Source organism: Clostridium sp. 'White wine YQ' (assembly GCF_028728205.1).
In the GTDB taxonomy this organism is placed as follows: Bacteria; Bacillota; Clostridia; order Clostridiales; family Clostridiaceae; genus Clostridium_T.
Genome location: NZ_JAQYUU010000009.1, coordinates 1 through 57,671, shown reverse-complemented (window position 1 = coordinate 57,671; position 57,671 = coordinate 1). Strand labels below are relative to the sequence as shown.

The following is a 57,671-nucleotide window of genomic DNA, read 5'->3' as shown; positions in this document are numbered from 1 at the left end:
TAGATATATTCTATTTTTTCTGAGGTCTCTTTAACATCTAAATCTGTACATCCAAGAAGAGATGCATATACATAATCATCCTTAAAGGTTAAAAACATATGATTTCTTTTCATATCTTCATAGAATAGCTTAGTTCTTTCTATTTTTTCTTCTCTATTTTCAAAACTTGTGTTCTTTAAAATAGTATAAGCTATCATTGGACTATATTCATAAGAAGATATTCCTTTTTCCTTAAGCTTTAGTGTCCATTCTTCTATGTCCTTAAATACTTCCTTATAGTTATCTTCAAAAGATAAAAGTAGTGACATTAAGGATAGGTTATTTCCTCTAAACTTTGAAAATATTCCTGTTGTATCTTTAATGAAGTCTCTTATTTCTTTAATTTTTTGAGTTTCTATTCTTCTGTTCCTTGAAGCATAACTCAATGCTATGAAATGATTGAGTATAGCCATATCCCACTTAAATTCTTTTTTTGCTTCAAAATAATTATAGGTCATTAATTCTAATTTACCTTGTAATTCTACTCTCATAAATTCCACCTCAAATTATTATATGGTATCAAATAACCTTTTATGTGTTAATACTATCATTCGGACTTACCCATGTCAATATTTTCCGGGAAATTAAAAATGAAGCAAAAACCCTTAAGTTTCTGCTTCATTAATTCATTATTTTATGCTGCTTGTTTTACTTCTTCTATCTTATCTGATATATAGTCACCTTTTTTCTTAAATACTATAGTTAGTGATACAAATACTACTGAAATTAATGCAAATACACCTGAACACTGAGCTATTACAGATACGTCTGTTCCTGAAATAGCTTCTCTTAATGCTTTTACTGCATAAGTGAATGGCATATATGGATTAAGTACTTTAAAGAAGTTTGGTACTACTTCTAATGGGAAAGTACCTGCACAAGCTGTTAATTGAAGTATTAATAAAACTATTGCTATTAATTTTCCTCCATCTCCTAGTGTAGTTATGAAGAATTGAATCATAGCTACAAAAGTTAACGACATTAGCATATTAAATAAGAAATATAGTGCCATGTTTTGAGGACTTAAGCCTAATGCTAATACTATTAAACTTGCAAGTATTGCTTGAACCATACCTATAAGTCCTAGTGTCATATATTTACCCAAAACTACTGAAATTGAACTCATCTTCTTTCCTTCTCTTTCAGCCTTTGACTTAGGTGAAAGTACAAAGAACATCATAAGAGCTCCTACCCATAGAGATAATGGTATAAAGTATGGTGCAAAGCCTGTTCCGTAATTTTTTACCTCATCAATTATCTTATTATCCATGTTTACTGGATTTGAAATAAATGTGCCCATTTCATCTGGAGTATTAACTAATCCTTTATCTAAATCACTTGCTCCATCTTTAAGTTTAGAGGAAAGTTCATTAGAACCATCAGAAAGTTTAGTTACCCCATCTTTTAATTCAGGAACACTTCCTTTAAGGTCTCCAAGTCCACCTTTTAACTGAGTTGATCCATCATATAATTGGTTAACTCCACTTGTTAAGGCAGGTAGTCCATTAATTAATGCCTTAGCTTCCTCAATCTTTCCTTCACTTATAGCTATATTTGCTTCAGCTAATATCTGATCATTTGTCTTAAGATCCTTTTGAAGTCCCTTTACCATACCTACATACTTAGGACTATTTTGTAATAACTCCATAGTTTGTGGAGAAGATAAGTCATTTAATATAGGTTTTGCATTATTAATATCTGTTTGAACTGATATTAGCTTTGGAATTAGAGCTTTTACGCTTGGATCTTTTGATACTGTTGCTACATCCATTAGTAGATTTAAGTTGTCTTGATTATTAGCTATATCTGTTTTTAGTGTTCCTACGTTTGCCATAAGTCCATTAATTTCATTAATATTATCTGGTGTCATTAACTGACCTAGTGAATTTAATAATGGAACCTCATTATTTATAGCAGTCATCGTAGGATTATAATTGTTTAGTAAGTTCTTTAAGGCTGTTACACTATTTGGATTTTGAGCCATTAAGTAAGCCTTTGCTTTAACTGAAGCATCTAAGCTAGTTAACTGAGTTGATGCATCAGTTAATAATGCTTTGTTAGATAGTAATCCTTCAGTTAATGTTAACGAACCTGCTATTAATGCTGCTGAGCTTGTTGGAACTTGTATAGTTGGTGCATTTGTACTTGCTGCAGCTGCTGCTTGAGTTTTTATTGAATTTATTAATCCTTGAATATTAGTGTTTAATGCATTTATAGCTTGATCCTCTGTCATACCTGCATCTTTTAAAGGTTTAAGCATTTGATCTAAGCCAGCATTTATATTTTTTAGTTGATTATTAGTTGTTTCAACTTTTGTAATTAAATCCTGCATAGAGCTTGGATTACTTAAAAGTGCAGATAATTTAGTTATATCATCATTAGTGATAAGCTTGCTTGCACTTTGTAAATTGTTTGCTGCAACTGTTAATACTTTTAAGTTCTGTAATTGTGCATTAGCATCTGCATTTAATAATTCACTCGGAATCTTTCCTTGTAAATCTGCTAAAGTTCCTTGAAGAGCTGTTGCGTCTGTAAGTAGTTTATCAACATTCTGCATTCTTAATGCTATCTGCTGATATCCATCTGGATTATTAGGATTCATTTGAGTTACTAACTTTTGTATTGATGGCTGACTAAGAATTACCTTTAATCCATTTGAATTAGTTACAGCTTGTAAATCAGTAAAGCTCTTATTAACCTGATTTATGGTCTCTGGTGTTATTTTATCTAAAGAAGATAAATCCTTGTTTTCAAATTGTCTTGCTGTAGCTATTATATTTGTGATTTTGTCTTTATTTTCTGGAGTCAAATAACTTGAGATCTTGACTAGCTCAGCAGGATTTATAGTTGAAACATTTTTATTAAGTTCAGCTAATCCTCCATTTAATTGATTTGATCCATCATAAAGCTTATTAACTCCATCTTCTAAAGCTGGAATGTTTCCTTTTAGCGTGGTTAATCCATCTGCCAACTTACCGCTTCCATCTGCGGCATCATTCATTCCAGATTTTACAGTATCAAGATTTTCGTAAGTAACCTTCACATATTCCTTAGAAATCTTTTCATTAATTGTTGCCTTTAGTTTATCTTCTACCTTGCTTCCTATTTGAGATGCTAGGAAGTTTTTTCTATTGTTTGATGTATAAATAATATCTGCCTTTACAGGTGTAGAGTCTTTTGCAGTAACTACATTCTTTGAAAAATCCTCTGGGATTACAAACATGGAGTAATACTTATCTCCCTTTGTTCCGTCTACTGCATCCTGATAACTTACAAATCTCCACCCCATATCCTTGTTATCTTTAAGTTCATCTGTAATATCTTTACCATAGTTTACTTCTTTTCCATCCATTGTGGCTCCCGCATCGAGGTTTACAACTGCAACTGGAAGTTTATCCATTCTAGAATATGGATCCCAGAATGCCGCTAAATAAAGTAAGCTATAAAGCAACGGTACTATAATTATTCCTGCGATAGCAAATCTTAAGAATCTATTCTTATAAATTGAAGAAAGATCCTCCTTTGCAACTTTTAAAAATTTCATAACTTCACCTCATTCACCACTTTTTGTACTGACTAGTCAGTTCTATTTTGAGACTTTTTTGGGTTTTTGTAAAACATTTCTTTGTACTATATAGTCTAGTTTTAGGTGAAGTATATGATTTCATGTATATTTTTCTCAGTTTTTCTTTGTTTTTCATCTCATATTATTTTTTTGCAAAAAAATAAGAGTTTATATGAAAATCTCATATAAACTCTTTACTATCTATTTTGCACTTAAACCATGAAAAGTATATTCAATTAAGTGATTTACTACATCATCTATCTCTTTATCTTGATTTACTAGTTCATAAATTGCAGCAGAAACTAAGCTTCCAAAAAAGGTATAAGCAATAAAATATGAATCACCATTCTTAATAAATCCTTTATCCATTGCATCTTTTATATAAACTTCTATATTCCTTATATACTTTTGTAAATGCTCTCTAAGCTCTATTTGTCTTATTTCTTGTCCCCAAAGCTGACTCATTAAAACCTTGAAGAAATCTTTATTTCTATATAAAGCTGTAAGTTGTGTTTTACATATTTCCCTAAGATTATCTTCAGGGTTGTTATCTATATTGGCCACTACTGCTATTTCATCAGTAAGAACTCCAATGCCTTCGATTATTATAAACCTAAATATTTCTTCCTTACTTTTAAAATGGTAATATAAAGTACCTTTTGCAACCCCAGCCTCTAGAGCTATTTCATCCATAGTTGCTCCCTTATATCCATTCTTAGAAAATATTTTTATAGCTGCCTCAAAAATTCCTTTTTTCGTCTTATTCATAGTTATCCTCTCCATATGTTTTTTGACTAGTCAATACACTTAAACATACAAGTAATTAAATTATAGCACTATATCCTTTTAATAACTATCTGATTTATTTATAATTTAAAAATTTAACATATAAATGTTAATATTTTATTCTCTTTGTGCTAAAATTAATCACGTAATTATAATTCAAAGTGAGGATTATTTAATGATTAAAATATATAATAGAAAAACAAAAAGTTATGAAGTAGAAAATGTTGCTGGAGGAAAGTATATAGAATGGTCTTATGGTTCTCCTGTAGGGAAAAGTATAACTGAACTTTTCGTAAAGAAGAAACTATTTACCAAAATATATGGTGCTCATTGTGATACAAGAGGTAGCATTAAAAAGATTCCTGCATTTATTAAAGACTTCGATATTGATATGAGAATTGCTAAAAAGAAACCTGAAGAGTTTACTAGCTTCAATGATTTTTTTATAAGAGAATTAACTGAAGATGCTAGACCAATAGATAAAAATCCTGATATTTTAGTATCTCCTGGCGATGGAAGATTAAGTGCCTTTGAAAATATCGATATGGATAATGTTGTTCAGATAAAAGGTTTAACATATTCCTTAAAAGAACTCCTTTTAGATGAAAAAGTTGCTAGCGAATATAATGGAGGAACTTGTTTGATTTTAAGATTATGTCCAGTTGATTATCATAGATATCATTTTGTTGATAACGGGGTTTGCTTAGAATCTAAAAAAATAGAAGGCCATTACTATTCAGTTAACCCTATTGCTTTAAAGAATATTCCTAAACTATTCTGCCAAAACAAAAGAGAATGGAGTATATTCAAATCTGAAAACTTTGGTGACATAATTCATGTTGAAGTAGGTGCAACTTGTGTTGGGACTATAATTCAAACTTATAAACCATATGAACAAGTTAAAAAAGGGCAAGAAAAAGGCTACTTTAAGTTTGGAGGATCTACCACTGTACTATTCTTCAAAAAAGGTATGGTAAAGATAGATAAGGAAATCGTAGAACAAACTGAATTAGGTTTTGAAACAAGAGTCTTAATGGGCGAAACTATAGGCAAAAAAGCATAGTATAAATAAAAATCAGAGTTTATAAAACTCTGATTTTATTATTTTAAGCTTTCCTCTAAAGCTTTTTTAAACTCATTTCTATTTCCATTAAATATTATAATGTCTATATTCATTTCTTTTGCTCTTTCTAAAATAGAAATCTTCATAGGTGCTTTAGTTGCAACTAGAATTTTTTTAACTACCTGCCCTGCTGTTTTATTACTATATACATCAAGTTCATTTAAAGCCACATCATCATATTTAGAGCTATCTTTACAAGAAATACATATTAGCTTTGAATCCTTTATTGCCATAACATCAATTTCATTTTTAAGTCTTACCTCTTTCTCTCCCCATAAAAATAAAACCCCTGTTTTCACTTCTTCAATTTCTTGTATCTCTTCAATAATATTTTGAGTATATAATTCAAGCCAGCTGCCACTCTTAAATATAAAGCCTTTTATATAATTATTGGAGAACTTTACTGTAACTATGCCATCGCCCTCTTTATTATATTCCAGCTGATTTTTATCTTTTAGATATTCAATTGCTTTATTGCATAAACTTCTTTCCTTATCATTAAATAATTTTGTATCTATTCTTACTACAAAAGGGTCTTCAATATCATTGATAAATATTTTTTTATCATTTAACTTATATTTAATGTCTTCCCAAAAGTTTAAATTATTAGCTATGATATTAGCCATTTCTTTTAAAGTACTATTTCTATTAATATCTGTTGTCTCGCATATTATGCTTACTCCATTACTTTGTATTACCTCTTTAATATTTAAATCTTTAATATTAGTTTTTGTTATGCTTAAATTCCCCTTATCTAGTTTTAATAATTTTTCTTCTACTATATCTAGATATAAACCTTCAATATTAAATCTTTCACATAAGTGTACAAGAATAATCATTGATAAGCTGTTTAAATCCTTAAGATTTATTGCAATCTTTTCTTCTTTATATTTTTCAATTAAATTACTAACTTCTTCAAGTGATATAACTTCTAGTTTTATTAATTCAACAATAATTTCCGGGAACTTTTCTTTATAAAGCTCTTGTATATGATTAACTTCATTTTTCTCATTCTCTCCATGTAAAAATATAATCTTTTTAGGCTTAAAGGCTTCAGTAAGTAAGATAGCTTCTTGGTTATGTTCCTGTAATTTACTTATTAAAATATCATAACTCATTTTTCTCTTACCTTTCTTTTTTTTATTAGTTTGCCACTTGATTATTTTTTTATTAAAAAAGAAAAAGAGTTTTAAGACTATCGTATATAGGGTAAAATATTTATAATCAAACTACTGAAAAGGTATTACATTTTAATGATGTAGTACCTTTTTTATTGTTGTTATATATAAATATCTATAGTATTATATGTAATGTTATAATCAAACTATAGGTATAGGAGGATATATATGAGATATGTTCAAGTATCTTCAAAAACATATAGAGATAATACAGGAAGGAGCATAGACTTTCCTACTCTTCTAGTTGAGTATAATGGAGAGACAATGCTTTTTGAACAATTACATAGATATCAAATAAAGAATCGTAGTAAAAGCAGAACTTGGCATAAGAAGTTAGTACAAGCTGTTGGACTATTGCTTGATTATATGGAAGCTAATCAGAAATATTATTCTTCTGCAAAAGAATTCTTTGATACATTTACTGAGTCTGTTTATTCAGGAACAATAAATGAAGAAGGTTTAGATCCTTCGGGACTTTATTGGTTACCTAAAAGAGTTGAAACAGCGAATATGCTTTTATATGCTTTAAATGGGTTATCAGATTGGTTATATGAAGAATATGGTGCTGTTCAATTAAACCCTTGGAGAAAAGCCACAAGATATGAAGAACGACTTAACTGGATGGCACAGATAAACAAAAGTCAGAACTCGTTTCTAGGACATTTAGATGATGTTCATGAAATATCTGAAACTGCAAAATTAACTCGCAATGTTGTTAGAAGAAGAAAACCATACTCATCAAAAGGAGATACAAAAGCCTTCCCTGAAAATAAAATACATGAGTTACTATGGGAAGGGTTTAAGAATATAAGAAAGAACTATGAATTAGACCTTGTTGACCGCTATGACTGGCGTGATATTGCCATTACTATACTGATGCATGGTGGTGGACTTAGGCATAGTGAAGTATTTCATTTATGGGTGCAGGACGTCTTTCCTGGCCCAGAAGATCCAAATCTTGCTGTGGTACGAATCTATCACCCAAGCGAAGGAAGAGCCCCGCAGGATTTCAAGAACCCTACTACTGGTAAATATATAACAGATAGAGAAAGCTATCTGCTGTTAAAATATGGTTTGCTCCCACGCAATATGTATTCAGCACAGGACAAACGATTTGCAGGGTGGAAAGAGCCAAGACTTGATAGCGATGAAGATAAATACATGCATGTATACTGGTTGTCAAAGGAATGGGGATACATATTTATGTATGTATGGAAAATGTATATGGCAAAAAGATTAAGAGATGGCATTAAGGATACTCATCCATTTGCCTTTGTCTCACATTCGACTAGAACACTAGGAGAAATGATGCCACTTAGGACTCAGAGGGAGTCTCACGAAAAAGCGGTTGAAAAGATTGATTTGACAGTCGGAAAGAAATATGGCACTACTCTACATGGACATAGACACGCATATGGTCAAAGGCTTAAAAATGCCAATATACATAACCGCATCAAACAAGTTGCCATGCACCACAAATCCATAGAGTCTCAGAAAGTATACACAGAGCCAACAGTTGCAGATGTTACAGCTTCACTAAATAATGCCACTATATCTTTGGATAATGGTTGTGTACTTCCAATGCAGAATGAGATTGATGCATGGATGAATGAAGAAACTAAACAGCACAACAGATACAGATATAGGAGAAAGTGAATGGGAAAAAAAGGTTATGACAATTCTTTTAAGTATAAAATGATTGAAGAACTTTGCAGTGGCAAATCATCCAAGGATATTGAGCGAGAACATGGTGTTAAAAATAATACTGTCATGATATGGCTCCGAGATTTCATTGAAAACGGAGCCATTGGTGATAGTGCATTATCGCCAAAAGAAAATCTTAGGCTTGAACAGTTAAAGGAAAAAGCTAGGAAAAGAGAACTTGAGTTAAGGCTTCATGGAACGAGTACGAGTGAAAGCCTCGAATGGCTTTTAGAATATGATTCTGATTTACAGCAATGGAAAGAATATGCCGCGGAATGGATAAAAACGGTTGTAAGAGGTAAGAATATAGCACTTGCAACTCTATCAAACTTCTTTAAGAAATATGTTGTTCCTTGGAACATCACTAGGTCTGTTCAGGAGTTCATTTCAATAGAATATGACACCCTAGATTTTTACGAGATTATTTATGTAGAAAGAGACTCACAAGCCAATGCTTTAGATGAAGCAAAAAAGATTGTTGCTTTCATTGACTGGGTCATTGAGGAGAAGTTTTCGGTTGAAGATGATTTAGGAAACAAACTTACTCCAGCAGAATTTAAAAATCCTCTAACAAAATATTTACCAGACTCTGTAAAATTATCGCAACGTAATGAATCAGATAAAAATGTCCTGCCTCATAGATACATTAAAGACCTTCGTAATCTACTCTGCCCTCCAAATGCAACCTACTTTAAAGACTTGAAATTTGCACAAGGTGCAGGCGATTCAATTAGAGCAGGTGGTGATTGGTTCATTGTTGATAAGTCTGTTATTGATAAAAATGACCCAGACTGTGTTTACAGATTCAGAAAAGCTTCCAAGTATGAACAGACAAGTAAAGGACTTGCTGATGAAGTATATGAGATGTGGTTTCCAGGGACTACTGTGGCACTTTTGACAAAGCTCTTTCTTCCTTTGAGAACTTATCAGGTGCGTATGCTTGATAGTGGAGAAATGGATACTTATAAGTATGTGCAGTCTATGCGAAATGTGGCTGGAGAATGGATTAAGAATGATTCACATTTAAGTCAGGGTACAGAAAGAAATCCTTTTGAAAGAGGAGCTCTTCGTAAATTCAAAGACAAAACAACACAACTTGAAATGACAGGTTTTTTTATCAACACGAATAAAACAACAGACATCAACAAAGAGGAATCCGATAAAGGTTATGACATTCCCTGGCAGTACGAAGAAGAACAATACTGGCTTGCAAAACTTAGGGACTGGCAAATGAAGTACAATCCTATTTCTCAACCAGCAAAATGGACAGAAATGACAGCAAATCACTTAGGACATACAAAAGATGTGAGGATTTTAAAACAAATGGGGAAAACCACATTTCTTTTCAGAAATCCTACTTCAATAGGACAGGAACACTTGCCAATAAGAGCAACCGGATTGGACTATATTTGGTATAAGACACTTCAAAAGCTTGAGGAACAGCTTAAAGAAAATGCATCATCCGAAGAAGAAAGAACATTAAAGTTTGTGCGTCCAGACAGTAACAAAACGACTTATTATCCCCTTCATTCACTCAGAGTATCACTTATAACTGCCTATGCTCTTGAAGGCGGAGTTCCAATGCCTATTCTTTCAAAGGCTGTCGCAGGTCACACAAGACTCATTATGACTCTTTATTATACAAAAGCAGGTATTTCATATGTTACAGATACAATGAATCAAGCTGAAAAGAGCATCCTTGAAAATGATAAAGAAGCTTTTAATAGATTTATTAGAGATGCAAAGTATGAACAGTTAGAAACAAGTGTAGCTGCTAATGACCCAATAGCTTATCAGGCAGTAATCAACGCTCAAAAATCAGGCGCAAGTATTATCATAAGTGATAAAGGAATTTGTCCTAAAGGCTGTTTTGGATGCGATTCAGGCGGCACATATGTTAATGGTGATACGGATAAAATCACTTACGGTGTTGTTCCAGGTTTTCCAGAGCAGAATTGTGTCAGATGTAGATGGTTCGTAACTAGTCCCGCTTTTCTTCCAGGCTTAGTGCATCACTTTAATACCATAGGCTACAATATGGGCGAAACAGGAAAACGAGTGATTAAATATCAGCATGATATAGAACTTTTAGAAAATGAAAAATATGAATGTGAACTTAATGGAACCATATTTACAAAGCATCATGAATTGCTTAAATATGAGCAGTTATATGTACAGGAGATACAGAAGAATGATAAGCTAGCAAACGATTATAATGCCACTCTTCGTCTTATTGATAAGAGCATGAAGATAATCAAACAAACTTCTTCTAATGATGGATTTCAGCTTGTTACCGTAGGTTCTATATCAGATGTTGGAATTTCTATTAATAACATTGAACATGAACTTGAACAGCTTCAAATCATCTGTAATGGGGCTGAACTGTTTCCTGAAACAGATGCAAGCAAGGCAGTTCTTCAAAGGTCTCAAATCATAGATTTAACATTTAAAAATAACAATAAAATGCCCGTTATGTTCTCATTAACAGAAGAAGAACAGCTCATTGCAGGAAATCAATTCATGAGGCTTTTGATTAGTCGTGCAGGTAGTTTAAAAAATGCAATTCCCTATGCCATCGGGCGTAGAAAACTTGAAGAAATCGGCCTTGAGAATGAGTTTGTTGATGAACTTAAATCTGTGACTATAAATAGTAATGTATTACTAATAGATAGTTCTACTATTGATGAAGAATAATTTATGTATTGGAGGATATATGATAGAAATGCATCCAGATGAACTGTTCTCAAAGTTTTACGAGAACGCTTCCGCAAGGAAAAAGAAAACACTAGAACTCATACATAACGCCTGTAAAAAACAGTCTGAGTCTGACATAAAAGATTTTTCTATTGGCACTATAGCCAGACTGATAGCAGATGATGGCGGTCTAAGTGAACAGGCACTTAGAAACAAAAATGCCGAGGATTATAGAGTTTTGATAAGCCAGTGGGCTGAATACTATAAAGTTACCACTAAAAAGCCTAAAAAAGAAAAGACATCAACATTAAAAGATGATATCTTAGCAAGTATCTCCGAACCAACAACAAAGGCACTGGTTGGTATGCTTATGTCAGAGAATAAAAAGCTCAAAAGAGAAAACTCTCTGCTTAAGGAACAAACAACCTTAACGATTGATATGCGTACTATAAATGATATAAGCAGAAATAAGGATGTCGTTCTAGTCGAACCTTCTTATAATCTGACAGATACAGAAATAGATGCTCTGAGAAATGCCATATCAAACGAATTTATGAACCATCAGGGATGGACTACCGATAATTATGGCAGAGTAAAAGAAAACGGCATTCAGGTATATAAGGCAGGATATGTAACTGCCATACAAAAAATTCTCAATAAAATATAAAAATTCACATAGCCTTAAATCTTTTATAAAAAGGGTTTAGGCTATTTTTATTTTAAATTCTGTTAAAGAATAGTGTTGAAAATCTATATAATTTATATACATAATTATCCATACTCGATATAATTAACTTAAGACGTAATTGTAGAATAAAGCGAACTATACTAGTTCCTAATATTAAAAAAGGGGGATTCTAAAATGAAAAAATTATTACCTAGCATTTTACTGAGTTTTTTCTCATTTCCTTTAGGTTGTCTTTTGCGCTACATCTACTTTTTTACCCTTCCTTCTTATGGAGATGCAGGTATGGCATTACTGTCTATAGTTATCTCCTTAAATATAATTTCTCTTATTATGGCACTGAATGCTATAACTAATATAAAAAAAGAATAGTACGTATTTTTCTTATATTACGAAATAAAATAAAAGTTAAAAGTATTAGATTTTATTTAAGATGTATAGATTTAAACTACATCTAACAAAATGTTGCTGTCCACCTTAGCTGGTGGACTTTTCTTATATGGCGTCATGTAAATATATGGTTTATAATCTATGTAAAGGTTAGCGGTTAATAATCGCCAAGGCGCATTTAGAAAACGTAGATAGGAGTTACCTAAGTTTTCTAAACGCCAGCAACATGGAACGTTGGCGACATAATTAACTAGACTATGATTAAAATGATATAGATGGGGTGGGAGCATGAATTTAAATGTAATTGGTAATGGATTCGACTTGTATCATGGTTTGCCTAGTAGTTATTACTATTTTGGTTGTTATTTGATTAAGAATGATCCTGAATTCTATGAAGAGATTGGAAGAATGTATGAGCTTAATCATAGAAAGATGGTGGGTCCTGCTATAGCTCACGACTATAATTACGTGATTGAGAATATTTTTTGGAGTGATTTTGAAAGGCATTTGTCTAAGGTGTACGAGTACTTTGTGGTTGATACGTCAGTAGACGATTTAGATTTAGAATACCCTGACCCAGTAGAGATTGAACTAAAACACGACAAGAGTGCAGAACAACTAAAGAAGAAGTTTGCCAAGTGGGTAATAGACACTCTTGATCGGGAATCGAATTACTCTTTAATTAAGGAGCGTTTATTGAATAGTAGTGACCTTAATTTGCACAATGAAGATTATTTTCTACAATTCAATTATACCCATTCATTGCAAAAACTATATGGCATTGAGGATGATAAGATTCACTATGTACATGGCGAGTGCTTTGGAGATGATGGAGGTGAACTTATAGTTGGGCATGGCAATGACAGTAGAATTCAGGAAATTAAGGCGGTAATTGAGAAGTTGGATGAGGAGTATGATTTTACACAAAGTAGTTACAATAGAATAAATGAATATAGATGTTTGCTAAGTTATATAAAGAAGCTCAGAAAAGATGTAGAAGGATGTATGATGGAGTGTAGTTATTTCTATAAATTAATTGAAGAAGAAGTCGAGTATATCAATCTCTATGGTCTATCATTAGGTGAGGTTGATATCCCATATCTAGTTCAAATAAGACATAGATGGCCGAATGCCAAATGGAGATTTTCTTATTATTCTGAGTCAAATCAGGAACGTATTAATGATGTTGCCAAGAATAGTTTGAATTTAGATGAAGGTGAGTATGTAATGTTCAAATTTGCACATACGCTATCTAGAGATGTTTGCAGAGAAATTGTTAGTATAAGAGGTATTGACGAATACCCTAGCGTGTAGCGCACTGCCGTTAATTACATCGTCTAACAAAACATTCAAGTTCTCTTTAGCTTAAGAAGAGCGCCAAAGCACATTCCTTCATCAAGCCAAGTCTGGCTACTTTTAGGAACTTCTTGAATGCGATACGGTAATGAACAATCTTCTTTTTATACGAGCTAAATTAGAAAAGGCAGACCACTGAGAGGTGATTCTGCCTTTTTATTATTTGCTGTGATTTTATGAGTGATTCCATTGGTGAATGTAGCTGCTATTGCGTTATAAATGAAAAGTTTGATTATAAGGTTTGATTATATATAATCAAACTTAAAGCCTTTAGATATAAGGTTTAGTTTCGCTTGATTATACTTTTCACCCTATATTCAAAATACTTAAAACTCTTTTTAATATAAAACTATGCTAAATTTCTTATATCATCATTGCTATAGAACTTGTATATTGCAATTAAGAAGAAAGCTACTGCAAAGGCTATTATTATTAATATATTCATGTATATGCTTGAAATACTGTTTCCATCCTGAAGGCTGCTTAGTCCAGTTAATATCCACTTTTGTGGCATAAAATCTGATATTTTTTGAATATATTTTGGCATAATATCTATTGGGAAGAAACATCCCGAAAGTAAACATGTAGGCGTTATTAAAAGGTTTTGCATTGCTCCAACTCCACTTGTACTCTTTGCAAAAGAAACAGTAAGTAGCGAGAAGCCTACTGCTACAAATCCAAATAAGAATAGCATTCCAAACATTTGTATAAATGGCATTCCTATATCTATCTTCACCACCTGAGTTAAAACAAGTAAGGTTAAAATTATTTCAATGGTTACAATGATCATGCTTAAGAAAACATTTGCCATTATATATTTTCTAGAATTTATTGGTGCACTAGATATTCTAAAATAGGTTCTGTTTTGCTTTTCTTTAATTATTACTTCTGATAAATTTCCTGCTGACATAAGCACTATCATAATTAAAAATCCTATTGATTGTGCTGTCATGGCCTTAGATTTTGAAGTATCCTTTAAGGTATTTACTGATAAATTAAAATCATTACTTCTATAGTTTGTATAAATCTTTTGGAAGGTTTCCTTATCTCCAGCTGATACCTTGCTTATATCACTGATGTTATTTATATAATTATATAGATACGACTTAACATAGGCAGTTGCCTGCGCTCCTTTTATTGAAGTAACTTCTATATTACTTGGATTTCCACTTTCTACACTTTTAGAAAATCCATCTGTAATTATTACCACACAGTCTAGCTTTCCTGAGGTTACTTTGTCATTTATATCCCCTTCATCTATATTTTCTATCTTAAAGTTTCCTGATTTTTGCATATAATCAACAGCATCTTTAGCTATATAATTACTATCCTTATTTAAAACTCCGACTCTTAAATTATTATCACCACTTCCACTATAAACGACTAGGGATATTAATATTCCAATCAAAGGAGCAATTATATATAAGAAGATATTAGATTTTTTTCTAAAGGTGACCTTTAATCCATTTTTAACTAACCATAATATATCTTTCATCTTAAAGAGCCTCCCTTCTTCCAGCTATTACTCCGGATATTACTAAAAACAAACATGCTACTACCATATTTATAACTATTGATGGTATAACAGCATAACTATCTGAGGTATAGATTAGCTTATTTATTGCTTCATTATTCCAAGAAAGTGGAGATAACTTTACTAAAAAGTTTAAAATTCCAGTGCTATTTTCTGATGTAATTGGGAAATATGCTCCTCCCAAGAACGAGGATACTTGTACTACTAGCATAACAATTGCTCTAGGCGCTTCTGGCTTTTTAGTCATATAACTTACTCCAAGTCCAAAACTTGTAGCTAATATAACTTCAGTTAAAAGAACTAATATAACTAATCCTATATTTGAACCCCAATTTGCCTTAAATGCATATTTACTTACTAGCATAACTACAAGTACACAAAGTAAATTAGCCCCTATCCCTCCAAGAACTTTTCCTATTAATATCTCACTTTTTCTTACAGGTGCCGCAATGAGCCTAGTGTCTGTTTTATTCATTCTCTCTCCTCTTATTAAGAAACAAGCTGAGATTGCTCCATATAGTCCTATCATAGTTGTCATTGCTATTGAATAATAATCTATAGCTCCTGGGGCGCTTTTTGAATTTAGTGAAGTTTCTTTAATATAGCTACCTTCACTATTATCACTTATAACTATTCCAATCCCTTGAGGTTTAACTTTTACTACTTCAGAAACTAATTTATATTTATCAATAAAGCCTTTTAGCATTCCTTCTACGATGTTGCCTTCTATTGAAGTCCTATTATTTTCATCTAACTTAACACTATCGTTATTTACTTCAATAAACCCTTGGTATTTTCGTTTTTCAACTTGATTTTTCGCGCCTGCTTCATCATTTGTTTTCTCAAACTTTATGCCTTCCTTTTCAGCTTGTTTCACAAATTCATCAAAGTATTTAGTAAATTCTCCATCACTATTATCCTTATATACAACACTTATCTTATCTAGTGAAATAGATGACTTATCGCTGCTAAACTCACTAGATCCTGATAATGCTGTACCTAATATTAAGATCAATATTATTGGAAAAGCTAGCATAAATACAAGAGTTCTAGTATCTCTTAAAGTAGATTTCAGCTCCTTAAGAGCAATATTTATAATGTTCACTTTTTCTTCCTCCTATATTAATCTCTTAATGTTCTTCCAGTTAACGTTAAAAATACAGTTTCTAAATTAGGTGTCTTTGTCTCAACATTTTTTATTTCTATATCGTTATTTATAAAATATTGAATTATTTTATTTAGATTATTAACTTCTACTTCTGAATTAATCGTTACTGAATCCTCTTCTACCTTTACTGCCTTTACTCCATTTATATTTTTTATTTCTTCTTCTTTTAATTTGTCTGTAGACTTAACTTTTATTAAGTGTTCACTAGTATCAGTTACTATAAGCTTTAACTCTTCTTTTGTTCCATCTGCAATTATCTTTCCATGATCAACTATAGCGATTCTAGAGCAGATTTCTTCGACTTCCTCCATGTAGTGGCTTGTATAAATAATTGTGCAACCCATTCTATTTAATTCCTTAACTGATTCAAGGATATAGTTTCTTGATTGAGGATCTATACCAACTGTAGGTTCATCCATTATTATTAGCTTTGGTTTATGAGCTAGCGCACAAGCTATGTTTAGTCTTCTTTTCATACCACCAGAAAAATTCTTTGGATATTCCTTCATCTTATCAGTAAGTCCAACAAATTTTAATGCCTCTTCTGACTTTGTTTTAAGTTCTTCTCCTCTTAAGCCATATAACCCTGCAAAGAACTTTACATTTTCATAGGCAGTTAAATCTTCATATATAGCTATATCTTGGGGAACTATTCCTAGATTCATTTTTGTAAATCTACTATTCTTCTTAATATCTTTTCCAAGTATACTAATGTTTCCTTCATTACTTCTTAAAAGCCCAGATATCATATTTATAGTCGTACTTTTTCCTGCTCCATTAGAACCAAGAAAACCAAATATCTCTCCTTCTTCTACTGTTAATGACATATTATCTACTGCAATAAAATCTCCATATTTCTTTGTAAGATTTTTAATTTCTAACGCCTTCATTTAATCACCTCAAAAATACATTTATTTAACTTATGAGTTTATTATATAGAAAAAAGGTGGGCTTATTTAGTATATAAGTTCACCTTTCATACATGATAATATTCACTTTTTATATATGAGAATTTACATGGTCTATTTTATTGGTAGTAGTGTTGTTACTGAAAATCCATTACTTCCATCAACTATTATCTTACCATCAATAGTTGCAGTTCTCTCTTCCATTCCAACTATCCCTAGCCCCTTTTTGATTAGAGCCGATCCTTCTCCATTATCTTTAACTTCTGCTTTTATGAATTTATTTAATACCTCAATATTTACTAAAATATTATCTGCATTAGAATATTTCATAGAATTAGTAAGGGCTTCAGATATATTCTCAATTATTATCTTCCACTGAATATAGGATATTTTATCAATATCTCCTTTATATATTAATGTGGTTTTAATTCTGCTTTTCTCAATAAATTCATCTATCATAAGTTTAAGTCTATTTATTCCTATCTGTTCTTTTGGTGGCTTCAAGTTTTTAAGAGTTATTCTAATATCCTCTATACCATCTTTAGATATATTTATTGAATTAGTTAATAGTTCTTTTGCCTTATCCTTATCTCTATCTATTAATGACTTTGCAGCCTCCATTTGAATTAAAGCTCCAGTCATAGAATGTCCTATCTTATCATGTATTTCTTGAGACAATCTGTTTCTTTCCTCAAGCTTAAAAGTATACTCTGATTGCCTTAAGTATTCCTTATTCTCATTAAAATTTTTTGTTAGTCTATGCATATCTTTCCTCATAGAATCTGCTTGACTCTCTAAGCTATTTAATCTTTCTGTGTAACTTCTTGTCATGGTGAAAATAATAAAACTAAAGCCTAATATAAGGATATAGGTAGATATTATTTCCTTATCTAGAAATAGTGCTGGAACTAATGCTATCGCTACTGAGAAAATTCTTTTTTCTACATAATAATCTAATAACTCATATATATTTATAGGTAAAAATACCATAAATAATGGATTTACATATATGTATCCAATAATAATAAATACCATAGAAATCTCAATAAATGCTTTTTTATATTTTTCTGATTTTAATATATATATGCAGCTATTTATTGAACAATATATAAGTAGCCATAAAACTACCAATGCCCTGTTTTCTTTACCTGAATTAATATGTTCTATAATAATATATAAAATAACAATTAACTTATTAACTATAATCCATTTCTCCATTACTTCACCATGCTATTCTAGCTTACCTTTTAAATAATATATAGCTATCTGAGTTCTATGTTCTAGAGAAGTTTTATTAAGTATAGATGTTATATAGTTTGCTACTGTACCTTCTGATATAAATAAAGTTTTTGATATCTCTTTGTTTGAGTTTCCCTTTGCAATTAAACTCATAACATCAAGCTCTCTTTCTGTAAACAAACTTCTATCTATTTTATCTTCTTTTTCATTTTTATCCTCTTTTAAATTTTCTTTTATCTTATCAAGAACTACATCCTGCATAACATTGTTTCCATTATAAACACTTATTATGGCATCCTTGATTCTTTCTGGCTCATTATTTTTAAGTAAATACCCTTTAGCTCCATTTTTTATGGCTTCAAGTATATACTCATCATCATCGAAAGTTGTTAATATTAAAGGTTTCGTTTTAGTCTTTTCAGTAATTAGCTTTGTTGCCTCTACTCCATTCATATTAGGCATTCTAACATCTAGTATTGCAATGTCCACTTCGTTATTAATGCAGTAGTCTAGTGCTTCCTTTCCATCATTTAGCGTCTCTACTACATCAAATTCCTCATAAGTATTTAAAATTATTTTCATTCCTTCTCTTATAAAGGAATTATCATCTGCTATTATTATCTTTATTTTCATAGCTTGTGCCTCTCTTATCCATCTTATTATCATTAATTATATTTTACTATTCTGGATTTTTCTATAAGAAGCTATAATATTTTCTTGCCAAAAAAATAAAAGCCCTAATAATAGGGCTCTTATGTATCAACTTAGGCATATTCTTTAGCCTACTTCACCTTCTGAATTTTCATTTGCTAATACTATATCGCACGCTTGTCCATGATATGCAAGCTTAACTCCAAATATATAAATAAATACTCCTAGCACTAAGAAATAAAGAATTATAAATAGTGGGCTGATCATCCAAGCAGGTGCTATGTTATATAAAGTTAAGGTACCGAAGAACATAAATATAACTCCAGCAACCCATTTTATATATATTTCAGGTATGTGTCTGCACATCCATGCTCCGCCTATAATACCTATACCATCAGCAATTAACATACCTGTTGTTGTTCCCATTAATATAACTAATGGATTGCTGTTATCTGCTGCTATAGCTATTGTCATTAACTGAGTCTTATCTCCCATTTCTGCTAAGAAAAATGCTATTGCAACTGTTACAATTGGGCCAAATTTACGTTTTTTCTCATCATCTTCATCTATTTTATCTCCTCTTAATGTCCAAAGACCAAATATCAAAAATGATATAGCTGCAACCATCTTAATTATTCCCATAGGTATTAATGAACCTATGTAACTTCCTACTGCTACTGCAAGGGCATGATTAAATACAGTAGCAACTAAGACCCCTATCATTACTTGCTTTACTTTGTATTTGCTAGCCATAGCCATTGCAAGTAATTGAGTTTTATCTCCCATTTCTGCAACTACAACTAAAAACAAAGCCTTAATAAACTCCGCCATTTTTGTCCTCCTCTTAACTTAAAATTTAAAAATAAAAAAATCGTCAAGGCGATTATGAGCCGTCGATTTTTTTCTCGCATCTGCCTTTCCAAACGCATGTGAGGAAAATTTGGCAGGCGACTAATTCTATTTTTTACTCTTTAGGTTATCTAGCGAATCCTTAGATTATATCTTAAGCTTATAATGTTATCAAAAACCTTAAAATATTATAAATTCCTAAAGAGTTAAAAAAAAGACCTCTAACACAATGAAATCTCATTACTAGAATTAAAAACCTGTAAATTAATATAAAGGTATCTAATTCTAATAATAAAACCATCGTGCTAAAAGTCTCACTTGACTAAAATAAGCCACGATAAAGCCAGACCAAAGGTCAGTATGTTGACTTTATCACCAAAAAAGGCAGTTACTCCCTCTTAACATCTATAAAATATTATCATAAATTTTATATATATACAATAAGTATTTTCAAACGCGAAAAGTGAATAAGTAAGCCCCCTTTGCAAACTTATTCACCTTTGTAAATCTGATTAAATATAAATTTCTCCCATTTTCTCTGCCATAAATTCTAATGTCATATAAAAATTATAGCACTGCACTTTTTAGTTTTTCAAATATAAAATATCGCAAATTAGTGTATAATATTACATTTTTTTATTATATTTTTCATTACCATGTTTAAAGTTTCCTGTTACTTTTGCCATAATTAATTGAGCTTCCTTCGTGTCAGCATTCTTTATTCTTTGTAGAAATTTCTCACTTTCTTTACCTTTTAGAATCTTAATTAATTTCCCGCTCCAATATATAAATACTTTATTATCCTTTGAAACATTAAAATTAAAAGGTTCTTCCTCTAACTTATTTCTTTTATCTATTTCACCCATTTTTTATACTCCACTTTTAACTAATCTAATATGAATTTTTAATTAGGAATTGCAAGCCATACAACAATCAGCATTACTACAGACATAACTCTAGTCATAATAAGATACAATGTACTTGGTTCCACATCTTTAAACTTCCACCCTTCAGATATCTTCCACGAAAGTCTAGGATTAATTATTCCAATAATTAAAATTATACTAATGATAATTTTTATAAATATCATACTTTACCCCCATCATAATTTTGACTTTTCACTAATTCCGACTAACACTAAAGCTAGTCCCAATAATGCAACTGCTAATATACAGCTGAACATAAAAACTGCTACCCCCATATCTGTAGATATGGTATAGCCTACAAAACCACAATAACTTGAAAATAGTAAAACCCCAAGTACTGGGCTTAAAATTATTAATACTAATCCTATGGTTATTTTACTTATATTTATTCTACTTAAGGATGGTTCTTTTAGCATATCCGTAAATATCTCTAAGTTTTCTTCTTGACTAAGGGGTTCTCTTCTCATTTAGCACCTCTCAATATTTTAACTATTATGGAAATTATATCACAATAGTGTGTTGCATTATAACATCCCCCAAACATTTTTTTCCAGAAATGTTATATACTTAATTCAAATTTTATTAGAATACCTCTATATAGATTAGTCTTTACTAATTATTAGTTAATTTTTTACTTTTATGTTACTATTAACAATAATTATTCTGTTACTATTTAGAGGGGGTCATTATATGAAAAAACGTACTTTCATGATTACAACTTTATTTATTTCAGTAATTATAATATCTTTGATAATATACAACAATTCTTTAAATACAGTTAATGTACCTAGTGATGTTATAGAAAATATAGTTAAAAATGACGTAGAACCTACTGCAGGTTTAAAATCCTTTGGTGGTAAAGTATTTTGTGATTATTCTATAGTTATATCTGAAGAAAAATATGGTGAAATCAATGTTTATCTATGGCTTTACAGTCAGGAACTTTACGTTGATTCTAATAAAATAAAGAGTGGAACTGGAACTATAGATCCCGCTGTACTTCATTTGAAGAAAGAAGATAATACCTATATATTAAAGACCTTTTATGTATCCTCTGAAGCAGCTGGTTCAGATTCTATGAGAAAATTTCCCCTAAGAGTGAGAAACAAATTTAAATCAAATAACTATAACTTTTCATATGACACTAAGCTTTATGACCGGGCTAGGGAATATTTCAAAATTTAAATAAATTTGAAGGAGTGGATTTTTTGAATAAACGCTTTGTACTACTACTGTTAGTCTTGATTTTTTCTATATCATTATTTGATGCTTGCTCATCACAAAAACCAGATGCAACAAATATATCTACCAATTCTAGTAAGAATGAGACTGATGAAAATACTCATACTTTAGCTATGCCTGAAAAAATAATCTATTATGGTAAAGGCAATACAACCACATTTACAAAAGATGATAAGAAATTTAATGCCCTAGTTAATGAGATTAATTCAAGAGTTAAGAATATTAAAGGACAATATAAAAGTATATTTATGCTTGATGATATAAAAGGAAAAGGCATGCTTCTAGAACTTGATTACCCTAAAAAACATACCTTTGAATACACTAAAGACAATGGTGAAAAGGAGACCTTTACCTATACTAAGCTTTATTTTGATCTAGATAAGAATGATGAAATCAGTAACGAAATGGCTTTTGAAGGCGAAGGATATGGTCCTGTTGGTAAGTTACTACCTACTGATAAGTTATTAGACATATTAAACGCTATATGGGACTAAACTTTATGGGGACTTAAATGAGCAAAATTTGCCTCAACGATAACTCACTTTCTAAACAATATATATTAATATTGCAGCTATAAATTTGTTAATTAAGTCCTTTTAAAATATCTGGTAAGTCACCACCAGACGGACTAAAGTTTCCTTCCTTAATACCCCAACTTGTAGATTGGAAGTTTTTATTATCTATTTTTATATCTATATTTTCAATAGAATTAGATTGTACAGTAGCCTTTACTACTCCGGAATTTCCCCAGCCGTCATCAGAAAACTTTGTTGTTACTGTCCCATCTATAATTTGCCCATTTATATCAATCTTAGCTAATTTATCTATTTTATTATTCAAAACATTTACCCTATAAAACTTTGCAGAAAAATAATTGCCTTTTACTTGTTTTTTTAATGGAAACATGTACTCTCCATCTTTATCAAATTTTCCCAACTTACTTATTTCTTCATTACTTGTAAGTGTAACATTTATTTTTAAATTTCCTGTAGCCTTAACACCGATAATTTTTATTACAGATTTTCCAGGAGGTATTTTATCATTTATACTTCCATCTCCATTATTTTTTACAATATCGGTTACTTTACCATCAGGCTTAACAAGTATAACTCTAACATCTCCATTATCAAACTTAGAATTATAAAGTATTGTTATGTCAGTTCCTTCTACAGAATATAAATTCATAACTTCCATACATCCATTTAAATCTTTATAATCCCTGTCTACACCTTCATAGTTTTGTTTACTTTCTACACTAGTTAAATTGAACTTCTCCAGTAAACCACTCAAACTATTTACATCTGCACTTATATATTTTTGATAATCTTCACCAATGCTTTTTGTGCAACCATTTAAACTTAGTGCTACAGAAATAATGCTAATTGCATATATAATATTAAGTTTCTTCATTTTTCCCCCACAAATCCATCTTTCAGTTAAGTATTATTACAAAGTTATCCTTTGTTTTGATAATATTCCTCAAAATTATATTTAAGTTTATTTTATCATGTTAACCCATAAAAATACATATGAGGGATTTCTATAGCAAATAAAAAAAGGCCTGCAAAAGCCTCATTTATCCAAAATAAAAAAGTGGATAAACAAGCACCCCTTTGCAAGCCTAACCACCTTTGGTTTTGGTGCGGCGAAGAAGATTCGAACTCCCGACCCTTTGATCCGTAGTCAAATGCTCTATCCAGCTGAGCTATCGCCGCAAATATTTAATTCACAAGTTTTATAATATCATATATAATTTTATAAAGTCAATACATGAAGTCTAGTAAATATCCGAAAATTCGATTTCTAATACTTGTACCTTAGTATTTGCTTTTATTTTTCTGCTGAATCCACATTCTTCATCAATGCACCTAGGTAATGTTACTATAAAGTTACATCCCTTATCTTTATTATTATATACAGAAATATTTCCATTGTGAGTTTTTACTAAATTGTATACTAAATTTAGTCCAATTCCATTTCCTTCATACTCTGAAGTAATATTTTTTACAACCTTGTGGAATCTATTAAATATTAACTCCATTTCTTCTTTTGGAATTCCAGGACCTTGATCCTTAAATTCTATCTTTACATCTTCCTCACTAACAGTTAGATTAACTAGAATTTCTGAATTTTTTGGAGAAAACTTAATTGCATTTGAAAGTAGATTCATAACTATTCTGTCAATAACTTCGGGATCTACTGACATTTTGCATTCCTCTTCATTTGTATCGAAAATTATAGATATGTTTTTATCCTTAGCATATTCATTAACAGAGTTAACTATATTCTCTACTAAACATATAATATCTAGATTTTCCTTATTACATATAAAATAGTCATTTTCTAATTTCGTCACATCAATAAGATTATTCACAAGCTTTAACATCTTGTAACAGCTTTTTGTAATAGTTTGTGTATACTCTTTCCACTTCTTGTCACCCTCATTCACTGACTTATGCTTAATTTTAAGTAACTGAATAACACTTAAAACTACATTTAAGTGAGTTCTTAGGTCATGTGCTATATTTAAAATAAAATCTTCTCTTACACCTTGAAGATCCTTGCACAAGTTAACTTTCTTTTCATAATCAGTTAAGGTATTTCCCAAAATTTCATAAAAATTAGACTCTTCCCTTAATTCAACCATGGCATATACTCCTCTATCTTAGTGCATACACTTTATATAACTTTCTCCCCTTACAATTTTACAATAAATTGGAAAATTTGTCCATATATTTGTATCCTCTAAATTATTCCCTTTATTTATAAAATATATACTGTTAAAGCTTTTCAATGAAATTAGTCCATTGAATAATTAATTCTAATACATTAGAATTAAAGTGATATTATAAATGTATTATCCTAAGTTTATATTTTATACATATACTTTACTAAGAAGTATATATTAGGTTTATAAGCTAAAATCCTATATATTAAAGGAGAGTAGATATGAAAGATTATGTTATCATAACTGATTCACCTAGTGATTTATCCGCAGATTTACTTAATGAAATTGAAGTCACATCACTTGGATTGGTTTGCTTATTTAAAGGAAAAGAGTATGTAGATGACGGTGGTATAACATTAAAATACAAAGACTTCTATGATGGTATAAGAAATTTAGAACAACCAACTACTGGACAAATTAACGCATATAGATTTGCAGAAGAATTTACTAAACATGTTAAAGACGGAAAAGGAATTATATATATAGGCTTCTCCTCTGCCTTAAGTGGAACTTTTAATAGTTCAGTTATGGCAAGAAATGAAGTGTTAGAAGAATACCCTGATGCAGATATAACCTTAATTGACTCAAAAGCTGCTTCTGGCGGCGAAGGTCTTTTGGTTTACTTAGCTGCTAAGAAAAGACAAGAAGGATGTTCAAAGGAAGAATTGGTTTCTTGGATAGAAGCTACCATACCTAAAGTTAATCATTTCTTCTTTGTTGATGATTTAAATCACTTAAAAAGAGGTGGAAGAATATCTTCAACAACTGCAGTTGTAGGTGGAATATTAAATATTAAGCCTATTATGTATATTAATGATGCAGGATCCCTTGTTCCTTTTGCTAAAGCTAAAGGTAGAAAAAAAGCTACTGCGCACTTATTAGATGATATGAAAAAGAATATTGTTAATCCAGAAGATCAAACAATCATGGTAACTCATTCTGATTGCTTTGAGGATGCTGAAGCTTTAGCTAAGTCTATAAAAGAAGATTTTAATGTAAAAGAAGTAATAATAAATTATATTGGAACTGTAATAGGAAGCCATACAGGTGCTGGAACTCTAGCAGTATTCTTCTTAGGTGAAAATAGAGAACCATAATATAAAAGAATCCCTTTAGTCGAGAACTAAAGGGATTTTTTATATTGAATAATATTAAATCTTAAAGCCTGCCTTACTACCTTCCTTTGCAGGTGTTATTTCTAATCTAGCATCTATTCTCTCTTTTAGTTCTGGTACGTGAGAGATTATTCCTACTAATCTTCCATTATGCTGAAGTTCTATTAAACAATTGATTGCATTATCTAGTGATTCAGGATCTAATGTTCCAAAGCCTTCATCTACAAACATGGTATCTACCGTTACCCCTCCAGCATAGCTTTGCACTACATCTGCTAATCCTAATGCTAAAGATAGTGAAGCCTTAAAACTTTCTCCTCCTGATAAAGTCTTTACATGACGTGCTTTTCCTGTGTAATTATCAAATACTTCAAGCTCCAAGCCTTCCTGCTTTCTTCCTTTACCCTTTTCTTCTTTTCTTTTTAGTAAATATCTATCTCCCGTCATTTTGGTAAGTCTTAAGTTTGCTGCTTTTATTATGTCATCAAAATATGCGGCAAGGACATATCTCTCAAAGGTTATTCTTTGGCTATTATCTCCATTTGCTACTCTTGCTATCTCCCCTACAATGTTATACTTACTTTCTTCCTTTTCACACTGTAGATTAATTACTTTTACTCTTTCTAATATTGCCTCATTATTTGATATTCTTGTATATAATTCTTTTTCATTATTAAATATATCTTCTTGTACTTTTTTCTCTTTTTCAATAATTTCATTTAAGACCTCTAAATCCTCAAGTTTTAGGTCTTTACATTCTTCAATACTTTTATTTAATCTATCACTTAAAGATTTCAAGTCCTGATAATATACTTTAACTTTTTCTTCTAGTGAATTTATAACTTCTTCTGCTATAAAGCATTCCCTATATTCCTCTTCAGATAAAAAACTATTTTTCTTAAGGGTATCTTCAAATTCCTTAATTACTTCTTTTAATTCTTTTTCTGTATCTTCTATTTCCTTTTGCTTAAGTACTAAAGCTTCATGTGCAGCTGACAAATTAGCCTTTAAGGAAGTCACCTTTTCTCTAGCTATTTTAATTTCTTTATCTATATTATCTATCTGAATATTTAGCCCATTAATACTTTTATTTAAACTCTCTAAGGATCTTAATTCTTCTGGAATTTCTTCTTCAAAGGATTTAACTAATTTCTCTTCTCCTTGAATTCTTCCAAATAAATTTAATATTATACTTTCTCTTTCCTCTTGTTGTTTCTTTAGCTTTTCAACTTCTTCAGATAATATCTTTTGATCCTTTTCTAACTTTTCTCTATTTGAAATCTTTAACTTAATTTCTTTTAAATTATCTTCTAGATTCTTCGCGTCTTTAGCTAATTCCTTACCTATAACAGCAATTTCTTTTAGGGCCTCTGTCCCCTCTAAGTTCCACATCTCCTCTTTAAATAGAGATTTTAGATTTAGCTTTTTACCTTCAATATTTTCTCTTTGTTCTTTTATTGAAGTAAATACCCTAGTTGTTTCATTTAATTTTTCTTTTAATCTATTATTTATTATTTCTAGGCTTTCTTTTGACTCTTTAAGTTCCTTTTCAGATGGAACCCCTTCATGTATAATTGCTTTTTTAGGATGTTCAGTAGAACCACATACTGGACATGGGTCTCCTTCAATTAATACACTAGCTAATAGACCAGCTTGGCCCTTCTTAAATGCTTCATCTAGCATTTCATATTTAGTCTTAGATTTTTTATATTCTTCCTCAACCTTAGAATACTCCTTAGCTAGCTTATTGTGATCTTCTAATAACTTAGTTACTTTATCTTCTGCTGAATATAACTCTCTAACTTCTTTTAGTGAGTTGTTTATTTCTCTATATTTACTTTCTAATCTTTCTTTTAAGGTTTCAGCTTTTAAAGTTTCTTTAAGCTCTTCATCTATTTTGAGAATTTCTGCATTATTTAAATCTATCTTCTTTTTTAATGCTTCATTTTCTTCCTTTTCTTTAACTAAATTTATATTAAGACTTTGAAGCTCCTTCTTTTTCTCTCCGTAAGCAACTATTTTTTCCTTAATGGAATTAAGATTAGCTGCCTTTTCTTGTAATACCTTCTTATTATCTTCTTTCTTTTCCTCTATTTCTAAGGTTTTTACTGCATTAGTTAGTTCTATTTCTCCATCCTTAACTCTATTGGCATTTAAAATAAGTTCTTCCCTTAACTTAGATAATTTTTCTTTCTTTTGATTCCTACTTTTTTCAATAAAACTTACTTCTAATGCCTTTTTAGCTAGGGTTATTTTTTTTTCTGTATTTACTATTTCTTCTTTTTGATTTTGGAGAACTTCTTTTTCTTTTATTAAGTTTTCTTTCTCTTGTAGCTTTAAATTTCCTTCTTGAGCTTTAATATATTTTTCTCTTAAGTTATCAAGCTTTTCATTTATGGTGTTTTTATTCTGAGATACCGTCTCTAAACCCGCTCTATCCTTATCTAACAAAGTATCTAATAAACCTAATACTTCAGTTACATTAAGTTCTTTTTCTTTAATTTTTTCCATTAAGAAAGTATCTTCGCCTGGGTTTATATTTCTTAAGTTAGTTGCTCTTCTCTCATTTATAGCCTTTAATTCTTCTTCTAGTTCTTTCTTCTTTATATTTAATAGAAATTGAATTCTATTAAACTCCTCAGTTCCAAATATCTCTCTAAAAATCTTCTCTCTTTCTTTTGATTCTGATTCTAGTAATTTTCTAAATTCCCCTTGAGGTAGCATTACTATTTGTCTAAATTGATTTTTATCTATTCTTATTAATTCTATTACTTCTTTCGTTACATTAGTTGCTCCTGTTACTATGGAACCATCTGGATAAATAAGTTCAGCTGATGTAGTTCTCTTTTTAGGTTGAACTGGTACTCTCTTAACATAATAATTTTTCCCTCTTAAAGAAAACTCAAGTTCAACATAGGTTATATCCTCTTCATTTGCAAAGTCGCTTCTTAAGTTATCTATAGTTCTGCTGGTTCCACTAGCTTCTCCATATAATGCATAACTAATAGCATCAAAAATAGTAGTTTTCCCTGCTCCTGTAGGACCTGTAATTAAGAATATATTTCTTCCTTCAAGTACATTAAAATCTATAACTTCCTTTGATGCATAAGGTCCAAATGCACTTATTGTTAACTTTAAAGGCCTCATTATTTATCCTCCTTCCATAAAGTATCTAATGCAACCTCCATATAACTTCTTTGCTCTGCAGTTAATTTTCTTCCTTCAATACTTTCAAAAAATTCATTAAATAGCTCAAGTTTATCCTTATCTTTATAACCTTCTTTTGCTGATGTTATACTGGAATCTTCATTAATACTATTTTCTTTTGCTAGAGCCATTATGTTAGGATATACAGCTCTTAGCTTTGATATTGGGTCATATACTTCTCCTTGATCCGTAAGTATAGCCTGAATGTAATCTTCCTTATCTCCAATTTCATATACTTCTGGAGAAATTAGCTCTTTAATTGGCCCCTTTATTATTCTCATATCCCTTAAAGGTTTAATTTGTTTAAAATCTACTTTTACTTCTCCCTTGTCATCTATTTCAACAACTGTTACTCCCTTTCTTTGGTTAACCTCTGAAAAAGAGTATTTAAGAAGAGATCCTGAGTATCTTATTTTGTCAGAACCTACTTTCTGTGGTCCATGTAAATGTCCTAATGCAACATAATTAAACTTCTCAAATATACCTGCTGATATTAAATCCGTTCCCCCTATGGATAAAGGTCTTTCTGAAGAAGATGTTATTAATCCTGCTCTCATAAATTCATCCTCTTCTTCCTCTTCAGTATTTTTCATATTTGTTACATACCCATGAGCTACTAAAACATTTCTTTCATCTTCATTTAAATCTATATTATCTATTATCTTTTTTACAGCATCTTCATGAGTCTTTATTTCACTATCCCCATATAGCTCTCTTACATATGCAGGATCTCCATAGGGCATAAGAAAGAAGTTTATATTTCCATGTTCATCCTTTAAGTTTACTTTTCTAATTTTACTCTGTAATATTCCCTCTAAATGTAGTCCACTATCCTTAAGTAAAGAACTACCAAATGATAATCTTTCTGGACTATCATGATTTCCTGCAATAGCTAATATAGGAACCTTTAATTCCATTATAATTTTATTAAATATCTCATCTAGCAGTTCTACTGCGTCTGCTGGTGGAACTGATCTATCGTATAAATCCCCCGCTATAATTAATGCTGACGGTTCTTCCATTTTAATTATATCTACCAATTGATTAAGCATAAATCTTTGGTCTTGTAGCATACTGAATTCATTTACTATTTTTCCAATGTGCCAATCGCCTGTATGAATAAACTTCATGTTTAAATTCCTCCTCTTAATTATGAGCTTTACATAATTAATTCTATAATTTAATTCTAACATATAGGTTTTTTTATATGAAACTTATTTTAAAGTTAAGGTTTATGTAAATATCCAATTATTTACATTTAGATATAATTATTGTATAATTATGGTAGTCATAGATAATAAGGGGGAATCAAAATGCCACATAGAAAAAAAGTTATTGATGAAGTAATTGATAGCGTAAATACTGCAGCAAAGGTTACTTCCAAAAAAATATCTACTACGCTTAATAAGGAAAATGTAAAGAAAGCAGTAGATGGAGTAAAAGATACAGTTGGTGGTTTGGCTGAAGAAGGGGAAAAAGTAGTTAGAACCACTGCAAGAAAAGCTAAGAAAGTTACATTGAAACCTGAATTATTTATAGAATATCAAGGAAATCAAATATCTCAAGAAGATCTAATTTCTAGAGTTTATTCTTCCCTTGAAGGAAAAGTTGATTTATTAAAAGTTAAAAGTTTAAAGCTATATTTTAATGTTTCAGAAAACAAAGTTTATGTAGTTATTAATACTTCAGATACCTTTATTGTTGACCTTAACTGAAAAAAATTATCGGATAATATAAGTATTATCCGATAATTTTTTTATTTTGTATAAACCTTAACTATATTTAAAATTACTTCTACTGCCTTTTCCATAGACTCTATTGGAATATATTCATATTTTCCATGGAAATTCTCTCCTCCAGTAAATATATTTGGTGTTGGCACTCCCATAAATGAAAGTCTTGCTCCATCTGTTCCCCCTCTTATTGGTCTTATGTTAGGAACTACATCTGACATTTCCATAGCTAGTTTAGCATTTTCAACCACAAACATTACTGGCTCTATTTTTTCCTTCATATTTCTATAACTTTCTTTTATTTCAACTTCAACTAACTGCATTTTATATTTTTCATTTAATTCTTGAGCTTTTTCTTTCATTAAATTCATTCTATTTTTATATCCTTCAAAAGAAAAATCTCTTATTATATAGCTTAAAGTAGTTTCTTCCACTTCTCCTTTAATATCTGTTAAATGAAAGAATCCTTCATATCCCTTAGTCTTTTCAGGCACTTCCATTTGAGGTAATAGTGCATCAAACTCTAATGCTATTTTCATAGAATTTATCATCTTGTTATATGCATACCCAGGATGAACATTTCTTCCCTTAACTATAACCTTACCACTAGCAGCATTAAAGTTTTCGTATTCTAATTCTCCTAGGGTTCCGCCATCTATTGTATAGGCATATTTAGCTCCAAATTTATCAACATTAAAGAATTTAGTTCCTTCTCCAATTTCTTCATCTGGAGTAAAGGCTACTCTTATTTCTCCATGCTTAATTTCTGGATGTTCTACTAAATACTCCATTGCAGCCATGATTTCTGAGATACCTGCCTTATCATCTGCACCTAAAAGAGTTGTTCCATCAGTAGTTATAAGTTCTTTTCCTTTATAGTCTTCAAGTTCAGGAAATTCCTTTGGTGATAACACTATATTTTTTTCTTTATTTAGTATTATATCTCCACCATTATATTTAACTACTTGTGGATTTACATTTTCTCCTGTCATATCTGGAGAAGTATCCATATGTGATATAAAACCTATAACTGGTATTTCTTTATCAGTATTAGATGGAAGTGTTGCATACACATATCCATGTTCACATACTTCAACATCCTTTAAGCCTAATACCTTCAATTCTTTCTCTAAAACATTTGCTAAATCAAATTCTCCCTTAAAACTTGGAGTTGTTCCTGTACTTTCATCAGCTGTTGTGTTTATTTTAACGTATTCTAAAAATCTATCTTGTACTCTTTTCATTTAATTTCTCCTTTTTCTTTATCCAATAATAAATAATTCTTCTTCTGAAACTTCTTCTTTTATATGCTTCAAAGCTAAAATTAAATATACGAAAGCTATAGCTATATATATAATATCAAAAAATGGTATAACTACTCTGGTTAAAAATAAGATGGTATCTAAAATTATAGATGTAGTTAATGTATACAATGAAATTCTATATAAGCCTTTAAATCTAATCTTAACTTTAAGCCAATAAGCTGCGCTGAGTCCTGCTAAAGCTAGTACTACTGCCCATAATATATTTCCAATAAACACTTGAATTATTGTAAATATAGTTAAAATTATCATTACAAGTGTAGTTGCTGATAATATATTTATTATCATATTAACATCTAGGTTAAAACCAAGTTCTGAAAATTTTTGAACTGTTTGTTTTCCATTGTTATTTACTACAACTCTATCTCTAAATATAAGGGTAGATGTCATATACTTCTCTAAGTTTAATTGAGCAAGTTTATTTTGATCATATTGATCATAATCATAACTTGTATCTATAAATAATAGTGTATTCTGTTCTTCTTTTAGAATAGGTCTTGTTCCTATAGTTAATTTTCCATTTTCAAGTTTAAAATTATCTTTATTTTCTTCTAAATATGTTCTTGCATTATCAAAATAGATTTTTACATCCCTTGATACATCATAACCTTTAATTCCCCCAAAAATTACGCTTAATAATAATATATATAATACTCCCTTAGCAGTCTTTTCTCTTAAAAATACTATATAACTTTTTATATTGGTGATACTATATATAAACTTTTGAAAAATGTTTAATTTTTCCACTATATAATTCCCCCTTAATTTTCCATGTATTATTATTATACATTATTTACATGCAAATACCTATAGAATTATGTATTTTCAACTATTTTCTTTAGCCCTCTAGTCATTGAAATTATTACATATACTCCTCCAATTAATATATAAAAATAATATCTATAACTTATCGATAATCCTGTTACTCTAAGAATAGCCGCTATAATAATGGGCAGTGTTATAGAGTAAATTGATATTTTATAAATGGTTTTATATTCTAGCGGCCACCTAAGTACTGCATTAATTAATGTTCCAATTAATGATACCATAAGTGCCAAAAATAAATTTAATATAACAATTAATAAAGGTGTTAAAAATACTATTAAGTACACTACGTATTTTAACCTAGGAATAAGTTGTTGAGCTTTTCTCTTATCTAAACTTATTCCATCTAGGAAATCATATGTGGCTCTATCTATTTTATATCTATTTCTCTTTGAAATAGCCCTGTCCTTTAAAATAAGTATACATTTATCATACTTATTAAGCACGTTTTCTGAAGTATTTCCTGACGTGTCAATTATAATAGTAGGCTTATTTTTCTTTGATATTACTATGGGCTCTCTTTCTTTTACATCTAAGATTCCATCCTTAAGAGTGAATTCAGGAAATCCATTATTTATTTCACCTTCCATTAGCGATATGAATTTATAATATCCCATGGCTGGTACTATAAAGCTTATAACTCCTGTTATTAATGTTAGTATCATCATATATATGATAGCCTTAATTACTGTTTCTCTAATTAAAATATAGTAATCCTTTGGCTTAATAATGCTTATGTAAATCTTTTTAAAAAAATTAATTTTCTCCATAACTTAATACCAAATTATATATTTGGCTAAATTTCACCTCCTATGGAATATGTACTACTTTAGTTATTATTCTAACCATTAAAAAAATTTATAATATCTTTCTTTTGTTTATTCTTTAAGTTTTTGGTCAATAATCTTAATAAATTTTTCCAATTAGGAGGGCTTTATATGAATAAAAAATTCTCTATTAAATCTCTTATAAATAAAAACAAAGTTTTTATATTATCCTACGTTTTAGTATTATCCATATCTACCTCCTTAGTTATTTTTTCAGTAGTAAATTACACTTACTTAATTCAAAATTTCAAATCAAAGTTTAATGATGGAGATTATGCTGAAGCTAGTAGAATAGCTATATCTAGTCAGACATATAATCCTGTTAAGCTTTTAATGTTTACAGGAGATTTAAAAAATTTTTTAAGTGATTCTCTAAATAACACTATTAAATCATATAAAAATGCTGAAATTTCAGAAAGTGAAACACTTTATTTAATATCAAAAATTGATTATTATGGACTTTTTTCAAAGGAGATAGAAGATTTCAAAGCAACATTACCTTCCATTAAGGAGTCAAATAAAAACTTTCAGGCGGGCTTAAATGCTATTAAAAGTGAAGATTACAAAACTTCAATCACCAGTTTTTCAAAAGTTTCTGAGTACGATTCAAATTATAAATTAGCTTTAGACTATAAAAAAACTTACTTTGATAAGCTTAAAAAGGCTACTCTAGATAAGGCGAATGACTTAGCGAGCAATAAATATTATACTGATGCTATAAATCTAATAAAATCTGATTTAAAGGATTATTATAATGATGATAAGGAAATCTCTGATACTATTGCATCCTATGAAAAACAAAAAGCTGATTACTTAGCAAGTAAAAATAAATCTGATTCTTCAAAGGCTGCATCAACAACTCCATTAGCAGTAAGCCTTAGCAATATTAATACACTAAATCTTACTAGCTTAACCTCTTATCTGCTTTATGTTAATATCGCAGATCAAAAGACCTATGTTTTTAAAGGAATAAAAAATAATTGGAAACTATCAAAGACTCTTTCTTGTTCAACAGGTAAAGATGATTCAGATACTCCAAAAGGAGTTTTTCAAGTTCAAGAAAAAGGTGATTGGTTCTATTCTGAGAAATATAAGCAAGGAGCTAAATACTGGATTCAGTTCCAGGGCGACTATTTATTTCATTCAGTTCCTTTCGAGGAAGATAAAAAGACAGTTATTGACCCTTCATTAGGATCTCCATTATCACATGGTTGTGTTCGTTTATCTATAGAGGATGCAAAATGGCTATATGATACTATAAATAAAGGAACTAAAGTTATAATTAATTAACCTTTAGAGGGATGTATTAAATTAATTTGATACATCCCTTTTATTTATAGTAGAATAAGTTTAAATATTTATTTTAGAATATTTGAGGTGATATTTATGTTTATTTCTTACCCCAATGAAGTTAAGTATATTATAGATAAATTAAAGGATAATGGCTTTGAGGGCTTTTTAGTTGGTGGATCAGTTAGAAATTCCTTATTATCCTTAGCTCCAAAGGATTTCGATATAACAACAAATGCTCTTCCGGAGGATGTTATAAGAATCTTTGATAAAACAATCCCTACTGGTCTAAAGCATGGAACTGTAACAGTAATGAAGAATTCTATTCCTTTTGAAGTTACTACCTATAGAATTGATGGGGAATATAAAGACAATAGAAGACCAGAAGAAGTAAAATTTGTTTCCTCTCTCAAAGAAGATTTAGCTCGAAGAGATTTCACTATAAATGCTTTTGCATATAATGAAACAGATGGTTTAATGGATTATTTTAATGGCATAGATGATTTAAATTCAAAGCTTATACGAGCTGTTGGAGATGCAAATAAAAGATTTCAAGAAGATGCCTTAAGAATGCTAAGAGCTATTCGTTTTTCTTGCCAACTAGGTTTTAGTATTGAAAAAGATACTCTAGAAGCAATTGAAAAAAATTCTGAACTCATTCTTAATATAAGCTCAGAGAGAATAAGAGAAGAATTCCTTAAGATTTTAACTTCATCATATCCTACTAGTGGTTTAAGGTTATTAAATTCTACTGGTATACTTAAGCATATACTACCTGAACTTCAAGCTACTGTTGATTTTGATCAAAAAACTCCATATCATAATAAGGATGTGTTTGAACATACACTCTCTGTTGTTGATATGGTTCCTAATAAAGTTCACTTAAGGGTAGCAGCCTTATTTCATGATATAGCTAAACCTCCTTGCTTCTTTATTGGAGAAGATGGTCACGGACACTTTTACAATCATCAAAATATTGGAGCTGAAATGTGCGTAAGTATTTTAAAAAGGCTAACATTTGATAATGATACTATTAATAAAGCATCTATCTTAGTTAAGGAACATATGAATATTTTGTTCAATCCTACAGATGCTGCACTAAAAAGGTTAATTAATAGGGTTTCCATAGACTTAGTTTTTGATTTATTTGAATTACAGCGGGCCGATATTTTATCATCAGCTCCCCCATTTAAGGTTTTGTCTGACTTAGACTATATGGAAAAGAGAACTAAAGAAATACTAGAATCTTCTGAACCTTTAAGTAAAAATTCATTAAAGGTAAATGGTAAAGTAATCATGGATTCTCTAAACTTAAAACCTAGTAAAGAAGTTGGCGTTATTTTAGACTACTTAATGGATAGGGTTCTTGAAGATCCAAATCTCAATGATAAAGACACATTAATATCACTTGCTACTGAATATTATAAAAAAAGGACTGACAATAACTTATGAAAAAATACGTTTTTATATTTATAGGTGGAATGCTCGGAGCTATTTTAAGATATTTAATAAAAAATATTGATATTACAAGCTTCTATTCTGGAGTTATTCCTCTAAATACACTAGCTATAAATATTTGTGGAAGTTTTATTTTAGCATTAGTTTTAACAACTTCAATAGAAGTTTACGACTTTAATGTAAATATAAGACTAGGGATAGCCACCGGTTTCCTTGGAGCTTTTACAACATTCTCTACTATATGTAAGGAATCTGTTAATCTAATACGCCAAGGACACTATTATTCTTCTATATTCTATTTATTTTCTTCAGTTATTCTTGGACTAATATCAGCTTACTTAGGAGTCCTTTTTACTAGAAAGGTTATTTCTAAGCTAATACTTAAGAATAATACTTTAAATGAAATAGATGCTGAAGCTTCAATAGATGAGGAGGTTTAATAGATGTCATATATTTTAGTTGCACTAGGCGGAGGAACTGGGAGTATCGTAAGATATGTTCTTGGAAAATACATAAGCGAAAAATCTAATAAATCTTTTCCTTTAGGAACATTTATTATAAATGTTACAGGTGCTATTTTATTAGGGATAGTTAGTTCTATAGGAGTAAGCAATAACATTTTGCTTCTTTTAGCTGATGGCTTCTTAGGAGCATATACAACTTTTTCAACCTTTATGTATGAAGGTTTTAACTTATTTAAAGACAAGGAAAAGTTAAATGCTTTTATTTATATTTTTGGTTCTCTTATTCTAGGTGTATTAGGATTTTACTTAGGTTCTATAATTGTTAAGATATAAAAAAGAGCTGAAGCACTAATTATTTAGTGCCTCAGCCTTTATCTTTATACCCTAATCTCTCTATCTATACCAAATAAATATAAATATCTTTCTTTTACCTTTTTACCAGTAATTTTCTCCAAAGCTCGAGTATAGTAATCTAATTGAAGTCTATATCTATCTACTATCTTATCGATGGTTTCTTCCTCTACATAGTCTGTTTTATAGTCTAATAAGACTATACCATCCTCTTCTTCAAAATAAGCATCTATAACTCCCTGAAGTCTTATATTTTCATCCTTATATTCTTCTCCAAGCTCTTTATTAAATTCTAATGCACTTATTTCCGTATAAAAAGGAAGTTCTCTAACGACCTTTTTCCCTTGACTCGCTGACTCGAGCATTCTTTTTCCTAAATTACTATTTATAAAGTTTTTTATCTTATTTATATTTATTACCTTTGCCTCATCTTCTCTTAATAACTCTCTTGATACAAGCTCCTCTAACTGTTCTTTTATTTCACCAAAAGTATTACCTTTTAATAAATCAAGTTTTTGCATGAAAAAATGAATAACGGTCCCTCTCTCTGCTGCAGATAATCCTCTTTCTTCTTGTAAGAACTTAGGTTTAGCTATAAAGTCAGTTTTAAATAAATCTTGAGAAACTTCTTCAATTATTTCACTATAAGCTCTTTTCTTTAGTTCTGACACGGATATGTTCGATGGCAGCATTGAAGATTCTATAAATTCATACTTAAATCCTAATCTTCTTTCAATCTCTTCATCTACTTTATTTATTTCCTTATCTACAAATAATTCTTTTTCTTCTGTTTTATCCACATCAGTTGAAATTTCATCCCCAACAAGCTGAGATTTTATCCACAATTTAATGTTCCATTTAGATTTATCACCATCAATTATTTTATAAACTTCGTTAGAACCTCTTATCATCTCTCCATCCTTATGTCTGCAAAGAGCTATCCCAATCCAATCTAAAAAGCTTCTCTTCTTTATTAATTCAGCTGCTGGTATCTTTTCATCACCCATTGATGCTGAAGAATTCCATTTTTCCGCTGCTTTTTCAAAATTACTTACTGATCCTGTTAAAATCAACTTTTCCTTTGCTCTAGTTAATGCAACATAAAGTATCCTCATTTCTTCTGATAAGGTTTCTAAAAGAATTTTTCTCTTAATAGCATTCTTAGCTATGGACGGATATGTTATCCTATTTTCTAAATCTATAACTTGTGGTCCTAATCCTAATTCATCGTGGAACATAACCTCTTTATTTAAATCCATCAGATTAAATTTCTTTCCTATACCACTTAAAAATACAACTGGGAACTCTAAACCCTTACTTTTATGAATACTCATTATTCTAACTACATCTTCATTTTCACCAAGTATCTTTGCACTTCCCATATCTCCTGAAGACTTTCTTAGCTTATGAATAAAGTTTATAAAATTAAATAACCCCTTAAAACTTGTAGTTTCAAATTGCTTTGCCCTTTGGAATAAAATCTTCAAGTTAGCCTGCCTTTGAGCTCCATTTGGCATAGCCCCTACAAATCCATAATAAGATGTGTCCATATAAAGATACCATATGAATTCATCTATAGGCGTATATGCAGCCCTTTTTCTCCACTTACTTAAGCTTGTGATAAAATAATTACACTTTTCCTTGAATTCTTCAGATACAGTTATTCTATCTTCCACTATATCTTGAATAGTTTCATAAAAATATTTATTTTCTCCAAGTATTCTTAGTTCTCCTAATTCATTTGCATTAAATGAGAAAATAGGACTTCTTAAGGATGCAAGCATAGGTACATCTTGAAGTGGATTATCTATAATTTGTAATAGTGATAATATAGTTCTTATTTCTATAGTTTCAAAATACCCTGTACCTGTATCAGAATATACAGGTATTCCTAAAGCCCCTAATTCTTCCGAAAACACAGTTGACCAATTTTTAGTTGCTCTTAAGAGAATTACTATATCCTTAAACCTAACTTTTCTATAAGTTCCCGTAGTCTTATCCATAACCATGAAAGCTTTATCATCTTTAGCTGTCATAAGTTCCTTTATTCTTTTCCCCACTATTCTTGCTTCTAATTGTACACCTGTTAAATCTTCATCCTCTTCCTCTGTAGCTTCATTTTCTTCTTCAACCTCTTGAGCCTCTTCTGGAGATTTTTCTCCTATATGAAGTTCAAGAGCACCACCAATTATAGCCTCTTCTATATCTGCTTCTGGATAGGATGCCCCTAGATTTAGAGCTTCTTCTTCAGTATATTCTAATTCCCCTAGTGTTTCAGACATGAGTTCCTTAAATACAAAATTTACTCCACTTATTACTTCTTCCCTACTTCTGAAATTTTTATAAAGCATTATTTTTCTGTTTTTACTTCCTTCTTCAGTAGAATAGCTGTTATACTTCTGTAAGAATAATTCTGGTTTCGCCTGCCTAAATCTATAAATACTCTGCTTAACATCTCCAACCATAAATAAGTTTGGATTTTCAAGTTCTTTCCTTGATACTAGTGATACTATAGTTTCTTGAACATTATTAGAATCTTGATATTCATCAACTAATACTTCGTCAAACTTTTCTCTAAAGCCTAGTGCTACTTGTGATGGTACTACTGATTCTGTTTCTTCATTTATGAGTATTTTTAAACAAAGATGCTCTAAATCATTAAAGTCTAATATTCCTCTTTCTCTTTTCTTTTCCTCATAAGTATTTTTAAATTTAATAACTAGTTTAGTCAAAGATTTCATTAACGGATAAGTAATTCTTAAGTCACTAATTATATCCTTTGGAGGGGCGTTAAATATTTCTTGAGAAATAGCCCCCATGGACTTTTTAGCCTCATCTCTTACCTTCTTTATTCTCTCTTGAACTTTTGGCTCCTCAACATTTTTTGCTAACACTCTCTTAAGTTTAGAAAATTCTACGGAACTAATTGCTCTATATAATTCTTCTAAACTCGCAGAATATAACTTTTCACTTATATCCCTTATAAGTGATATATCTTCCCTAAGGTTTTCTCCATAAGGCTCTAAACCTGAAGAATTTTCTGCTAAATCTAAAGCTGTTTCTAAATTCCTAATTACTCCTTGTAATTCTGTACTAATTGATTCCTTTAATACTCTTATCCAGCTAGAATTTTCTAGTTCCTCTTCGCTAGTTATGTTAAATTCTTCTGCCTTTTCATTTAGCCACTTTTCAGGCCATGGTCCACTCATAGAAAATTCATATAGATTTAGTGCTAAATCCTGAAGTCTTTTATCATCTTTTCCTCCACCATAAGCATCTAGTAAGTTTAAAAATTCCTTGTTTTCTGCCTCATAAAGCTCTTCAAATATTTCAGTAATAGCCTCAAGCTTCATTAATGTTCCTTCTGTTTCATCACTAATTCTAAAGGATGGATCTAAATCTATTTCATGAAAATTATTTCTTATTACATCTAAACAGAAAGAATGCATTGTAGTTATATTAGCTCTACTTAGCAATGTAAGCTGCTTCTGTAATATCTTAGAATTAGGATCTTTTTCTAATTCCTTTGAAATAGCATCTGCTATTCTTTCTCTCATTTCTCCTGCTGCTGCAGATGTAAAAGTAACAACTAGTAGTCTATCTATATCCACTGGATTTTCTTTATCGGTAATAATCTTTATTATTCTTTCAACTAGTACAGCAGTCTTCCCTGAACCTGCTGCTGCTGCAACTAATAAATTACATCCTCTAGTATCAATAGCCATAAGTTGCTCACTGGTCCACTTTGTTGCCATTTCTATTCCCCTCCTTTCTCTTCTGAATTAATCACCTTATTCATATCTTCCCAAACCTCATCCTTCTTTTTAAGCTTAATTAACTTATACTTGTTATCTTTAAGGTTAGGATCGAACTGACATACTGATGAATAGTCACAAAACTCGCAATAAGTAAATGTACTTTCCTTTGCTGGATTTATCTTTATATTTCCTTTAAGCATTTCTGAACATAACTCTTTAATTTTATGGTTAACATAATTTCTTAAAACCTCAAATTGCTCTTCTGTCGCTACTGAACTACTTGATGATACCTCTCCATCCTTCTTTATTCCTGCTGGAATAACTACTGAGTATAGTCCTGGATCATCATCCATAGCTTTAATTATCTTAGGATCCTTTAAAACTAACCCATCCATCTTAAATGAAGATAATACTTTCTTCTCTATTTCTTCTTCAGTTATTCTTTTATCAACTGAAATTAGTGGATCATCTATTCTAAAGTATAAAATAGCTCCAGGCAAAGTGTTTTTATTTAAAAAGTATTTAGAGTTTTTAATCAATGCATCTAAGTATACTAAAAGCTGAATTTGCAGCCCATGATAAAGTTTAGTTAAATCAAATTTTTTACTTCCAGACTTATAGTCTATGACTCTTATATAACTTTCTCCATCTATTTCAGCCACATCAACCCTATCTACTCTACCTACTAAGAAAACCTCTTCTCCATCATTCACCTTTATTTTTATTGGCTCTGCATCCTTAAAGCTTGAGAATTCAAACTCATTTTTATATATTTCAAAGGTACTTCTTTTCATGTGCTCTGAAACTGCTGAAACTGATTTTGATAAAATTCTCTTAAATCTATCTGTAAAATACTTATATCTTTTTGAACTATTTAATATAAACCCTTGATTTTCTTCTAATTTCTTATCAACTAAAATAGAAACTATTTGTTTGCATCTTTCCTTATTCAATTCGCTCCAATTAAGCTTTTCATTTTTAACGTAATTGGTAAAACCATCTAAAATTTCATGCATAAATGATCCTAAATCTGGAGCTGAAAATTCATATATTTTTCTATCCTTTGCCTTTAGGCCATATTGAACATAGTAAGAAAAAGGACATTGGGCATATTTCTCTAGCCTTGAAACAGAAAACATCATTCTTCCATTTCTAGTGGAATATAGTTTTCTAACCTTGTCTTCATCTATGTTATCTTCCATATTGGTATACGATAAAGCTCTCTCAACGTTTTGGGCTTTTTGATGCCATTCTTCATGATTTTTATACCAATTATAAACCTCACCCCAATATTCCTCTACTTCTTCATCATCGTAATTTCTTCTTAAAGCCTCTATCATATTATTGAAGGTTGGTGTTGGAGATATAACTTTATTATATTTTTCTTGATTTCTACTAATATCACTTTCTTCAATAAGCTTTGGAAAAATCTTTTTAAGTCTAGGTATTATTATGGATGCTCTAAGGGATTTTCCTTCAAAATCAGCCATAGGATAACTAATTATTAACTTTTCACTAGCAAATGATAATGCAGTATACACTAATAATTGCTCTTCGAATGCTTTAGCTTTTGTGTCAGAAGCTAGTGGAATACCTCTATTTTTCATGGTATCTCTATCTTTATCAGATAATATTCCCTCATCTTTTATAGCAGCAGGTATAACTCCATCATTTACTCCAACTAAAAATAATATCTTAACTTCCTTACTTCTAACCCTTGCAATATCCCCTATTGTAACTTCATCTAATGATAATGGTATTAATCCTAGCTCATATTTTTCAAATCCTCCATTAATGATTATAGAGAACTTCTTTAGATCCATCTTTTCCTGGGACATAACTTGAACCGCTTGATCTAAAACCTCCATTACTATTGAAACAATTTGTGAATATTCTTTTTCCCTTTCCTTAAGTCCTCTTTCTGAAAACTTATCTATCCAGCTTTTCACTGTATCTATTGCTTTAATTTCTATTAGAAAATCATAAACTCCTTCGCAAAATTCTCTAACTGTCCTTTTCCCATTAGTTTTTTTATAGAAATTAATTAAAGGCGTTCTTATCTCATCTCTTATCTCATTAATTAATACCTTCATTTTGAGATCTTCCTCAGTGGTTTCTCCAAAGCTTAATGGATAGTACTCCCATTCATCTTCTGAAAGCCAATTAGCCTTCTTAATTCCATTAGCTAATACATAGTTTTCTATTATATCAATGTAGCTTTTATCTATGCCTGTTAATCCTGTTTTTAGATATTTAAACATACTCTCATAATTCCAATTTTTATTTTGTAGTTCAAATAATGATGTAATTAAAATAACAAATGGATTATTTAATATATCTTTTTTCTTATCAATATAATATGGAATTTCATATTCATTAAATATAACAGCAGTTATTTTCTCATAGTCCTCAATATTCCTACACACTAAAGAAATATCCTTATATCTATATCCTTTATCTCTAACTAATTCTTTAATATTTTTAGCAATTTCTTCAACCTCTTCATAACTATTAGCTGCTTTATATATTGTTAAATCTTTATTTTCTTTTGAGTATGCCTTAAAAGGATATGAATAAAAGTATCTCTCTAAATGAGCTAACTCTTCCGAATTTCTTAATCTATACGGAACTCCATTATTTAAGTCAATTACTCCATCAAAAGGAATTCTATTCTCCTCCATTAATCTAAGAATTCTCTTTTCAGTATTCTTTGTTACGTTAAATAAATCAGTATTATCAATATCATCTAAGTTATTCCATTGCTCTCCAACTAAAGTTATGTAAACATTCTTGGCTTTCTTAGCTAATATCTTTATTACTTCATATTGTTGAGGAGTAAATGTTGTAAACTCATCTATCCAAATCTCTGTTTTATCATATATAGTGCACCCAGATAACTTCTCTGAAAGCATTGTAAGCTCATCATCACTATCAATGTAATTCTCATGCAGATAAGTATCAAACTTTGAATATATCAGTTTTAAATCCTCAAGTTTGTATTTTAGTTCTGTATCCTTTTCCTCTAAGGACTTTGATAAATCCTCTAGTATTTCTGGAGTTACATTATATTTCTTAAATTCAGTTATTAGTGTTGATATTACCTCAATAAATCCATTTTGTTTTGAGACTTTATTGAATATCTTTAATTCTTTATCTAATTCCTGGAGAACCTTATATATTATCATACTTCTTCCAGACTCATTTATCTTAATGATTGAAGCTCCGCCACACTCTGAAAATACTCTATGGGCCATTCTCTTGAAGCTCAACACTTCAGTTTGTAACAAAGCTTTTTCTGTGGCAAACTTAAGAAGATTACTTTCAGTTCTAAAAGTAAATTGCTCTGGTACTATTAATATAAATTTTCCTTCTTTTTTTTCATCAATTCTCTTTTTAATAGATTGAAGACAAAAATAGCTCTTACCAACTCCAGCTCTTCCATATATAAACTTAATGCCCATAAGCGTCTCTCCTTTTAAATAATTCCTCTACATTATATTCTAATTATATATAAAAAACAGGGCGTATCAAAATAATTTCGATACACCCTAATATTCTCATAAATATAAATAATATTTATTTAATAGTTTCTTCTAGCAAAATCTACAAACTTAAACTTATCTGGTCTATGTCTTGATTGCGTATATTGAAATAATGTTCCATCTTGTAAATACACTACAGTATCTACTACAACCATCATATCAAATCCTTTTACATTAAGATACTTTCTATCTTCATCTGAGCATGGCTGAACTGTTATCTCTTTTTTAGCAAATCCAATTTTAAGACCTAATTCATTTTCTAAATAATTATATATGGAGTCTTCACATATTTCCTTAGTTAATTCATCTACATAGGCACTATTTAAATAATCTTTATCTAATATTATTCTTTTATTACCTATTTCTCTTACTCTAAAGACTTTCCAAATCTTATCCTCAGTGTTAAGTTTCTTTCTAAGGAAATCATCTCCATCTATAAGTTCAAGTTCTTTTACATATGTTCTAGTTTTTTCACCCATTTTTTCAGACATTTCCTTAAAACTAATCAATCCAGACACTGAAAAATTGTGTCTATTAATATCTAGCACAAAAGATCCTTTACCCTTTACCTTATTAATATATCCATTCTGCTCTAACATGTTTAGAGCCTTTCTTACCGTATCCCTAGATATATTAAATTTATCCATATATTCACTTTCTGAGGGTAGTTTTGAACCATGATCCAAAGTCCCATTTTCAATTTCTTCAACAATTTTATTATACAATGTAAAATATTTACTATTCATTTTCAATCACCATAAATATTTTATCATGTACTCTTCTACTTCTCAAGAAGGTATGCTACTGATTCATAAGGTCTAAGTAATATACTATTCATTTCTAATATTGAATCCTTATAATTAGATATCAATATATTTTTAGTATTATATCCTTCTATGTCTAACTCTTTGCTTAAATCCATTGCTATTTCTTTATCATAAAAATTACTTAATACAACTAAAAGTTGATTTTTATAACTCCTTGTATAGGCAAAGACTCTATCATTATCTAATAATAAAGGTTCATAACTTCCGTAAGCTATGATATCATAACTTTTTCTTAATTCTATTAACTTCTTATAATGATAATATACCGAACTTTCATCCCTAAGTGCAGCTTCAACATTTATGGTTTTATTTTTTCCTATTGGTATCCACGGAAGCCCTTTTGTAAAACCACAATATTTATCATCATTCCATTGCATTGGCGTTCTAGAGTTATCTCTTGATTTAGCTTGAAGAATCTTAATAATTTCTTCTTCACTTTTACCATTACTCTTTAAAATATTATAATAGTTTATCGATTCTACATCTCTGTAATCATCAATATTATCGAAATAAGCATTAGTCATTCCGACCTCTTCACCTTGGTAAATATAAGGAGTCCCTCTTAGCATATGTAGGGTAGTTGCTAACATCTTAGCAGATTCTTTTGGATACTTTTTATCATCTCCAAATCTAGAAACTATACGCGGTTGGTCATGGTTACACCAAAAAAGCGCGTTCCACCCATCTCCTTCTTCCATTCCTATTTGCCAAGTGTTAAGCAAATTTTTTAACTCAAAGAAATCAAAGTCCATTAGTGTCCATTTCTCACCATCTTTATAATCAACCTTTAAGTGGTGAAAATTAAATACCATGGATAGTTCTTCTTCCTTTGGATTTGAATATTTAATACAATTATCAATTGATGTTGATGACATTTCTCCAACAGTTAATACATCTCTATGCTTACCGAAGCTTTCTCTATTTAATTCCTTTAAATACTCATGTATTTTAGGTCCATCAGTATAGAATCTTCGTCCATCACCTTCATAATCATTTTCAAGTACTTCTGGTTTAGATAATAGATTAACAACATCAAGTCTAAAGCCTTTCACTCCTTTTTCAATCCAGTAATTAGCTATATCATATATTTCATTTCTTACCTCTGGATTTTCCCAGTTTAAATCAGCTTGAGTTTTATCATAAAGATGTAAATAATATTCATCAAACTTTTCTACATACTGCCATGCAGAACCACCAAATTTTGAAATCCAATTCGTTGGTTCTTGCCCATTGACTGGTGCTTTAAAAATGTAGTAGTCTTTATATTTCTTATCTCCACTTATGGCTTTCTTAAACCATTCATGTTCAGTAGAAGTATGATTAAATACCATATCTAACATTATATCTATGTTTCTTTTTTTAGCTTCTGATGCAAGCTCCTCAAAATCCTCCATAGTTCCGAATCTTGGATCTATATTTTTATAATCTGCTACATCATAACCATTATCCCTTTGAGGAGATATGAAAAAAGGTGTTAGCCATATATAATCTACTCCTAAATTCTGCAAATAGTCCAATCTATCAGTTACACCTTTTATATCTCCAAAACCATCTCCATTTGAATCACTAAAGGATTTTGGATAAATTTGATAGACTACACTTTTCTTGAAATCCTTCATATAAAACATCCCCTCTTTACAATGTCATAAATTTCTTAACGAGGTCAATTCAAAAACCATTAATGATAAGGTCTTTAGATTAACCCCGTTAATATTATTTATCTTATTTAGCTGCTACTTCGTTTCCTGCTAATACTGCTGCTGCTTTTCTTTTACTTATAAATACTGTTAATACAAATGGAACTACTATTGCAATTAACATTGATATTGCAAACACTGCCATAAATTGAGGTTTTATTGATAGTATTCCTGGAAGTCCTCCAACACCTATAGAGTTAGCCATTACTCCAGATCCAACAGAAACAACTGCTGCAAGTGCAGATCCTGTCATTGCACATAAGAATGGATATACATATTTTAAGTTAATACCAAACATTGCTGGTTCAGTTACTCCTAGATAACATGATATACATGCTGGTATTGATACTTGTTTTTCATCCTCATCTTTTCTATTTACAAATATCATACCTAAAACTGCTGAACCTTGTGCAATATTAGATAATGCAATCATTGGCCATAAGTTTGTTCCGCCAAATTCAGCTACAAGTTGCATGTCTATTGCATTGGTCATGTGATGTAATCCAGTAATAACTAATGGTGCATAAGCAAAACCAAAAAGTGCTGCAAATAACCATTTTAAGCTTGAAGTTAAACCTGTATAAACAACAAATGAGATTGCTGATCCTATCTTCCAGCCTATTGGTCCTAAAATTGTATGTGCAATCAATACTGTAGGAACCAATGCAAAGAATGGTACTACTATCATTGATATATATTCTGGAACTACCTTACGTAATCTTGTCTCTAAGAACGCTAATAAGAATCCTGCTAACATTGCTGGTATAACCTGAGCTTGATAACCTATCATTTGAACTTTAGCAAATCCAAAATCCCAAAATGGAATTTCTTTTGCGCCTGCTACTCCATATGCATTTAATAATTGAGGTGAAACTAATGTAATACCTAATATAATACCTAAAATTTGAGTTGTGCCCATTTTCTTAGAAATAGACCATGTTATACCTACTGGTAAGAAATGAAATATTGCTTCACCAATTAACCATAAGAATGAATGTACTCCTGCCCAGAATTGAGATACTTCTACTATAGTCTTTGTCCCATGTTCTAATAATTTAATATCTCCAATTACATTACGGAAACCTAATATCAAACCTCCAACTACCAATGCTGGTATAAGTGGTGTGAAGATTTCTGCTAGTCCTGCAAGTAGTCTTTGAATAAAGCTCATATTACCTTTTGCTGCAGCCTTTACTTCATCTTTACTAACTCCATCAATTCCAGCAACAGCTACAAATTCATTATAGAATGTTGGAACCTCATTTCCTATTATTACTTGGAATTGACCTGCTTGTGTAAATGTACCTTTAACACTCTTAAGTGCCTCTATAGCCTTAACATCAGCTACCTTTGGATCAGCAAGTACAAAGCGCATTCGTGTTGCACAATGGGTTACTGCTGATATGTTTAATTTTCCACCAACTAACTTAAGTAATTGCTCTGCGTCACTTTTGAATTTTCCCATGATTGTTATTCCCCCCACAATATTTTTGTAACCTGATAAATTTTAGTAAACATTATCATTTAATACCTATACGTACAAGTTCTTTATATTTACATTATAGTTGTACGTACAAGCTTAGTCAATACGTTTTCAAAATTTATTTTTTAATTTAGAAAAAGCCATTAAAATCGGCTTTTTCGCTAATCTTAATGACTTCTATACTCCTTTTTTAATATACTCATCACTAATGTATCATAATATTTTTCATTATTATAATACTTTTCTCTTTTTCTACCTTCCTCTATAAATCCACATGCCCTATAACAATTAATAGCTCTTTCATTGTTAGCCACTACCTCTAATTCAATTCTATGAGCTGATTGAGTCTCAAATAAATATTTAATTAATGTTCTTACAGAATCCTTTCCATAACCTCTTCCCCAAAATCTGCTCCCAATGGTTATTCCTATATCATATACTCCAACTGTATTTTGAAGTTCTTTATAACTAATGTATCCTATTATTACACCTTTTTCATTTATTATTGTAAGACTTTTTCTTTCAATAGTCATGAACTTATCAAAATTCTTCATTATATCCTTATATGGGGGTAGTTCCATTCCACCACCATCATATAATCTTACCTCTTCTTCTGAACAAATATTATATATTATGTTCATATCCTTCCTTTCAATAGCTTTTAGATATACCATTGCACCCTTCAACATCTTAACTTACCCCCTGTCAAAATAAGTAATCTATAATTATTATATACTACTATATTATGTTTTAGACAAAAAAAAATAGAACGATTATATCGTTCTATTTTGGCGGAGAAGGCGGGATTTGAACCCGCGCGCCGGTTGCCCGACCTACACCCTTAGCAGGGGCGCCTCTTTAGCCACTTGAGTACTTCTCCAGGCTAAAAATAATTATTTTTATAAAAATGGCGGAGAGATAGGGATTCGAACCCTAGGTACCCGTGAAGGTACGCCGGTTTTCAAGACCGGTGCCTTAAACCAACTCGACCATCTCTCCTAATTAACACAAAATTTATTATATCAACCTATTCTTAAATAGTCAATAGCTATTTGTAATTATATACATAATCAAAAAAACACCTAGATTTAATCTAGATGTTTTGGCGGAGAAGGCGGGATTTGAACCCGCGCGCCGGTTGCCCGACCTACACCCTTAGCAGGGGCGCCTCTTTAGCCACTTGAGTACTTCTCCAGGCTAAAAATAATTATTTTTATAAAAATGGCGGAGAGATAGGGATTCGAACCCTAGGTACCCGTGAAGGTACGCCGGTTTTCAAGACCGGTGCCTTAAACCAACTCGACCATCTCTCCTAATTAACACAAAATTTATTATATCAACCTATTCTTAAATAGTCAATAGCTATTTGTAATTATATACATAATCAAAAAAACACCTAGATTTAATCTAGATGTTTTGGCGGAGAAGGCGGGATTTGAACCCGCGCGCCGGTTGCCCGACCTACACCCTTAGCAGGGGCGCCTCTTTAGCCACTTGAGTACTTCTCCAGGCTAAAATAATTATTTTTATATAAAAAAATGGCGGAGAGATAGGGATTCGAACCCTAGGTACCCGTGAAGGTACGCCGGTTTTCAAGACCGGTGCCTTAAACCAACTCGACCATCTCTCCTAATTAACACAAAATTTATTATATCAACCTATTCTTAAATAGTCAATAGCTATTTGTAATTATATACATAATCAAAAAAACACCTAGATTTAATCTAGATGTTTTGGCGGAGAAGGCGGGATTTGAACCCGCGCGCCGGTTGCCCGACCTACACCCTTAGCAGGGGCGCCTCTTTAGCCACTTGAGTACTTCTCCAGGCTAAAATAATTATTTTTATATAAAAAAATGGCGGAGAGATAGGGATTCGAACCCTAGGTACCCGTGAAGGTACGCCGGTTTTCAAGACCGGTGCCTTAAACCAACTCGACCATCTCTCCGTTTATCAGAACAATTAGTATTATATCAAGCACCTTATCAATTGTCAACAACATTTTATCTATTTTTTATTTAAATTGTTTTATGTTTCTTTTTAGCTAGAAATGTAACTATTAAAATAGATATAATTAGTACTATTGTAACAACTAACCCTCCTTCGGGGCCAAAGGCTGCACCATTTATTATATTTTTAGTATTACTAAGGGTATTAAAGATACTGCCCACCATTATTGGATTTCCACTTACTAAAAAACCATATAAATTTCCTTGGGCCATATTCCAAGCACTATGTATAGCACATATACCCCAAATATCCTCAGTATAAATTGTATAAAATGCTGCAAAGATACCAAAAAGAATAAGATTTATTATTGAAAGCCTATCTATCCCATTATTAGCTAAGTGCAGAAATGCAAAATAACATGAGGTTATTATAATGGCAATTAACACATTATACTTCTTCCCAATAACAGGCATCATATATCCTCTCATCATTACTTCTTCTGATGCGCCCTGAATGAGCCAAGCAAATATAAGAATAATGAATGATGGTATTAATTTTGATGATAATTTACCTTTATATATTTGTGCATTTCCTGACATAACTATTATTACAGTAATAACGCTCATCATTAATAAACCAATAAGTATTCCAAACAAATATCTATTAAAGAATCCTTTATTTATTTTAAATCCAATCTCTTGAATCTTCCGCTTTTCAATAAATAAAACTAGTATTATATACAACCCTATTACAATGACTCTACTAATTAGTAAATAAATTGGATTAATATCAGCCAGAATAAATTTACCTAAAATAAATTTATGTGCTATAACTATTGAAAGAAATTCACTTATTACTTCAATAAAAATTGGTATCAATAATACTAATATAATTGGTAGCGTTTTTTGTTTTTGTACTTGCTTAAATATGCTATTTTCATTGCTAAACAAATACTCCATTCTTACCTCCATTCCAAAATATTTATAATACATATTTAAATAAATATTATCAGACTTTGGATTGTAGAATAAATTACATAAAAAAAAGATTATCTTAACGATAATCTTATATTATAACTAAATTTCTTTTTTTATACTTTTAGTACATATGATATCAATTCCTGTATTTAAGATATTAGAGCATATTACATCTCCACACTTTATCGGTGTATTTGCATAAATTCTGCTAAGCATCTTAGATAATTCTTGCCATAACTCTATATCTATTTCTTCGCTACTTCTTACTGGAATTAATTTATGCTTGCTATTATCTTTTGTTCTTACAACACTTGTAAAAATATCTTTCCTTCCCATTTATAAATCCTCACTAAACCTCATCAAATTCTTTTATTCTTGATACCAGAAGATTAGAATTTTTTGAATCCTCAACAATATCGGTAAGTTTTTTATCCATTTCCCTTGCTAATATATTTATAACCTTATCTATACAATAAGATCCATGACAGTTTCCAAAAGTAGCACCTGTTCTTCTTTTAATTCCTTCAACTGTTCTAGCACCTAATGGTCTTCTTATTGCATCAACAATTTCTCCTTCAGTAATAGTATTGCACAGGCAAACTACATTACCATATCTATCATCTATTTTAATTAACTCATTCTTTTGCTCATCTGATAATTCTCTAAATCTAAAGTACTCTCTTCTCTTATCTATAAAATCCCTCTTTAAAGTACATTTTAAATTATTAACTAACGACTCACAAAGTATTTGAGACAGAGCAGGAGCTATTGTTACTTCTCCATAATGATCACCTGTAACATTAATGTATCCCTTTGATATTTCACTTTCATCGATTAACATTGAGTCTACATTAAACTCATCAGAAAACATGTAATTTATATCCCTCTTACTTAAGTTAGGTAATATACTATTTGAGGTTTTTATAAGTTCTTCATAGGATAATGCTACATCACTCTTTACAGCAACTAATGTTCCTAATGAAAGTGTTGGTGTTTGAAATACAAACCCGTTACTCTCTTCTCTTTCATTAATTACTAGTGTATCATTACATTCTTTAAAACTATCATCTACTAAAAGATAATATAATTTCTTATCAATTTTAGTTTCTTTCTCATTTGTAGGATTTAAGTTATATTGTTCTCCAGGTATTGTATTAACAACAACTTTGCACGTGAACTTATTCTTGCTTGTAGTTACTCTAAAACCCTTAGACAGCTTTTTAATATCTACTACATCTTCCTCTAATCTAAATATTACTCCATTATCAGCTGCCACTTCTGCATAGGCTAAAGCTAAATCATAAGGACTTATTACTGCTGTATTTTGAGAATACAATGCCTTTTTCACAGGAATATTTAAGTTAGGTTCGACTTCTTTTATATGCTCTTCATCTATAAGATGTATATCCTTTATTCCTCTTCTTTTAGCTCTATCATACATTTTATATAGCTTATCAACTGCAACATCTGTTTGTGCTATTCTAATTGATCCTATTCTTTTAAATGGAACATTAAATTTAGTTGCTACTTCCTCAATTAAGCTATTTCCCATATTCTCTAGGGATGACATTAAATCATTTGAACATTCAGCTCCATCATAAATTATAGCTGTATTAATAAAGGATAAATCATCTGCAATATCATAATCTTTTTCAATTAATGCTATATTCAGATTATATTTTGAAAGTTCATAGGCAATGGAACAACCAATAATTCCACCACCTAGTATTAATATATCATAATCCATTTTTTTAACCTCAACGTACTTTATTTCATTATCTATTTAATTATATCACACTTATTCTTTAAGCTTATTTATATCTTCACCAAGCTTTTTAATATATTCTCCATATTCAGCCCAATTTCCTTTTGTTTGTGCATCCATAGCTTTATTATACAATTCTTTTATTTCCTTTGTTAGCTGACTATTTTCATTTATTTTTTCTATTTTACTTGTCTGTCCTTTATAATCAAAAAGCTTCTTTAATCCATTTTCTATATTATCTTCTATAACTATTCTTTTACCATCTGATAAAATTATCTTTTTCATCTCAGGTATAGTTTTATCCACATCTGCCTTTAAATATATAGGAAGCAAATATAGTAAAGATTCTTCTACTGGGAGTATTACTGTCTCACCATATTCGACTTTTGAACCTTTTCCTTCCCATAAAGATAATTCCTTAGATATATCTGGGTCCTGTAAAATTTGATTTTTAAATAAATAAGGTCCATAAATAGTTTTATCTGCTGGGAACTTAAATAAAGTAATTTTTCCATAATCACTCTCATCCATCTTTACACTAATCATTGATACCATATTAGGTTTATTTTTTACATTGAAATAATCAAAAAGCATCATTTGCTGCTTATTTTCTCCTGGTAAACTTGTAAGAAGATATAACCCTTCATTAGTGCTCTGCTGACCTGACAAAGCACTTAAATTGCTTGAAATCTCCCAAACATCTTCTGATGTAAAAAATTCCTTTGGATCAGTAGTATGATATTTTGATAATACTTCGCATTGTAAGTTAAATATCTTTTTAGGATATTTCAAATGTTCTTTGAGCCCCGAAGGAATATCATTCTTATCCTTAAATAATCCTTTGAATATCTTTGAATAACTTTGAATTATTGGATCTGAATTATCTACAATGTAGTAATTTGTTTCTCCTGATGAGGCATCTATAGTTACTTTAACTGAATTTCTTATATAATTAATCCCATCATGAGGTTCCGAGTAAGGGAAACTTTCTGATGTTGTATATGCATCAATAATCCAATATAACCTTCCCCCACTTATTACTATATATGGGTCATCATCATAAGTTAAAAATGGAGCTATTTTACTTACCCTTTCAATAATGTTTCTATTTATAAGAATCTTACTGTCATTATTTATTGCTCCTGAAAAAACTATTTTGGGATCTTTTTCAGCCAAACTAAAAATTAATCTATTAAAAATATTTAATTTTATTCCACCTTTATCATCATACTTATAAGAAGCTTGTTCCTTTTCGCTAGGATAATCAAATTCTTCTTGAGATGTATCTACTATAGCATATTCATTTTTTGCTTCACCATAATAAATCCTTGGGTTTTTTAATAATATATTAGATAAATTATCTAAAGGTATATTTTTCATTACAAAATCTGGTTGTCCTTCTTCTGTAACCTTATTAACCCTGCTCATAGTTACTCCGTACCCATGAGTATAAATCAAATGCTTATTTTGCCATGTATTCATTGAATCAGTACTTATTTCTCTTGGGGATATAAACACTTGAGTATACTTTCCATCTATATTGTATCTATCAGTATCTATGTCATTAAAGTAGTAATAACTTCTAATTTCTTGAACTTGATTATAAAAGTTTAGAACTGGAGATGGGGAATTAATTTTTAAGTTTGAAATTGTTTCTTGATTTCTACTTATTTTTTCTGAATTCAAATTAGCTTGAGGTTCATAACTTTTTATATTCATATTATTTATATTAAAAGCTCTAGTTGTCGCGTCTATATTATAACCTATATATTTACTCTCATATTCCATTTCATTTGGCTTTACCATAACTTTATAGACTACTTTATAAGTAACAGGTTCTAAAATCATAAAAAAAAGCACAAGAATAAATGGATACATTGATATTTTAAACTTATTTTTCCTTATACAAAAATAAGTAATAATAGATGAAATTATAGCTATTACAATAATAATTTTATAAAACAACAGAGTAATATTTATATCTGTATAACTTGCCCCAAATGAAGCTCCTCTATTGCTATATAGTAAATCAAAGCATTTTACTACATATTTTATTGAAATAAGCACAAGAAATATAGGTAAAAGTATTCCTATCTGCTTTTTTGAAAACTCTTTAAGATAATCTAATAATTGCTTAAATGATTTGAATTTATTATTTATAAAATATTTTTTTATTGATACTAACGTATAAAAACAAATTGAAAATAAAGTAGTAATTATTATTACTTCTATTAAAAAATTGCTAAATATTTTAAGTAATGGGAGCTTAAACACATAAAAAGAAGCATCTAAATTAAATATTGGTTCTCTATAGTTAAAACTAACTGAATTCGAGAATAAAACTATCTCATACCAATACTTAGTAGATGTATATATAGAAATTAGAAAAGAGATTATTATATTTGCTATTAAAACACCTTTTTTTATCTTTTTCAAACCATTTTCGTCTATTTCACTTTTAATATTATTAAGAAGCCTTTTACTAAATAAACTTATAATAATAAAACATATAAAGAAAAGTGGAATCAATATCTCAACTATTGAAATTAATCTAGTAAAATATAACTTAATGTAACCTAACTCTATAAACCATTCTATATTTATAATTAACTTAGCTGAGAATAGAAGTACGCTCATTATTAGAATTAAAATAAGAATAAATACTGCCAATTTCTTATTTCTCATAAATTTCACCCCGTATTAATCTTTTAGCAAATAGCCTACTTTCTCTAAGTCCCTTATAATCATATCCATATCTTCTTTATTTTCTGTTGAAATAGTATGCAAGTGAATTCCTTCTGTTAGAGCTGATAAAGGTTTTGCCTTAAACTTCTTATACTTATCAAGAAAGTTATTTAAATCATTTAAATTTCTTATCATTAGATTTCCTTTAAGCTCACCATAAATAGGATGTTCAATAATTACATCTTCAATCATTCCTCCATACTTTATTACTATCTCTAATTCATTTGTCATTTCACTTGAATTATGACATAGAGCTAAAATTCTCCTATATCTAGAATTCTCCTTATTCATAATATATCCCTCTGGAGTTGCGACAATATTGCTTCCAGCTGCTCTTATTATCGCTATATCTTTTACTATTACTTGCCTAGTTACCCCAAATATTTTAGCTATTTCGCTGCCTTTTAATGGACTTTTGCTATTTACTATATAATTAACAATTTCCTTTCTTCTATCTTCACTATTCATATTCCACCTCATTAATTTTTATTATCACAATATTTAATTATTTCTAATATTTCATTTGATGTTTTTATTTTATGATGATGTTCTTCTATCACTTTAAGGAATTCTACATCGTATTTTTTATTTAGCTTTAATATCTCATACCCTTTTTCTGGGTGATTATAATATATATCTATTATTTTGAAATTACTATATCTACTTATCTTTCCACTTGTAACTTTATCCAAGATAACTATAAGTGATTTCTCAATTACATTTAATGGCCTCTCAATTTTACCAATATCGTGTAATAAAGCAATTTTAACAATTTTCTCTTTATCTAAGTTTTGTATGACATTATTTGAATCTTCAATATACTCTAATGCATCTTTTGCTACCCTTATACTATGCTGTTTATCAGATTTCTTTAATAGCTGAAATAATCTTTTTTCATCTTCATCTAAGTATTTTTTTATATATTCATCATCAATATCTTTATAGATAGATTCTATTGCCCACATAAATTGCTTTATCCTATAAAACATTCTTATCTCCTCTCACTTTTATCTTACATTATAAGCGTATAATCACATTCTAATACATTTAAAAGCTAATTTCTATATTTTCACATTGTTGTTTTTATAATAATAACTTTTTATATAATAAAAAAAACCGTAAACTTTATGTTTACGGTTCTCTTTGGTGGAGATAAAGAGATTCGAACTCTTGACCCCCTGCGTGCAAGGCAGGTGCTCTCCCAGCTGAGCTATACCCCCAAAAATGGTGGACCTTCAGGGACTCGAACCCCGGACCTACCGGTTATGAGCCGGTTGCTCTAACCAACTGAGCTAAAGATCCATGTATTAACCTGGCAATTCCCTACTCTCCCACACAGTCTCCCATGCAGTACCATCGGCATCTCAAAGCTTAACCATCCTGTTCGAAATGGGAAGGGGTGTTACCTTTGTATCATCATCACCAGATTTACTACTTCGTTACATGTTACATTGATTATTATATAGTGCAGACCTTGGTTTGTCAACACTTTTCTGAAGAATTTATTCCTTCAAAATTGCACACAATATCCAGTTGTTTTTATTTGGTCAAGCCCTCGATCTATTAGTATG

Annotated in this window: 46 protein-coding genes, 11 tRNA genes and 1 rRNA gene (1 of these 58 running past the window's edge); 14 read left to right on the top strand and 44 right to left on the bottom strand. The window is 30.2% G+C overall.

Annotated elements, in window-relative coordinates; translation table 11 throughout:
• The 3 genes from PTZ02_RS17560 to PTZ02_RS17550 form a co-directional block, all read right to left on the bottom strand.
• Nucleotides 1-530 carry the 5' portion of a DUF4003 family protein gene (locus PTZ02_RS17560; RefSeq protein ID WP_274229056.1) on the bottom strand. 454 nt of this gene lie to the left of the window's left edge, so the window shows 530 of its 984 coding nt (coding positions 1-530); the start codon lies at nucleotides 528-530; the stop codon falls past the left edge of the window.
• A gap of 143 nt (nucleotides 531-673) precedes the next feature.
• Entirely contained in the window at nucleotides 674-3,583 is a 2,910-nt protein-coding gene (locus PTZ02_RS17555; protein ID WP_274229055.1) for a YhgE/Pip domain-containing protein, read from the bottom strand.
• 222 nt (nucleotides 3,584-3,805) lie between these two features.
• A complete protein-coding gene (locus PTZ02_RS17550) occupies nucleotides 3,806-4,372 on the bottom strand; it encodes a TetR/AcrR family transcriptional regulator (RefSeq protein WP_274229054.1) in 567 nt (188 codons plus the stop codon).
• Nucleotides 4,373-4,565: 193 nt separating this feature from the next.
• On the opposite strand from PTZ02_RS17550, the gene PTZ02_RS17545 reads away from it, so the two are divergent.
• Nucleotides 4,566-5,453 (top strand): phosphatidylserine decarboxylase, encoded by an 888-nt coding sequence (locus PTZ02_RS17545; protein ID WP_274229053.1) that lies wholly within the window; start codon nucleotides 4,566-4,568, stop codon nucleotides 5,451-5,453.
• Between the two features lie 38 nt (nucleotides 5,454-5,491).
• Here PTZ02_RS17545 and PTZ02_RS17540 read toward each other — a convergent pair whose 3' ends face one another.
• On the bottom strand, nucleotides 5,492-6,631 hold the full coding sequence (locus PTZ02_RS17540) for a Card1-like endonuclease domain-containing protein (RefSeq protein ID WP_274229052.1): 1,140 nt from the start codon (nucleotides 6,629-6,631) through the stop codon (nucleotides 5,492-5,494).
• Nucleotides 6,632-6,859: 228 nt separating this feature from the next.
• On the opposite strand from PTZ02_RS17540, the gene gmtY reads away from it, so the two are divergent.
• From gmtY to PTZ02_RS17515, 5 genes are all read left to right on the top strand, one after another.
• The gene (gene gmtY / locus PTZ02_RS17535) at nucleotides 6,860-8,347 is read left to right on the top strand and encodes a gamma-mobile-trio recombinase GmtY (RefSeq protein ID WP_274229051.1); all 1,488 of its coding nucleotides are present in this window, start codon (nucleotides 6,860-6,862) and stop codon (nucleotides 8,345-8,347) included.
• Nucleotides 8,348-11,089, top strand: a complete 2,742-nt coding sequence (gene gmtZ / locus PTZ02_RS17530; protein WP_274229050.1) for a gamma-mobile-trio integrase GmtZ — start codon at nucleotides 8,348-8,350, stop codon at nucleotides 11,087-11,089. It begins immediately after the preceding gene.
• A gap of 19 nt (nucleotides 11,090-11,108) precedes the next feature.
• The gene (gene gmtX, locus PTZ02_RS17525; RefSeq protein WP_274229049.1) at nucleotides 11,109-11,756 is read left to right on the top strand and encodes a gamma-mobile-trio protein GmtX; all 648 of its coding nucleotides are present in this window, start codon (nucleotides 11,109-11,111) and stop codon (nucleotides 11,754-11,756) included.
• Between the two features lie 195 nt (nucleotides 11,757-11,951).
• Entirely contained in the window at nucleotides 11,952-12,146 is a 195-nt protein-coding gene (locus PTZ02_RS17520; protein ID WP_274229048.1) for a hypothetical protein, read from the top strand.
• A gap of 306 nt (nucleotides 12,147-12,452) precedes the next feature.
• Nucleotides 12,453-13,478 carry an AbiH family protein gene (locus PTZ02_RS17515; RefSeq protein WP_274229047.1) on the top strand — a complete coding sequence of 342 codons (1,026 nt, stop codon included), beginning with the start codon at nucleotides 12,453-12,455 and terminating at the stop codon, nucleotides 13,476-13,478.
• Between the two features lie 391 nt (nucleotides 13,479-13,869).
• On the opposite strand, the gene PTZ02_RS17510 is transcribed toward PTZ02_RS17515, so the two are convergent.
• The 9 genes from PTZ02_RS17510 to PTZ02_RS17470 form a co-directional block, all read right to left on the bottom strand.
• Nucleotides 13,870-15,015, bottom strand: coding sequence for an ABC transporter permease (locus tag PTZ02_RS17510; protein ID WP_274229046.1), 1,146 nt, complete (start codon nucleotides 15,013-15,015; stop codon nucleotides 13,870-13,872).
• Nucleotide 15,016: 1 nt separating this feature from the next.
• Entirely contained in the window at nucleotides 15,017-16,159 is a 1,143-nt protein-coding gene (locus PTZ02_RS17505; RefSeq protein ID WP_274229045.1) for an ABC transporter permease, read from the bottom strand.
• 17 nt (nucleotides 16,160-16,176) lie between these two features.
• Entirely contained in the window at nucleotides 16,177-17,112 is a 936-nt protein-coding gene (locus PTZ02_RS17500) for an ABC transporter ATP-binding protein (protein ID WP_274229044.1), read from the bottom strand.
• Between the two features lie 132 nt (nucleotides 17,113-17,244).
• On the bottom strand, nucleotides 17,245-18,348 hold the full coding sequence (locus PTZ02_RS17495; protein WP_274229043.1) for a sensor histidine kinase: 1,104 nt from the start codon (nucleotides 18,346-18,348) through the stop codon (nucleotides 17,245-17,247).
• A gap of 12 nt (nucleotides 18,349-18,360) precedes the next feature.
• Nucleotides 18,361-19,002 (bottom strand): response regulator transcription factor, encoded by a 642-nt coding sequence (locus PTZ02_RS17490; protein ID WP_274229042.1) that lies wholly within the window; start codon nucleotides 19,000-19,002, stop codon nucleotides 18,361-18,363.
• A 144-nt stretch (nucleotides 19,003-19,146) separates the two neighbouring features.
• Nucleotides 19,147-19,851 carry a TMEM165/GDT1 family protein gene (locus PTZ02_RS17485; RefSeq protein ID WP_274229041.1) on the bottom strand — a complete coding sequence of 235 codons (705 nt, stop codon included), beginning with the start codon at nucleotides 19,849-19,851 and terminating at the stop codon, nucleotides 19,147-19,149.
• A 644-nt stretch (nucleotides 19,852-20,495) separates the two neighbouring features.
• On the bottom strand, nucleotides 20,496-20,735 hold the full coding sequence (locus PTZ02_RS17480) for a hypothetical protein (protein WP_274229040.1): 240 nt from the start codon (nucleotides 20,733-20,735) through the stop codon (nucleotides 20,496-20,498).
• Nucleotides 20,736-20,773: 38 nt separating this feature from the next.
• Nucleotides 20,774-20,959, bottom strand: a complete 186-nt coding sequence (locus tag PTZ02_RS17475; protein ID WP_274229039.1) for a DUF6199 family natural product biosynthesis protein — start codon at nucleotides 20,957-20,959, stop codon at nucleotides 20,774-20,776.
• Nucleotides 20,960-20,971: 12 nt separating this feature from the next.
• On the bottom strand, nucleotides 20,972-21,262 hold the full coding sequence (locus tag PTZ02_RS17470) for a hypothetical protein (protein ID WP_274229038.1): 291 nt from the start codon (nucleotides 21,260-21,262) through the stop codon (nucleotides 20,972-20,974).
• A 223-nt stretch (nucleotides 21,263-21,485) separates the two neighbouring features.
• On the opposite strand from PTZ02_RS17470, the gene PTZ02_RS17465 reads away from it, so the two are divergent.
• Together PTZ02_RS17465 and PTZ02_RS17460 are read left to right on the top strand one after the other, a co-directional pair.
• Nucleotides 21,486-21,980: a hypothetical protein gene (locus PTZ02_RS17465; RefSeq protein ID WP_274229037.1), complete on the top strand. Its 495-nt coding sequence runs from the start codon at nucleotides 21,486-21,488 to the stop codon at nucleotides 21,978-21,980.
• Between the two features lie 23 nt (nucleotides 21,981-22,003).
• Nucleotides 22,004-22,531, top strand: a complete 528-nt coding sequence (locus PTZ02_RS17460) for a hypothetical protein (protein ID WP_274229036.1) — start codon at nucleotides 22,004-22,006, stop codon at nucleotides 22,529-22,531.
• Nucleotides 22,532-22,619: 88 nt separating this feature from the next.
• Here the strand turns inward: PTZ02_RS17460 and PTZ02_RS17455 are convergent, their stop codons facing one another.
• The 3 genes from PTZ02_RS17455 to PTZ02_RS17445 all read right to left on the bottom strand — a co-directional run bounded on the left by PTZ02_RS17455 (nucleotide 22,620) and on the right by PTZ02_RS17445 (nucleotide 24,684).
• Nucleotides 22,620-23,447: a hypothetical protein gene (locus PTZ02_RS17455; protein ID WP_274229035.1), complete on the bottom strand. Its 828-nt coding sequence runs from the start codon at nucleotides 23,445-23,447 to the stop codon at nucleotides 22,620-22,622.
• Between the two features lie 228 nt (nucleotides 23,448-23,675).
• Nucleotides 23,676-23,752, bottom strand: a tRNA-Arg gene (locus PTZ02_RS17450).
• Between the two features lie 62 nt (nucleotides 23,753-23,814).
• Nucleotides 23,815-24,684: a sensor histidine kinase gene (locus PTZ02_RS17445; RefSeq protein ID WP_274229034.1), complete on the bottom strand. Its 870-nt coding sequence runs from the start codon at nucleotides 24,682-24,684 to the stop codon at nucleotides 23,815-23,817.
• 302 nt (nucleotides 24,685-24,986) lie between these two features.
• On the opposite strand from PTZ02_RS17445, the gene PTZ02_RS17440 reads away from it, so the two are divergent.
• Complete coding sequence (locus PTZ02_RS17440) at nucleotides 24,987-25,862, top strand: DegV family protein (protein ID WP_274229033.1); 876 nt, start codon at nucleotides 24,987-24,989, stop codon at nucleotides 25,860-25,862.
• Between the two features lie 54 nt (nucleotides 25,863-25,916).
• On the opposite strand, the gene PTZ02_RS17435 is transcribed toward PTZ02_RS17440, so the two are convergent.
• Together PTZ02_RS17435 and PTZ02_RS17430 are read right to left on the bottom strand one after the other, a co-directional pair.
• Nucleotides 25,917-29,027, bottom strand: coding sequence for an AAA family ATPase (locus PTZ02_RS17435; RefSeq protein ID WP_274229032.1), 3,111 nt, complete (start codon nucleotides 29,025-29,027; stop codon nucleotides 25,917-25,919).
• Nucleotides 29,027-30,217: an exonuclease SbcCD subunit D gene (locus PTZ02_RS17430; RefSeq protein WP_274229031.1), complete on the bottom strand. Its 1,191-nt coding sequence runs from the start codon at nucleotides 30,215-30,217 to the stop codon at nucleotides 29,027-29,029. The genes PTZ02_RS17435 and PTZ02_RS17430 overlap by 1 nt, the downstream gene beginning before the upstream one ends.
• Before the next feature lie 183 nt (nucleotides 30,218-30,400).
• Here PTZ02_RS17430 and PTZ02_RS17425 point away from each other — a divergent pair, with 183 nt between their 5' ends.
• Nucleotides 30,401-30,802 (top strand): DUF6465 family protein, encoded by a 402-nt coding sequence (locus PTZ02_RS17425; RefSeq protein ID WP_274229030.1) that lies wholly within the window; start codon nucleotides 30,401-30,403, stop codon nucleotides 30,800-30,802.
• 41 nt (nucleotides 30,803-30,843) lie between these two features.
• Here the strand turns inward: PTZ02_RS17425 and pepT are convergent, their stop codons facing one another.
• The 3 genes from pepT to PTZ02_RS17410 form a co-directional block, all read right to left on the bottom strand.
• Nucleotides 30,844-32,064 carry a peptidase T gene (gene pepT, locus PTZ02_RS17420; protein WP_274229029.1) on the bottom strand — a complete coding sequence of 407 codons (1,221 nt, stop codon included), beginning with the start codon at nucleotides 32,062-32,064 and terminating at the stop codon, nucleotides 30,844-30,846.
• 18 nt (nucleotides 32,065-32,082) lie between these two features.
• On the bottom strand, nucleotides 32,083-32,889 hold the full coding sequence (locus PTZ02_RS17415) for a DUF1189 domain-containing protein (protein WP_274229028.1): 807 nt from the start codon (nucleotides 32,887-32,889) through the stop codon (nucleotides 32,083-32,085).
• A gap of 68 nt (nucleotides 32,890-32,957) precedes the next feature.
• Nucleotides 32,958-33,737 (bottom strand): DUF1189 domain-containing protein, encoded by a 780-nt coding sequence (locus tag PTZ02_RS17410; RefSeq protein WP_274229027.1) that lies wholly within the window; start codon nucleotides 33,735-33,737, stop codon nucleotides 32,958-32,960.
• A gap of 168 nt (nucleotides 33,738-33,905) precedes the next feature.
• Between PTZ02_RS17410 and PTZ02_RS17405 the strand changes: the two genes are divergently transcribed.
• The 4 genes from PTZ02_RS17405 (at nucleotide 33,906) to crcB (PTZ02_RS17390) (ending at nucleotide 37,339) form a co-directional block, all read left to right on the top strand.
• A complete protein-coding gene (locus tag PTZ02_RS17405; RefSeq protein WP_274229026.1) occupies nucleotides 33,906-35,084 on the top strand; it encodes a L,D-transpeptidase in 1,179 nt (392 codons plus the stop codon).
• Nucleotides 35,085-35,180: 96 nt separating this feature from the next.
• Nucleotides 35,181-36,536: a CCA tRNA nucleotidyltransferase gene (locus tag PTZ02_RS17400; protein ID WP_274229025.1), complete on the top strand. Its 1,356-nt coding sequence runs from the start codon at nucleotides 35,181-35,183 to the stop codon at nucleotides 36,534-36,536.
• Nucleotides 36,533-36,982: a fluoride efflux transporter CrcB gene (gene crcB / locus PTZ02_RS17395; RefSeq protein WP_274229024.1), complete on the top strand. Its 450-nt coding sequence runs from the start codon at nucleotides 36,533-36,535 to the stop codon at nucleotides 36,980-36,982. The genes PTZ02_RS17400 and crcB (PTZ02_RS17395) overlap by 4 nt, the downstream gene beginning before the upstream one ends.
• A gap of 3 nt (nucleotides 36,983-36,985) precedes the next feature.
• Nucleotides 36,986-37,339, top strand: a complete 354-nt coding sequence (gene crcB / locus PTZ02_RS17390; protein WP_274229023.1) for a fluoride efflux transporter CrcB — start codon at nucleotides 36,986-36,988, stop codon at nucleotides 37,337-37,339.
• A 44-nt stretch (nucleotides 37,340-37,383) separates the two neighbouring features.
• Here the strand turns inward: crcB (PTZ02_RS17390) and addA are convergent, their stop codons facing one another.
• The 23 genes from addA to rrf all read right to left on the bottom strand — a co-directional run bounded on the left by addA (nucleotide 37,384) and on the right by rrf (nucleotide 57,527).
• The gene (addA, locus tag PTZ02_RS17385) at nucleotides 37,384-41,112 is read right to left on the bottom strand and encodes a helicase-exonuclease AddAB subunit AddA (protein WP_274229022.1); all 3,729 of its coding nucleotides are present in this window, start codon (nucleotides 41,110-41,112) and stop codon (nucleotides 37,384-37,386) included.
• A 2-nt stretch (nucleotides 41,113-41,114) separates the two neighbouring features.
• The gene (gene addB, locus PTZ02_RS17380; protein ID WP_274229021.1) at nucleotides 41,115-44,576 is read right to left on the bottom strand and encodes a helicase-exonuclease AddAB subunit AddB; all 3,462 of its coding nucleotides are present in this window, start codon (nucleotides 44,574-44,576) and stop codon (nucleotides 41,115-41,117) included.
• Nucleotides 44,577-44,695: 119 nt separating this feature from the next.
• Complete coding sequence (gene treR, locus PTZ02_RS17375; RefSeq protein WP_274229020.1) at nucleotides 44,696-45,403, bottom strand: trehalose operon repressor; 708 nt, start codon at nucleotides 45,401-45,403, stop codon at nucleotides 44,696-44,698.
• Between the two features lie 35 nt (nucleotides 45,404-45,438).
• Entirely contained in the window at nucleotides 45,439-47,103 is a 1,665-nt protein-coding gene (gene treC / locus PTZ02_RS17370) for an alpha,alpha-phosphotrehalase (RefSeq protein WP_274229019.1), read from the bottom strand.
• Nucleotides 47,104-47,206: 103 nt separating this feature from the next.
• Nucleotides 47,207-48,646 carry a PTS system trehalose-specific EIIBC component gene (gene treP, locus PTZ02_RS17365; RefSeq protein WP_274229018.1) on the bottom strand — a complete coding sequence of 480 codons (1,440 nt, stop codon included), beginning with the start codon at nucleotides 48,644-48,646 and terminating at the stop codon, nucleotides 47,207-47,209.
• 185 nt (nucleotides 48,647-48,831) lie between these two features.
• Entirely contained in the window at nucleotides 48,832-49,353 is a 522-nt protein-coding gene (locus tag PTZ02_RS17360) for a GNAT family N-acetyltransferase (protein ID WP_274229017.1), read from the bottom strand.
• A gap of 100 nt (nucleotides 49,354-49,453) precedes the next feature.
• Nucleotides 49,454-49,544 (bottom strand) — tRNA-Ser (locus PTZ02_RS17355).
• A 28-nt stretch (nucleotides 49,545-49,572) separates the two neighbouring features.
• Nucleotides 49,573-49,663, bottom strand: a tRNA-Ser gene (locus PTZ02_RS17350).
• A gap of 104 nt (nucleotides 49,664-49,767) precedes the next feature.
• Nucleotides 49,768-49,858, bottom strand: a tRNA-Ser gene (locus PTZ02_RS17345).
• 28 nt (nucleotides 49,859-49,886) lie between these two features.
• Nucleotides 49,887-49,977 (bottom strand) — tRNA-Ser (locus tag PTZ02_RS17340).
• A gap of 104 nt (nucleotides 49,978-50,081) precedes the next feature.
• Nucleotides 50,082-50,172 (bottom strand) — tRNA-Ser (locus PTZ02_RS17335).
• A 31-nt stretch (nucleotides 50,173-50,203) separates the two neighbouring features.
• A tRNA-Ser gene (locus PTZ02_RS17330) sits at nucleotides 50,204-50,294 on the bottom strand.
• A gap of 104 nt (nucleotides 50,295-50,398) precedes the next feature.
• Nucleotides 50,399-50,489 (bottom strand) — tRNA-Ser (locus PTZ02_RS17325).
• A 31-nt stretch (nucleotides 50,490-50,520) separates the two neighbouring features.
• Nucleotides 50,521-50,611, bottom strand: a tRNA-Ser gene (locus PTZ02_RS17320).
• Nucleotides 50,612-50,681: 70 nt separating this feature from the next.
• The gene (locus PTZ02_RS17315; RefSeq protein ID WP_274229016.1) at nucleotides 50,682-51,572 is read right to left on the bottom strand and encodes a CPBP family intramembrane glutamic endopeptidase; all 891 of its coding nucleotides are present in this window, start codon (nucleotides 51,570-51,572) and stop codon (nucleotides 50,682-50,684) included.
• 117 nt (nucleotides 51,573-51,689) lie between these two features.
• Nucleotides 51,690-51,926: a DUF1667 domain-containing protein gene (locus PTZ02_RS17310; RefSeq protein ID WP_274229015.1), complete on the bottom strand. Its 237-nt coding sequence runs from the start codon at nucleotides 51,924-51,926 to the stop codon at nucleotides 51,690-51,692.
• Nucleotides 51,927-51,939: 13 nt separating this feature from the next.
• Nucleotides 51,940-53,337 carry an NAD(P)/FAD-dependent oxidoreductase gene (locus tag PTZ02_RS17305; RefSeq protein WP_274229014.1) on the bottom strand — a complete coding sequence of 466 codons (1,398 nt, stop codon included), beginning with the start codon at nucleotides 53,335-53,337 and terminating at the stop codon, nucleotides 51,940-51,942.
• 51 nt (nucleotides 53,338-53,388) lie between these two features.
• Nucleotides 53,389-56,040: a UPF0182 family protein gene (locus PTZ02_RS17300; protein WP_274229013.1), complete on the bottom strand. Its 2,652-nt coding sequence runs from the start codon at nucleotides 56,038-56,040 to the stop codon at nucleotides 53,389-53,391.
• A 15-nt stretch (nucleotides 56,041-56,055) separates the two neighbouring features.
• Nucleotides 56,056-56,568 carry a transcription repressor NadR gene (locus PTZ02_RS17295; protein ID WP_274229012.1) on the bottom strand — a complete coding sequence of 171 codons (513 nt, stop codon included), beginning with the start codon at nucleotides 56,566-56,568 and terminating at the stop codon, nucleotides 56,056-56,058.
• Nucleotides 56,569-56,579: 11 nt separating this feature from the next.
• On the bottom strand, nucleotides 56,580-57,089 hold the full coding sequence (locus PTZ02_RS17290; protein ID WP_274229011.1) for an HD domain-containing protein: 510 nt from the start codon (nucleotides 57,087-57,089) through the stop codon (nucleotides 56,580-56,582).
• A gap of 155 nt (nucleotides 57,090-57,244) precedes the next feature.
• Nucleotides 57,245-57,320 (bottom strand) — tRNA-Ala (locus PTZ02_RS17285).
• A 5-nt stretch (nucleotides 57,321-57,325) separates the two neighbouring features.
• A tRNA-Ile gene (locus PTZ02_RS17280) sits at nucleotides 57,326-57,402 on the bottom strand.
• A gap of 8 nt (nucleotides 57,403-57,410) precedes the next feature.
• Nucleotides 57,411-57,527, bottom strand: a 5S ribosomal RNA gene (gene rrf / locus PTZ02_RS17275).
• Between the last annotated feature and the right edge of the window lie 144 nt (nucleotides 57,528-57,671).

What these genes read in the sequence shown, in the direction of transcription:
- PTZ02_RS17555 (WP_274229055.1), bottom strand. Translation starts at nt 3,583, where the DNA reads ATGAAATTTTTAAAAGTTGCAAAGGAGGATCTTTCTTCAATTTATAAG.
- PTZ02_RS17550 (WP_274229054.1), bottom strand. Translation starts at nt 4,372, where the DNA reads ATGAATAAGACGAAAAAAGGAATTTTTGAGGCAGCTATAAAAATATTT.
- PTZ02_RS17545 (WP_274229053.1), top strand. Translation starts at nt 4,566, where the DNA reads ATGATTAAAATATATAATAGAAAAACAAAAAGTTATGAAGTAGAAAAT.
- PTZ02_RS17540 (WP_274229052.1), bottom strand. Translation starts at nt 6,631, where the DNA reads ATGAGTTATGATATTTTAATAAGTAAATTACAGGAACATAACCAAGAA.
- gmtY (WP_274229051.1), top strand. Translation starts at nt 6,860, where the DNA reads ATGAGATATGTTCAAGTATCTTCAAAAACATATAGAGATAATACAGGA.
- gmtZ (WP_274229050.1), top strand. Translation starts at nt 8,348, where the DNA reads ATGGGAAAAAAAGGTTATGACAATTCTTTTAAGTATAAAATGATTGAA.
- gmtX (WP_274229049.1), top strand. Translation starts at nt 11,109, where the DNA reads ATGATAGAAATGCATCCAGATGAACTGTTCTCAAAGTTTTACGAGAAC.
- PTZ02_RS17520 (WP_274229048.1), top strand. Translation starts at nt 11,952, where the DNA reads ATGAAAAAATTATTACCTAGCATTTTACTGAGTTTTTTCTCATTTCCT.
- PTZ02_RS17515 (WP_274229047.1), top strand. Translation starts at nt 12,453, where the DNA reads ATGAATTTAAATGTAATTGGTAATGGATTCGACTTGTATCATGGTTTG.
- PTZ02_RS17510 (WP_274229046.1), bottom strand. Translation starts at nt 15,015, where the DNA reads ATGAAAGATATATTATGGTTAGTTAAAAATGGATTAAAGGTCACCTTT.
- PTZ02_RS17500 (WP_274229044.1), bottom strand. Translation starts at nt 17,112, where the DNA reads ATGAAGGCGTTAGAAATTAAAAATCTTACAAAGAAATATGGAGATTTT.
- PTZ02_RS17495 (WP_274229043.1), bottom strand. Translation starts at nt 18,348, where the DNA reads ATGGAGAAATGGATTATAGTTAATAAGTTAATTGTTATTTTATATATT.
- PTZ02_RS17490 (WP_274229042.1), bottom strand. Translation starts at nt 19,002, where the DNA reads ATGAAAATAAAGATAATAATAGCAGATGATAATTCCTTTATAAGAGAA.
- PTZ02_RS17485 (WP_274229041.1), bottom strand. Translation starts at nt 19,851, where the DNA reads ATGGCGGAGTTTATTAAGGCTTTGTTTTTAGTTGTAGTTGCAGAAATG.
- PTZ02_RS17480 (WP_274229040.1), bottom strand. Translation starts at nt 20,735, where the DNA reads ATGGGTGAAATAGATAAAAGAAATAAGTTAGAGGAAGAACCTTTTAAT.
- PTZ02_RS17475 (WP_274229039.1), bottom strand. Translation starts at nt 20,959, where the DNA reads ATGATATTTATAAAAATTATCATTAGTATAATTTTAATTATTGGAATA.
- PTZ02_RS17470 (WP_274229038.1), bottom strand. Translation starts at nt 21,262, where the DNA reads ATGAGAAGAGAACCCCTTAGTCAAGAAGAAAACTTAGAGATATTTACG.
- PTZ02_RS17465 (WP_274229037.1), top strand. Translation starts at nt 21,486, where the DNA reads ATGAAAAAACGTACTTTCATGATTACAACTTTATTTATTTCAGTAATT.
- PTZ02_RS17455 (WP_274229035.1), bottom strand. Translation starts at nt 23,447, where the DNA reads ATGAAGAAACTTAATATTATATATGCAATTAGCATTATTTCTGTAGCA.
- PTZ02_RS17445 (WP_274229034.1), bottom strand. Translation starts at nt 24,684, where the DNA reads ATGGTTGAATTAAGGGAAGAGTCTAATTTTTATGAAATTTTGGGAAAT.
- PTZ02_RS17440 (WP_274229033.1), top strand. Translation starts at nt 24,987, where the DNA reads ATGAAAGATTATGTTATCATAACTGATTCACCTAGTGATTTATCCGCA.
- PTZ02_RS17435 (WP_274229032.1), bottom strand. Translation starts at nt 29,027, where the DNA reads ATGAGGCCTTTAAAGTTAACAATAAGTGCATTTGGACCTTATGCATCA.
- PTZ02_RS17430 (WP_274229031.1), bottom strand. Translation starts at nt 30,217, where the DNA reads ATGAAGTTTATTCATACAGGCGATTGGCACATTGGAAAAATAGTAAAT.
- PTZ02_RS17425 (WP_274229030.1), top strand. Translation starts at nt 30,401, where the DNA reads ATGCCACATAGAAAAAAAGTTATTGATGAAGTAATTGATAGCGTAAAT.
- pepT (WP_274229029.1), bottom strand. Translation starts at nt 32,064, where the DNA reads ATGAAAAGAGTACAAGATAGATTTTTAGAATACGTTAAAATAAACACA.
- PTZ02_RS17410 (WP_274229027.1), bottom strand. Translation starts at nt 33,737, where the DNA reads ATGGAGAAAATTAATTTTTTTAAAAAGATTTACATAAGCATTATTAAG.
- PTZ02_RS17405 (WP_274229026.1), top strand. Translation starts at nt 33,906, where the DNA reads ATGAATAAAAAATTCTCTATTAAATCTCTTATAAATAAAAACAAAGTT.
- PTZ02_RS17400 (WP_274229025.1), top strand. Translation starts at nt 35,181, where the DNA reads ATGTTTATTTCTTACCCCAATGAAGTTAAGTATATTATAGATAAATTA.
- crcB (WP_274229024.1), top strand. Translation starts at nt 36,533, where the DNA reads ATGAAAAAATACGTTTTTATATTTATAGGTGGAATGCTCGGAGCTATT.
- crcB (WP_274229023.1), top strand. Translation starts at nt 36,986, where the DNA reads ATGTCATATATTTTAGTTGCACTAGGCGGAGGAACTGGGAGTATCGTA.
- addA (WP_274229022.1), bottom strand. Translation starts at nt 41,112, where the DNA reads ATGGCAACAAAGTGGACCAGTGAGCAACTTATGGCTATTGATACTAGA.
- addB (WP_274229021.1), bottom strand. Translation starts at nt 44,576, where the DNA reads ATGGGCATTAAGTTTATATATGGAAGAGCTGGAGTTGGTAAGAGCTAT.
- treR (WP_274229020.1), bottom strand. Translation starts at nt 45,403, where the DNA reads ATGAATAGTAAATATTTTACATTGTATAATAAAATTGTTGAAGAAATT.
- treC (WP_274229019.1), bottom strand. Translation starts at nt 47,103, where the DNA reads ATGAAGGATTTCAAGAAAAGTGTAGTCTATCAAATTTATCCAAAATCC.
- treP (WP_274229018.1), bottom strand. Translation starts at nt 48,646, where the DNA reads ATGGGAAAATTCAAAAGTGACGCAGAGCAATTACTTAAGTTAGTTGGT.
- PTZ02_RS17360 (WP_274229017.1), bottom strand. Translation starts at nt 49,353, where the DNA reads ATGTTGAAGGGTGCAATGGTATATCTAAAAGCTATTGAAAGGAAGGAT.
- PTZ02_RS17315 (WP_274229016.1), bottom strand. Translation starts at nt 51,572, where the DNA reads ATGGAGTATTTGTTTAGCAATGAAAATAGCATATTTAAGCAAGTACAA.
- PTZ02_RS17310 (WP_274229015.1), bottom strand. Translation starts at nt 51,926, where the DNA reads ATGGGAAGGAAAGATATTTTTACAAGTGTTGTAAGAACAAAAGATAAT.
- PTZ02_RS17305 (WP_274229014.1), bottom strand. Translation starts at nt 53,337, where the DNA reads ATGGATTATGATATATTAATACTAGGTGGTGGAATTATTGGTTGTTCC.
- PTZ02_RS17300 (WP_274229013.1), bottom strand. Translation starts at nt 56,040, where the DNA reads ATGAGAAATAAGAAATTGGCAGTATTTATTCTTATTTTAATTCTAATA.
- PTZ02_RS17295 (WP_274229012.1), bottom strand. Translation starts at nt 56,568, where the DNA reads ATGAATAGTGAAGATAGAAGAAAGGAAATTGTTAATTATATAGTAAAT.
- PTZ02_RS17290 (WP_274229011.1), bottom strand. Translation starts at nt 57,089, where the DNA reads ATGTTTTATAGGATAAAGCAATTTATGTGGGCAATAGAATCTATCTAT.